Here is a 57,671-nt window from a genome sequence, read left to right as displayed (position 1 = left end):
ACCGTCGCGGCGGCCACTCCCGACCAGGGTGTCGTCGCCGGCGCACCGGCGGGCGGCTCCGGCACCGTCGCCCTGCTCGGCGGCTCGTCGTCCACCGGGCTCGCCCAGAGCTCAGACCGGGGAGCGGAGGTCTCGGCCGGCACCGCCGCCCCCGACGTCGTCATCGCGAGGGCGCGGGGCGCCTTCGCCCCCGGGCTCGTGGCCACCCAGGTGTGGCGCCACGGCGGTGACGACGACCGCGGCCTGGCCGTGACCCCCTGCCAGCTGCCGTCGTCCGACGTCTGGCTCGTCGGTGGCGGTGGAGGCCCCTCGCGCACCGAGCGCGTCATCGTCAGCAACCCCGGAGCCAACGCCGTGTCCGTCTCCCTAGAGGTCCTGGGGCGAGGGGGGCCCGTCGACGCGGCCGGCGCGCGCAGCATCTCCATCCCGCCTCTCTCGCGGGAGGTCGTCTCGCTCGACGCCCTCGCGCCCGACGAGGCCGGTCCGGTCGTCCACGTCACCGCCACCGGTGGCGTCGTGTCGGCCGTGCTCGACGAGCAGTGGATCCTCGGTGCGACCGGCCGTGGCATCGACGACGCGACCCGCGCCGCGTCGCCGAGCACCGACCTCGTCGTGCCCGGTGTCGAGACCGGTGGCGGCATCTCGCTGCGCCTGGCCAACCCCGGAAGCACCGAGGCCCTGGCCCAGGTGCGACTGCTCACCGACAAGGGGGCGGTGCAGCCGGAGGACCTCCGGGCCGTGCGCGTGCCGGCGGGCTCGACGCTCGACGTGGCGATGCCGTCCAACCCGGCTGCCATGGGTGTCGGTGTCCGGTCCGACCACCCGCTCGTGGCTGCGGCCTGGACCGAGCGCCGGGCGACGACCGGCGACCAGATGGGCGACTTCGCCTGGACGCCCGCGACCCCGGCTCTCCGGGGAGTCGCCGGAGTCCTGCTGCCCGGACTCGACGGCACCACGAAACGCCTTCTCCTGACAGCAGGTTCGGCTCCCGCGACGGCTCAGGTGCGGCTCGGCTCCGGCGACAGCGCCCAGGTGTCCACCGTCGACGTGCCGGCCGACTCGACCGTGGCCGTCGACGCCAAGGACGCGAAGAGCGTGTGGGTCGTGCCGACGAAGGGGACACTGCGAGGCGCCGTCTCCGTGGCAGGGGTCGACGGGGGAGTGCCGTTCTTCTCGGTGGCCTCGCTCAGTGACGCACCCGTGCGGGCCCTGTCGGTGCCGGTGCGTCAGGTGCGCAACTAGCGACGGCCCCGCCCGGCCCGGTGTCGGCGGGTCACTCGCCGAAGCCGGGGTCGAGCTCCTCGGGAGCGACCCCGAGCAGCCCGGCGACCTGCTCCGTCACGATGTCGGCCACGAGGGCAGCGACGTCTCGCCGGTCGGTGACGCGCGTCTCGACGGGCCGACGGTAGACGACGATCCGCGCCGGACGCGCGCTCGTCGCCGGGTAGAGCCGGCCGAGCGGCACCTCGCGGTGGTCCCACGGAGCAGGTCCGCGGGGCACGTCCTCGACGGCGAACTCCACTGCGGGAAAGGCACGCCCGCACGTCGCCTCGAGCCGGGCCGCGGCGTCGAGGACGAAGTCGTCGAACTCGTCGCGGCGCGAGGTCATGGCGGGGACCGGCGGCCAGGCCAAGGGCCCCCGGCGGCCACGTCCGTGCCGGTCACGCCGACGACGGCGCCCGGGCGTGCGGGGTGAGGCGGTGTCCACGTCTCCACTCTAGATCGACCGTCACCTCGCGCACGGACGCCACCCGGCGGCATACGCCCGTGATCTCGTGCTCGGACGGCGTGGTGATTCGTCCTCTTCGGGAGGGCGGACTAGAGTCCCGGATCGTGGGTCTGACACGTGGTTGCTCGAAGACGGGATGCGCCCGTCCTGCCGTCGCGACCCTGACGTACGCCTACGCCGACCGCGCGGTCGTCGTGGGCCCGCTCGCGACCTACGCCGAGCCGCACACCTACGACCTGTGCCTCGAGCACGCCGAGCGGATGACCGCCCCCCGTGGCTGGGAGGTCGTGCGTGTGGGTGGAGACTTCCCCGAGCCGGCCCTGGCCGCCGACGACCTCCTCGCCCTGGCCGACGCCGTCCGCGAGGCCGGCCGCCCGCGCACGAGCCGCCCCGGAGAGACCCGCACGACGTCCCGGGGCCAGGCTGCCGCGGAGGCGGAGTCCGGCGCCGTCGAGTCCGGCCGCCGCGGACACCTGCGCATCCTCAAGGACTCCTGACCACTAGGGTGTTCGGCGTGCCCCACCTCGCAGACTTCGTCAAGGCCTACGACGTACGTGGAATCGTGCCCGACCAGCTCTCTCCCGACGTGGCCCACGCCCTCGGCGCCGCGTTCGCCGAGGTCGTCGCCGTCCCGGACGGGGCCAGCGGTGTCGTCATCGGCCACGACATGCGCCCGAGCTCGCCGGAGCTCTCCGCGGCCTTCGCCGCCGGTGTGACCTCGCGCGGCGTCGACGTGACCGTCATCGGGCTCTGCTCGACCGACGGCCTCTACTACGCCAGCGGCGCCCTCGACCTCCCCGGCGCGATGTTCACGGCGAGCCACAACCCGGCCCAGTACAACGGCATCAAGCTGTGCCGGTCGGCGGCCCGCCCCGTGGGCCAGGACTCGGGTCTCGCCGAGATCCGCGACCTCGCCCAGTGGCTGCTCGACGGTGGGACCGGCCTCGCRCACCCGGCCGGGGGTCCCGGCTCGGTGACGACGCGCGATCTGCTCGGTGACTACGCCGCCTTCCTGCGCGGCCTCGTCGACCTGTCCGGTTCGCGCCCGCTCAAGGTCGTCGTCGACGCCGGCAACGGCATGGGCGGCCACACGGTGCCGGCCGTGCTCGGCACGGGCGGCGGGCTGCCCGAGCTGCCACTCGAGATCGTCCCGCTCTACTTCGAGCTCGACGGCACCTTCCCGAACCACGAGGCCAACCCCCTCGACCCCGCCAACCTCGTCGACCTCCAGGCCGCCGTGCGTCAGCACGGTGCCGACATCGGCCTCGCCTTCGACGGTGACGCCGACCGCTGCTTCGTCATCGACGCCGACGGCGAGCCCGTCTCGCCCAGCGCCGTCACCGGGCTCGTCGCGGTCCGCGAGATCCTCCGCGCCCGCGAGGGCGGCGACACCGAGGTGTCCATCGTCCACAACGTCATCTCGAGCGCCGCGGTGCGCGAGATCGTCGTCGAGCACGACGCGACGCCGGTGCGCACCCGCGTCGGCCACTCGTTCATCAAGGCCGAGATGGCCCGCGCCGGAGCCGTCTTCGGCGGCGAGCACTCGGCTCACTACTACTTCCGCGACTTCTGGTACGCCGACACCGGCATGCTCGCCGCCATGCACGTCCTCGCCGCCCTCGGCGAGCAGGACGGCCCGCTGTCCGACCTCTGTGGCGAGTACGAGCGCTACGTCGCATCCGGCGAGATCAACTCGACGGTGACCGACCAGGCCGCCGTCGTCGAGCAGGTACGGGCCTGGGCCCAGGTGCGCGGCGCCGGCACCGACGAGCTCGACGGGCTCACCGTCACGAGCCCCGAGGGCGACGCCCCGATGTGGTGGTTCAACGTGCGCGCCTCCAACACGGAGCCGCTCCTGCGGCTCAACGTCGAGGCCGCCGACCGTGAGACGATGCAGGACGTGCGCGACGAGCTGCTCGCCCTGATCCGGTCGGGTGCCACCGCGGGCGACGAGAACGGGTCCACCACCGCCCAGGACGCAGGAGACGCTTCGTGAGCCAGAGCCAGCAGACGATCGAGCCGTGGCTGCGCGGCATCCTCCGGTGCCCGCAGTGCAAGGGCGAGCTCGTCGACGCCGTGCACACGACGGGTGAGCCGGCCGGCACGAGCGAGACCACCGAGAACACCGCGACCACCACGACTGCCGAGACCGCCGAACTGCGCTGCGACGCATGCCACCTCGCCTACCCCGTCGAGGGCGGCGTCCCCGTCCTGCTCGTCGACCTCGCCCGCCGCACCGACGGCTGAGACCGGTGGGCGCCGTGTTCGACGAAGCCCGCCTCGACGACGAGGGCGCCCTGGCCTCTCTCGACGCCAGCGACACGCTGCGCGCCCTGGCCGGCGCGGGTGCCCAGGTGCGGCGCACGGTCGCGGCCTCGGCCGAAGCCGGCCTCGACCGGCTCCGTGACGTCGGGCCCCGTGGGGTCGTCGTCGCGGCCGCCGGCGGCTCCGTCGCCGTAGCCGACCTCTTCGAGGCCGTGTCCCGCGGCGCGGCGGCCCTGCCGGTACAGAGCTGCTCATCGGGGTCGCTCCCCGGCTGGGTGGGGGCCCTCGACGTCGTCATCGCCGTGTCCCAGTCCGGTCGGGCGGCCGGAACGCTCGCGCTCGCCGCCGAGGCTGCGCGGCGAGGCGCGTTCCTCGTCACCGTGGGGGCGGCCGACTCGCCGCTGGCCGACGTCTGTGCCCGGGCCCACGGCGTGCACGTCCCCATCGCGCTCAGCGGGGTGTCCTCACGGACGTCGGTGTGGGCCCAGGCCATCCCTGCGCTGCTCGCCGCCGACGCCATGGGCATCGCGTCCGTCAGCCACGAGACGCTCGCCGAGCTCGCCGACGTCCTCGACCGCACGGCCACCGACGCGCGACCGTCGTCCGAGTCGTTCGTCAACCCCGCCAAGGTGCTCGCGACCGAGCTCGCCGAGTCGACGCCCATCGTCCTCGGCGAGGGACCCTTCGGCGACGTCACGGCCCGCCGGGCCGCCGCCATGTTCGGCCGCACGGGCCGGGTGCCCGTCGCGCACGGCGCCCTGCCCGACGCCGCGAGCCAGATCGTCGCGTGCTTCGACGGCCCACTCGCGCCGGGCCAGTCCGGGGGCGGCGGGACCGACGACATCTTCGCCGACCCGTTCCTCGACGGCCCGACGCGGCCGCCGCTGCGGCTCATCATGCTGCGCGACACCTCGCCCGGGGAGCCGCACGGTCTGGTCGACACCGTCGTGTCCGTGGCTGAGGACGCCGGTGTGCGCGTCTCGCTCATCGACGCCCCGGCCGCCGACCCCCTGCTGCGCCTCGCGCACCACGTCGCCCTGGCCGACTTCGCCGCGACCTACCTCGCGCTCGGCTTCGGCTTCGACCCCGCGAACTCGCCCCACGTGCGCCTGCTGCGGGGCGCCCGCGACACCTGACCCGCCCGAGACACCGAGGGCGTATGCCCGTGTGCCGATCGTGCGCAAACGGATGCCGTCCGGGGTCGGTCGGTTCACCCACGTAGGCTGCCACGGTGACGGAGCACTACGACCTGGCCATCATCGGCAGCGGCTCGGGCAACTCGCTCGTGACCCCCGACTTCGACGACAAGCGCGTCGCGATCATCGAGGGTGGGACGTTCGGCGGCACCTGCCTCAACGTCGGCTGCATCCCGACGAAGATGTTCGCCTACGCCGCGGACCTCGCGCGCGACGTGCGCGAGGCCGGCCGCTACGGCGTCGACGCCACGCTGGAAGGGGTGCGCTGGGCCGACGTCCGCGACCGCGTCTTCGGGCGCATCGACCCCATCTCGGACGGTGGCCGGCGCTACCGCGTCGAGGGACCCAACACCACGGCCTACCTCGGGCACGCGCGCTTCACCGGTGACCGGACGCTCGTCGTCGACCTCGGCGACGGCCGCGAGGAGACGCTGACGGCCGACCAGGTCGTCGTGGCCGCCGGCGCCCACCCGGTCGTGCCCGACGTCGTCACCGAGTCGGGCGTGCCGTTCCACACCTCCGACACGATCATGCGCATCGCCGCGCTGCCCGAGCGGCTCGCGATCATCGGCGGCGGTTTCATCGCGGCCGAGATGGCCCACGTCTTCGCCTCGTTCGGCGTGCAGGTCACGGTCGTCGCCCGGTCGTCGCTGCTGCTGCGCCACCTCGACACCGACATCGCGCAGCGTTTCACCGACCTGGCCCGCGAGCAGTGGGACGTGCGCACCGAATCGACGGTCACGGCCGTCGAGACCGGCGCCGGGGGAGCGGGCGTGCGCCTGCGCCTCGACGACGACACGGCCGTCGACGCCGACCTGCTGCTCGTCGCCACCGGTCGCGTGCCCAACAGCGGGGGCCTCGGCGTCGAGGCGGGGGGCCTGCGGCTGCTCGACGACGCGCGCATCGAGGTCGACGCCTACGGCCGCACGAGCGCCCCGGGTGTCTGGGCCCTCGGCGACATCAGCGCGCCGCACCAGCTCAAGCACCTGGCGAACGCCGAGGCCCGGACCATCGCGCACAACCTCGTGCACCCCGGCGACCTGCGCGTCCTGCCGCACGAGAACGTGCCGTCCGGGGTCTTCAGCCACCCGCAGATCGCCACGGTCGGCCTGACCGAGCAGGAGTGCGTCGAGCAGGGCCGCGCGCACACGGCGTACGTCCAGGCCTACGGCGACACGGCATACGGCTGGGCCATGGAGGACACGACGGGCATCTGCAAGCTCGTGGCCGACCCCACGACGGGTCTCCTCCTCGGAGCCCACCTCATGGGTCCGCAGGCGACCTCCCTCATCCAGCCGCTCGTGCAGGGGCTGGCGTTCGGCACGACCGTCCACGACCTCGCCCGCGGGCAGTACTGGATCCACCCGGCTCTCGCGGAGGTCGTCGAGAACGCGCTGCTCGGGCTGAAGCTCGACGACCCGGCCTGAGCGCGTTCCCAGCGGGCTCCCAGACCACCCTAGGATGACGCCATGGCAGGCGGACTCGTAGCGCTCCTCGACGACATCGCGGCACTCGTGAAGCTCGCGGCGGCATCCGTCGACGACGTGGGCGCTGCCGCCGCGAAGGCCAGCGTCAAGGCCACCGGCGTCGTCGTCGACGACACGGCCGTGACCCCGCGCTACGTGCAGGGTCTGGCACCCGAGCGCGAGCTGCCGATCATCAAGCGGATCGCGCTCGGCTCGCTGCGCAACAAGCTGCTCATCATCCTCCCGGTCATCATGGTGCTCAGCCAGTTCGTGCCGTGGCTGCTGACGCCGATCCTCATGGTCGGCGGCGCCTACCTCGCCTACGAGGGCGCCGAGAAGGTCTGGGAGATCGTCTCGGGCCACGAGGAGGAGGAGGCCGAGGTCGGCGAGGTCGACGAGAAGGCCGTCGTCTCCGGCGCGATCCRCACCGACTTCATCCTGTCGGCCGAGATCATGGTCATCGCCCTCAACGAGGTCGACACCGAGCCGTTCGTCTCGCGCCTCATCATCCTCGTCATCGTGGCGCTGCTCATCACGGCGCTCGTCTACGGCGTCGTCGGCCTCATCGTCAAGATGGACGACGTCGGCCTGCACCTCGCCGGACGCGAGTCAGGGGCCTCGCAGCGCATCGGCCGGGGCCTCGTCAAGGGGATGCCGAAGCTGCTCTCGGTGCTGTCGACCGTCGGCATCGCGGCGATGCTCTGGGTCGGTGGGCACATCCTGCTCGTCGGCGTCGACGAGCTCGGCTGGCACGCGCTCTACGACCTCGTCCACCACCTCGAGGAGGGCGTGGCCGGGGTGGCCGGCATCGGTGGCTTCCTCGCCTGGGTCGTCAACACGCTCGCGTCGGCCCTCATCGGTCTCGTCGTCGGCGCCGTCGTCGTCGCCGTCCTGCACGTCATCCCGCGCCGCACGAAGCACGACGAGGCCGCGACCACGCACTGACGGCGGCGCGCCCCGGCCCGTCCTCGGACCCTGCTCCCTGAAGCGGAGCAGCTTCCGACAGAGAGACTGCCGGACCGATCCGCCGCGGACTCGGATCCTGCTCCCGAGAACGGAGCAGGATCGCAGCTGTGGGCCAGGCCTCGACAGGGGATTCGAGGCCGACGAGGCTCGCGGCTAGACTGGGCGACTGCCGGCGTGGGTGATGACCCGCCAGATGAGCCCAGAGGGGCGCGCCGGGTCTGCAGACCGACGATCAAAGGAAACGATCACTCATGTCCTTCGACTACAAGGTTGCCGACCTGAGCCTCGCCGAGGCCGGCCGACACCAGCTCCGACTCGCCGAGCACGAGATGCCCGGCCTCATGGCGATCCGCGAGGAGTACGCCGAAGCCCAGCCGCTCAAGGGCGCCCGCATCGCCGGCTCCCTCCACATGACGGTCCAGACGGCCGTGCTCATCGAGACGCTCACCGCGCTCGGTGCCGAGGTCCGCTGGGCCTCCTGCAACATCTACTCGACGCAGGACGAGGCCGCCGCGGCCGTCGTCGTCGGCCCGAAGGGCTCCGCCGACGACCTCCAGGGCGTGCCCGTCTTCGCCTGGAAGGGCGAGACGCTCCCCGAGTACTGGTGGTGCACCGACCAGATCCTCACCTGGCCCGGCGGCGAGGGTCCGAACATGATCCTCGACGACGGCGGCGACGCGACGATGCTCGTGCACAAGGGCCGCGAGTGGGAGCAGGCCGGCCAGGTGCCGCCGACCACCGAGGAGGACTCCGAGGAGTTCGGCGTCTTCAAGGAGCTCGTGCGCCAGACGCTGACCACCGACCCGCAGAAGTGGACGACGGTCGCCGCCGGCATCAAGGGCGTCACCGAGGAGACCACGACCGGTGTCCACCGCCTCTACCAGCTGGCCGAGGCCGGCGAGCTGCTCTTCCCGGCCATCAACGTCAACGACGCGGTGACCAAGAGCAAGTTCGACAACACCTACGGCTGCCGCCACTCGCTCATCGACGGCCTCAACCGCGCCACCGACGTCCTCATCGGTGGCAAGGTCGCCGTCGTCGCCGGCTTCGGCGACGTGGGCAAGGGCTGCGCCGAGTCCCTCCGCGGCCAGGGCGCCCGCGTCATCGTCACCGAGATCGACCCGATCTGCGCCCTGCAGGCCGCGATGGAGGGCTTCCAGGTCGCCCGCCTCGAGGACGTCGTCGAGTCCGCCGACATCTTCATCACGACGACCGGCTGCTACGACGTCATCACGGCCGAGCACATGACGAAGATGAAGAACAAGGCGATCGTGGCCAACATCGGCCACTTCGACAACGAGATCGACATGGCCGGCCTCGCTCGCGTCCCCGGCATCCAGAAGACCGAGATCAAGCCGCAGGTCCACGAGTGGACGTTCACCTCGGGCAGCTCGATCATCGTGCTCTCCGAGGGCCGCCTGATGAACCTCGGCAACGCCACCGGCCACCCGAGCTTCGTCATGAGCAACTCGTTCTCCAACCAGACGATCGCCCAGATCGAGCTCTTCACGAAGACCGGCGACTACGCCAAGCAGGTCTACACCCTGCCGAAGCACCTCGACGAGAAGGTCGCGCGCCTGCACCTCGACGCCCTCGGCGTCCGGCTCACCGAGCTGACCAAGGGCCAGGCCGAGTACCTCGGCGTCGACGTCGCCGGGCCGTACAAGCCGGAGCACTACCGCTACTGAGCCCGCCCGTACCGCCCCGCAGGGGAGCGGCACCTGACGGCGTACGTATGCCGCCCACCTCACGAGGTGGGCGGCATCCGTGTGTTCGGGGTGGGGAGTGCTGCCGGTCAGCGCGGTGCGCGGAGCAAGACGTACTCCGAGCCGCGCTGCACGACCGTCCACTGCGCCTGCTCCGTCAGCGCCTCGATGACCGGCTGCCCCTTGGTGAGCAGGGCGTACGTGCAGCCCGTCCGGCGCACGTAGGCCTGCCAGCCCGGGGCCGCGCGCTCGAAGTCGAGGTGCTCCTTGACGTGTCCGGTCGCGTAGACCTCGACGCGCCCGTCGATGGTGGGCCGTACGTTCGGGTGGCGCCAGATGAGCCAGCCCCCGACGCCGTAGTCGTTGCACACGACGGTGCCCTGCGGCAGGGCCGACAACGGCGTGTCGAGGTCGTTGGCCCCCCACGTCGGGACGGCCGCTCGGGTCGGCAGGATCAGGGCTGCGACGAGCAGCCCGAGCGCCGCGAGGCCGACGGTCAGGCCGACCTCGCGCCGAGTCACGGGTTCGCGGTCCGGCGGGAGGAGGCCCTGGATCGTCGCCGCGGCGACCGGGGCGATGATGGCGGCTCCGACGGCGACCGTCCGGCTGTAGAGCAGGGCCAGCCCGATGGCGAGCCCGACGAGGAGGATGTCGGTCCAGCGGGCGCGGTGCCGGGCGCGAGCCCAGACGAGGACGACGGCGGCTGCGAGGGCGAGGAAGGCGAGGAAGCCCGGCTGCCGGAGCGACGGCGGCATCCACTCCTCGATGTACTGGGTCGTCTCGTTGACGGCGAAGGGCGACAGGAGCAGCTCGGGTCCGGTCGGCGTCACGGCGGCGGCCGCGAGGGAGGCCAGTGGCACGAGCGCGAGGCGCAGCCACTGCCGGCGGGTCACCGCACGGTCGAGCGCGATCCCGAGCAGCGCGACGACCCCGATGACGACACCGAAGAACCACATGCCGTGCGTGCAGGCCCAGACCCACGTGACGGGCACGAGCCACCACCGCGGGCGAGCGTCCGCGGCCGAGCGCAGCCAGGCCGCCGTGAAGGCCACGGCGAAGGCGAACGAGAGCAGGTGCGGCCGCAGCGACAGGCTCTGGCTCATCGCCACGAGTGCGACGGACGTGACGGCGGCCGAGGCGAGGAGCGAGGCCCGCGGCCGGGTCGCGCGCCACAGGGTGAGTCCGATGGCGGCCCCGCCGAGGGGGAGCAGCCAGGCCACACCGGGCAGCCCGAGGAACTGCTGGACGACGCTCATGAGCAGTTCGGGCAGCCACTCGTGCAGCCGCCACGGCTGCGTCGACATCGTGCTCCACGGGTCGGGCCCGTTGAAGGTCCACGTCTCGCGGAGCCGGTCGCCGGCCGCGAGGTGCCAGAAGGTGTCCGGGTCACCGACCGGACGGGCGATCTGGACGACGGCGACGAGGATGACGAGGCCGGGTAGCGCCTGGCGCACGCCGAGCGGCAGCGGGCCGCGTCGGCCGCGCGGGGTCGGCTCCGGCCCTCCGTCGACCGGGCCGTCGACCGGGCCGTTCTCCAGTCCGGTGTCCGGAGCCAGCTCGGCAGCCGGGGCGGTTCCCCGCGTGTCGCTCGTCACCGGGCGATCATCCCCGCTCACCGGACGGGACGGGGGCTTTTGGGCGGATTGGCACGCGGCGCGGCTGGTCGCGCGAACCGCTCCTGCCGTGCTCCTCGACGCTCCCGGGCGGCCCTCCCGTGGGAGGATCGGGAGACTCACCGACCACCCGTCTGGCAGGGACCCTCCATGAAGAAGCTCCTGACCGGTGCACTCCCACTGGCCCTCTCCGTCTCGCTCGCCGCCTGCTCGAAGTCCGTCGACCCGGCAGCGACACCGACTCCGGCCGGCTCGACCTCGAGCGCGACCACGCCGTCGGACGCGATGTCGTCGGGCACGACCGACGACACCGGCGCCACCGACACGGGCACGACGAGCGCGACGGCCGGTCCTGTCGACCAGGCGACGCCCGAGGCTGCGATGACCTCGTGGCTCGGCGCCATGGTCGCCGGGGACGGCAACACGGTGTGCGCGCTCATGGCCACGGGAGGCAAGGCGATCTCGAGCATCCCCGGGGCCGCCGCGGCCTGCGGCAAGACCATCACGCCGATGCTCGACCAGATCAAGGAGCTCGGGGCGGCCTTCCAGGGCCTGAAGATCAGCGGCGCCACGGTCAACGGCAACAACGCCACCTTCGAGAGCGTCACGACCGAGCCGGCGCTCGCCGCCGACGTCGTCTCGAGCTTCAAGGCCGTCAAGATCGGCGGCAAGTGGTACGTCACGCAGAGCTGACGGCCTGACGCCGCACCGCTCCACGAGGGGGCCCTACACCGTCGGGGCCCTTCGCCGTGTCCCGAGCCGTATGCCGCGTGGCCCGCTCCCGTCACGTGCTCGCGGAGGGTGCGCGGACGGCATGCGGCGCCCGGTCACGACTCGCTTGGGTCAGCAGGTCGTCAGGCGTGTGTGATGATTTGGTCAGGACGTACGGGGCGCGTGGTCCGCGGTCCCGGGAAGGAGTGTGTCGTGAAGGGTCGGGTACTGGTCGTCGACGACGACCTCGCACTCGCCGAGATGCTCGGGATCGTGCTGCGCAACGAGGGGCTCGAGGTCACGCACGTGGCCGACGGCTCCGAGGCGGTCGGTGCCTTCCGTGAGTCGCGGCCCGACCTCGTGCTGCTCGACGTCATGCTCCCGGGGCTCGACGGCATGGAGGTCTGCCGTCGCATCCGTGCCGAGAGCGGGGTGCCCATCGTCATGCTCACCGCCCGCACCGACACCGTCGACGTCGTCGTGGGGCTCGAGTCCGGCGCCGACGACTACGTCGTCAAGCCCTTCAAGCCGCAGGAGCTCATCGCCCGCGTCCGAGCCCGGCTGCGCCGCGGCGATGAGCCCGCGCCCGAGAAGCTGTCGATCGGCGACCTCGAGATCGACGTGGCGGGCCACTCCGTCAAGCGCGACGGCGAGTCACTGTCCCTGACGCCGCTCGAGTTCGACCTGCTCGTCGCGCTGGCGCGCAAGCCCTGGCAGGTCTTCACCCGCGAGGTGCTCCTCGAGCAGGTGTGGGGCTACCGCCACGCGGGTGACACCCGCCTCGTCAACGTCCACGTCCAGCGACTGCGCTCCAAGATCGAGCACGACCCCGAACGGCCCGAGATCGTCGTGACCGTCCGTGGCGTCGGTTACAAGGCCGGCCCGTCCTGACATGACGGAGCGCGCGGCCCGAAGCGGACCCGCGGGGCTGGCCTCGCGGGCCGGTGCGGCGTTGCGCCGGGCCTGGCGCCGGCTGCTCCACCTGTGGCGGGCCTCCCTCGGCTTCCGCGTCGTCGTCGTGACGATGCTCCTCGGCATCCTCGTGCTCACCGCGGTGGGCACCTACCTCTACGGCTCGATCGCCCAGGGGCTCGTCGACAGCCGCCAGCGCATCGCGTCGGAGGACAGCCTGCGCGACGCGACCGACGCCCAGGGACAGTTCGACTCGACCGACCAGACGGACACGCAGGAGAAGCTGACCCAGTTCGCGACGACGCTCATCAACACCTACCGGCGCGACGCGGGCAACGAGACGCGCTACGTCGTGCTGACGCGGTTCGACGACAACACGTCGCCGTTCATCGTCAGGACGGTCGAGAGCGGCAGCGTCGGCGTCCGGTTCATCCCCGACGAGCTGCGCCAGCAGGTCGCGGCCCAGCCCGACCGCCAGCACCTCCAGGTCGCGACGATCGAGGAGGGCAACGACACCATCTCCGCCGTCATCGTCGGCCAGAAGGTCGTGCTCCCCGTGGCGGGCAACTACGGCCTCTACTTCATCTACCCGATGGACCGTGAGCGCGAGATCATCAGCTTCATCGGGCAGACCTTCCTCTTCGGCGGTGCCGCCCTCATCCTGCTCATCGGTGCCATCGCCTTCGTCGTGACGCGCCTCGTCGCCGACCCGGTGCGTCGCGCCGCCTCCGTCGCCGAGCGCTTCGCCGAGGGCAACCTCAACGAGCGCATGCAGGCGAAGGGCGAGGACGACCTCGCACGCCTCGGCACATCCTTCAACGGGATGGCCGCCTCGATCCAGCAGCAGATCGCCCAGCTCGAGAACCTCTCGCGCGTGCAGCAGCGGTTCGTCTCGGACGTCTCGCACGAGCTGCGCACGCCGCTCACGACGATCCGCATGGCCGGTGACCTCATCCACGACTCCCGGCACGACTTCGAGCCGACGGTCGCCCGCTCGGCCGAGCTGCTCCGCGGCGAGCTCGACCGCTTCGAGTCGCTGCTCAGCGACCTCCTCGAGATCTCGCGGTTCGACGCCGGTGCGGCCGTGCTCGAGGTCGAGGCGAGCGACCTGCGTGCCTGCGTCGAGYGGGCCGTCGACGCGCACCGCACCCTCGCCGCCCGCAAGGGCACCCAGCTCGTCGTCAACGCACCCTCGAGCGCCGTCGTCGCCGACATGGACTCGCGCCGCATCGAGCGCATCCTGCGCAACCTCGTGTCCAACGCCGTCGAGCACGGCGAGGGCAAGCCCGTCGAGGTGACGATCGGGTCCAACGACTCCGCCGTCGCCGTGACGGTGCGCGATCACGGCGTCGGGCTCCGGCCGGGCGAGGCGGCGCTCGTCTTCACCCGTTTCTGGCGTGCGGACCCCGCCCGGGCCCGCACGACCGGGGGCACCGGCCTCGGACTCGCCATCGCGCTCGAGGACGCCCGGCTGCACGCCGGCCGCCTCGAGGCCTGGGGAGCACGGGGAGAGGGGTCGTGCTTCCGCCTCACCCTGCCGCGCCAGGCCGATGCGACGATCACGAGCTCGCCCCTGCCGCTCAGCCCGCTCGCGGCGGAGGCCGCCCGCGCCCGCGCGGCCGGAGGGGACGACTCGACCGGCCCTGCCGGCGGCGACGGGTCCTCGGACGCCGGCCGCCCGGCCGACGACGACACGCTGCGGCTGCGACGCATCGTCGTGGAGCGCGCCCCGTGAGAGCCCGTGGTCTCGCGGCGCTGCTGCTCGCCGCCTCCACCGCCCTCGCGGCGTGCGGTGGCCTGCCCGCCACCGGCCCGGTCGTCGAAGGGCGCGCGCTGGGCGAGGTGCTCAACGAGCCGGTCCGCGTCGTGGCCGTCGGCCCGTTCGACGGGGCGAGCCAGGAGGCTGTCGTCCGGGGGTTCCTCCGGGCGGGCGAGGACACCGACGAGACCCATGCCACCGGGCAGTTGTTCCTCACGCCGCAGTCGGTCGACCTCTGGCGATGGTCGAGCGAGGACGTCGTCGTCTACGACGGTGACCTCACGCTGCGCCGGCTCACCGACGACACCGTCGAGGTGAGCGCCGACGCCCTGGCCAGGCTGACCCCGGACGGCCGCTACGTCGAGCAGCCGCCCGGCACCCGGGAGAAGGTGACCCTCGGCCTGACGAAGGTGGGCGGCGAGTGGCGCGTGGAGCTGCCCAAGACCGGCTTCGGGCTGTGGCTCGACAACGACCAGTTCAACCGCGTCTACGTCAACCGGGTCGTCCACTACGTGACGCGCACCGGGCGCGACCTCGTGCCGGACTCGCGGTGGTTCCCGATCGGGTCCCGTCTGGCCACGACCCTGGCGCGGGCTCAGTTGAGCGCCGTGCCCGGCCACCTCGCGGGCGCCGTCGCCACGGGCGTGCCCACGGGCACCCGGCTGGCCGTCAACGCCGTCCCGGTGACGAACGGCAGGGCCCAGGTCAACCTCAGCAGCGAGGCGCTGTCGGCCGACCCGGCCGGTCGCGCCGCGATGTGGGCCCAGCTGACCAAGACGTTGAGCCAGATCTCGTCGGTGAGCTCGGTGTCCCTCGCCGTCGACAGCACCCAGCTCGAGCTGCCCGGCGGCGTGACCACGGTGTCGTCCGCGGCCGAGCTCGGCTACGACGTCGTCCCCAAGACCTTCCTCGACACGGCGCAGCTGCGCACGGGAGATGCCATGAGGCGCTTCGACCCGCGCTACGTCCCCGACACGAAGGACGCGAAGCGGCCCGACCTCAAGCCCAAGGACGGCGACATCGCGCGCATCCCCGACACGTGGCGCAGCCTCGCGCTCGCCGTCGACAGCAAGCAGGTGGCGGCGGTGTCGGCCAACGGGCGTGACCTGTCGATCTGGCGAGCGACCGAGCAGCCGAGGACGGTCACCTCCTTCGCGACGTCACTCATCCGCCCGGTCTACGACGCCGACGGCTACCTGTGGATCGCCGGCAGCGACGAGCACGGCGACGACCGGGTCTACGTGCTCGACTCCGTCTCGAGCGACCCTGACTCCGCCCCGAAGCCGATCAGCACGCCGTGGCTGGGGGACCGCCGGGTCAAGGCCATCGCCGTGGCCGCGGACGCCACCCGCGTGCTCATCGTCACGACCGACCGGTCGGGAGGCGACGAGCAGCTCGGTCTCAGCGGCATCGTCCGCGCGACGAACGGCGAGCCGCAGGCGCTCGCGCAACCGCTGCGCCAGGCCCAGTCGCTGACCCGCATCCAGGACGTCACCTGGCTCGACCCGGTCGGGTACGCCGTCCTGGGCCAGGAGCGCCAGGGTGACCCGATGCGGGCGTGGCTGGCGACGATCGGTGCGGGCGTCGACGGCACACGGACGGGCGCAGCGCGGCTCGGCGCGGTCCCCGGAGCCGTGACCATCACGACCGTCGGCGGCCCGCGCGGCATCATCATCGTCACGAGCGACAACCGGGTGCTCGCCAGGGCAGGCTCGAACTGGCCCCTCATCGAGCGCGGCAGCGACGTCCTCGTCCCCGGCGGCTGAGCGCCGCCGGTCCGACCGTCCACACCCCTGCACGCCCGACGGCCGTCGTCCCCAGTGACGGCCTCAGGTCTCGACCCTCACGCCGCCGTGAGGTGGGATGGGGGCGTGCGAGGGCGTCGCGGGTCAGGGCTGGCGGGCCCGCCGCAGCGCGAGAGGCGCGCGGGGCGCGGGGTCGGGGACCTCGGGCGGGCGATCGGGGCCGCCCTCGCGGTCGGCGCGGCCACGGTGCGCGACAGCGACCTCGTCGACCTCGTCCTCCCGCGGGAGTGCGGTGGATGCCTCCGTCCGGGTGCCGTCTGGTGTGCTCGGTGCACACGTGCGCTCGAGGGCCTGGCCTTCGGGCCACCGGCCCCGCGTGACCCCGGCGGTCACTCGACGCATACGCCCGCGGTGCAGGGCCACGCCCGCGTGCACGGCGGCGGACCCTGGGTCGTGCCGCATCCCGTCCCGGAGGGCATGCCGCCAGTGCATGCCTGGGGCGTCTACGCCGACCCGCTCCGCGCGGCCGTGTCCGCGTGGAAGGACGCCGGCCGGCGCGACCTCGAGGCCGTCCTCGTGCCCCTCCTCGCCGTGTCRCTCGACGCGGCGCTGGCCGGCGTCGGCTGGGACGCCGGGGTCGTGCTCGTCGTGCCGGCCCCCTCGTCGCGACGCGCCGTCCGCGAGCGCGGCGACACGCCGATGACGGGCCTGTGCGAGGCAGCGGTCGCACAGCTCGTCGGGCGACCCGGCCCGGCGCTCCGGGTCGCCCCTGCCCTGCGTCATGTGCGGCGCGTGGAGGACCAGTCGGGACTGGGGACGGTCGAGCGCCGCGGCAACCTTGCCGGGGCCCTGTCAGTGATCCCCTTGTGGCACAGCGTGATCCGGGGCCGACGATGCCTGCTCGTCGACGACGTCGTAACCACGGGGGCCACCTTCGCCGAGGCCACCCGGGCGCTGCGCGCTGCCGGTGCCGGGTCCGTCGTGGGCGCCTCGATGGCCGCCACCCAGCGGACCCGCGGCTGACCCGTGACGTCCGGGGAGGCCCTGGCGGGCACCGTGTCTGTGATGTTGCCGGGGGATGTCCGGCACGCCTTCCAGTGGGCGCGCGGCCCCAGTAGTGTCGAGTCATGGACCCCCGTCCCACCGGGAACGGCCTGCCGGCCGCCCTCGGGGACGAGATCGACAGGAAGGGGTGGTGCCGCGTCGACCGCGGGCCCGTCCTAGGTGACCAGAGGCCCGGAAACACTCTCACTGCCCGCACGAAGAAGACGTGCGCGATCAAGGAGGAACCGTGGAGATCGTCGTCACTGGACGCCACGTCCAGATCCCCGACCGATTCCGTGAGCAGCTCGACGAGCGACTGGCCAAGGTGCCCGCGCTCGCGCCCAAGGTGCACCGCATCGACGTCGTCGTCACCCACGAGCGGGTCGCCCGCGGGTCCGAGAAGGTCGAGATCACGTGCCACGCCAAGGGTCCCGTGATCCGGGCGGAGGCTTGTCTCGACGACAAGTACGCCGCTCTCGACGCGGCCGTGGACAAGCTCATGGACCGCCTCAGGCGGGTGCACGACAAGCGCAAGGTCAGTCGCGGACGACGCATCCCCGAATCGGTCGCGCAGGCGACCGCCCGCATCGACGCCTCGGCGAACGGCGCGGCTCCCGACGACTCCGCAGCCGGCGACGCCGGTGACGGTCGGGTCGACGACCTCGAGCGCTTCGGTGCGCTCGGCAACTCACCCATCGAGGTCCGCGAGAAGATCCACACGGCCGCGCCCATGTCGCTCGAGGACGCGGTCAACCAGATGGAGCTCGTCGGACACGACTTCTTCCTCTTCCACGACGCAGACACCGATCGCCCGAGCGTGGTCTACCGGCGCCGCGGCTGGAGCTACGGGGTGCTGCACCTCGAGACCGACGCGGACGCCGCCGTCGCCGCCACGGGCTGATCCCCTGCTCCCCGGACGTCGACGGCGTCGGGGCGTCCCCGTCCAGGGGGCGCCCCGACGGGCGTCCGGACCGCGCCGCGCCGACGCGGGCCGTCTACCGGGCGGCGTGTCCGTGGTCTGGGCCAAGATGGAGGCGTGAACCCACCCCCCGACGTCATCCGTGTCCTCATCGTCGACGACCACGCCCTCTACCGTCGGGGCCTGCAGACCGTCCTGTCGACGGAGGACGGCATCGAGGTCGTCGGTGAGGCGGCCGACGGGATCGAGGCGGTCGACCAGGCCGAGGAGATCCTCCCCGACGTCATCGTCATGGACGTCGGCATGCCCAAGCGCGGAGGCATCGACGCGTGCCGGGTCATCAAGCAGCGGGTGCCCTCGGCGCGCATCCTCATGCTGACGAGCTCCGACGACGAGGCCAATCTCTTCGAGGCCGTCCGAGCGGGGGCCAACGGCTACCTCCTCAAGGACGTGCCTCCCGAGGAGGTGGCGGCCGGCATCCGCAGCGTCTTCCAGGGCCAGTCGCTCCTCTCGCCCCTCATGGCGTCCAAGCTGCTGGAGGAGTTCAAGGCGATCAGCCAGAAGGACGTGCCGCCCGCGCCCACGCCGGGGCTGGAGCTGCCGCGGCTGACCCACCGCGAGCTCGAGATCCTCCGCAGCGTCGCCAAGGGCAAGCTGAACCGTGAGATCGGCGCCGAGCTGTTCATCTCCGAGAACACCGTGCGCAACCACATCCGCAACATCCTCGACAAGCTGCAGATGCACTCGCGCATGGAGGCGGCGATGTATGCCGTCCGCCAGCGGCTCATCGACCCCGACTGACGCCGACTGACGCCGACTGACGCCGACTGACGCCGACCGACCGAGAGCACCACGACCACCACGACCGACCGGGCCGAGACGCCCAGGAGCACCGTCCATGACCGTTGCCGCGCGTCGGATGACGCGGGCGCAGGCGCGCCGCACCGCCATCGCCGCCCAGGGCTTCCTCGACCCCCGCCCCGAGCCCTTCACCGCGACGATGCGCCACGTCCAGCGCGTCGTCGACCGCGTCGGGGTCGTCCAGATCGACAGTGTCAACGTGCTCGCCCGCAGCCAGTACCTCCCGTTCTTCTCCCGGCTGGGGCCCTACGACCCGGCGCTGCTCGACCGGGCCCGCGACCGGGCCCCGAGACGCCTCGTCGAGTACTGGGCCCACGAGGCGAGCCTCGTCCCGCCGTCGACGTGGCCGCTGCTCGACTTCCGCATGCGCGCGGCCGCCGAGAAGGCGTGGGGCGGCATGCGACGCATCCTCGAGGAGCGCCCCGACTACGTCGACCTCGTCCGGGCCGAGGTCGAGGCCCGCGGCCCGATGACCGCGCGCGACGTCGAGGTCGCCCTCGCGCACGACCAGCCCCGGCGCACCGACCACTGGGGCTGGAACTGGTCCGACGTCAAGCAGGCCCTCGAGTACCTCTTCTGGGCCGGACAGATCAGCTCGGCAGGGCGCACGTCTCAGTTCGAGCGCCGGTATGCCGCACTCGCGGCCACCGCGCCGCCGCCGCTGCGCGGGGCCTGGGCCGACCGTCCCGGACCGGAGGCCGATCCCGACCGCTACCTCGAGCTCGTCCGCATCGCCGCCCGCGCGCACGGCGTCGGCACCGAGCTGTGCCTGGCCGACTACTTCCGGATCAGGCGCGAGGACGCCCGCCCGGCCATCGCCCGCCTCGTCGCCGACGGCGAGCTCATCCCGGTCACCGTGCCGGGCTGGAAGCCGGCCTGGCTGCACGCCGAGGCCCGGCTGCCGCGACGTGTCCATGCCGAGGCCCTGCTCAGCCCCTTCGACTCGCTCGTCTGGCAGCGCGAGCGCATCCACGCCCTCTGGGACTTCCACTACCGCATCGAGATCTACACGCCGGTCGAGAAGCGCGTCCACGGCTACTACGTCCTGCCCTTCCTCCACGGAGACGCCCTCGTGGCCCGGTGCGACCTCAAGGCCGACCGCGTCGCCGGCGTGCTGCGCTGCCACCGCGTCACGTGGGAACCCGGGGCGCCCGCCGAGGCGCGGCCGGCCCTGCTCGCCAACCTCGAGTCGATGGCCGCCTGGCTCGGCCTCGGTCGCGTCGACCTGCCCGTCGACCGGGCCGTCGACCAGGGTGTCGACCAGGCCGTCGACCCGACGGGCGCCGCCGCGGGCGGCTGAGCGCGTCCCGGGACACCCGGCATACGCCCTCGGGCACCGGCGCGGACCGGGTCGCCCACGGTGTCGGAACCGGGCCGCGCGCCGATGCGTTGGTCGTTGTGTCCGGAAGGCGGCTAGCCTAGGCGGGTCCCGTGACCCATCACGGGCGATGGAGCCCGCCCACCGGGCGAGTCCACACGTTCAGTCGGGAGTGAGATCACCAGATGGCCGTCATCGAGAAGCTGCTTCGCGCCGGCGAAGGCCGGACCCTGAAGAAGCTCCAGGGCATCGCCAAGCAGGTCAACGCCCTCGAGGCCGACTTCGAGAAGCTCACCGACGAGGAGCTGCGCGACGAGACCAAGGGTTTCCGCGAGCGCCTCGACAAGGGCGAGACCCTCGACATGCTGCTGCCGGAGGCGTTCGCCGCCGTCCGCGAGGCGAGCAAGCGCACCCTCGGCAAGCGGCACTTCGACGTCCAGGTCATGGGCGGCGCCGCGCTGCACATGGGCAACGTCGCCGAGATGAAGACCGGTGAGGGCAAGACCCTCGTCGCGACGCTCCCGAGCTACCTCAACGCCCTGTCGGGCAAGGGCGTCCACGTCATCACGGTCAACGACTTCCTCGCCGAGTACCAGTCCGAGCTCATGGGCCGCGTCCACCGAGCCCTCGGCATGGAGACCGGCTGCATCCTCGCCTCGATGACGCCCGAGCAGCGGCGCGCCGAGTACGCCAAGGACATCACGTACGGCACGAACAACGAGTTCGGCTTCGACTACCTCCGCGACAACATGGCGTGGGACCCCGCCGAGCTCGTCCAGCGCGGCCACAACTTCTGCATCGTCGACGAGGTCGACTCGATCCTCATCGACGAGGCGCGCACGCCGCTCATCATCTCCGGCCCGGCCGACCTCGCGACGAAGTGGTACGTCGAGTTCGCCCGCATCGCGGCCCGCCTCAATCGCGGCGAGGACGGACGCGGCGACTACGAGGTCGACGAGAAGAAGCGCACCGTCGGCGTCCTCGAGTCCGGCATCGCGCGCGTCGAGGACCTCCTCGGCATCGACAACCTCTACGACACGGTCAACACGCCGCTCATCGGCTACCTCAACAACTCCATCAAGGCCAAGGAGCTGTTCAAGAAGGACAAGGACTACGTCGTCATGAACGGCGAGATCCTCATCGTCGACGAGCACACGGGCCGCATGCTCCCGGGCCGCCGCTACAACGAAGGCATGCACCAGGCCATCGAGGCGAAGGAGGGCGTCGAGATCAAGAACGAGAACCAGACGCTCGCCACGATCACCCTGCAGAACTACTTCCGCATGTACGCCAAGCTCTCGGGCATGACGGGCACGGCCCAGACCGAGGCCGCCGAGCTCAACTCGATCTACAAGCTCGGCGTCATCCCGATCCCGACGAACCGCCCGATGGTCCGCAAGGACCAGGCCGACCTCGTCTACCGGACCGAGGTCGCCAAGTACGACGCCGTCGTCGACGACATCGCCGACAAGTACGCCGTCGGCCAGCCCGTCCTCGTCGGCACCGTGTCGGTCGAGAAGAGCGAGTACCTCTCGCAGCAGCTGAAGAAGCGCGGCATCAAGCACGAGGTCCTCAACGCCAAGCAGCACGAGCGCGAGGCCGCGATCGTCGCCGACGCGGGCCGCAAGGGCGCCGTCACCGTCGCGACGAACATGGCCGGTCGAGGCACCGACATCATGCTCGGCGGCAACTCCGAGTTCCGGGCCGTCGCCGAGCTGAAGCGTCGCGGGCTCGACCCGCACGAGACGCCGGAGGAGTACGAAGCCGCGTGGGACGAGGCGCTCGCCACGGCCGAGCGCGACGTCGCGGCCGAGCACGAGGAGGTCACCGAGCTCGGCRGCCTCTACGTCCTCGGCACCGAGCGCCACGAGTCGCGCCGCATCGACAACCAGCTCCGCGGTCGTTCCGGCCGCCAGGGTGACCCGGGTGAGTCGCGCTTCTACCTCTCGCTCAACGACGACCTCATGCGCCTGTTCAACGCCGGGCTCGTCGACCGCTTCATGCAGACCGCCGGCATGGAGGACAACGTGCCGATCGAGTCCAAGATGGTCACGAACTCGATCCAGAAGGCCCAGGGCTCGGTCGAGGCGCAGAACTACGAGATCCGCAAGAACGTCCTCAAGTACGACGACGTCATGAACCGCCAGCGCCAGGTCATCTACGACGAGCGCCGCGCGGTGCTCGAGGGGGAGGACCTCCACGAGCAGCTGCGTCTGTTCGTCAACGACGTCGTCGGCTCCTACGTCGACGCGGCCACGGCCGAGGGCTTCGCGGCCGACTGGGACCTCGAGAAGCTCTGGGACGCGATGCGCCAGGTCTACCCCGTCTCGGTCACCATCGAGGCGGTCGAGGACATGGCGGGCGGTCGCCAGGCCATCACCGCGGACCTGCTCCGCGAGCAGCTGATGTCCGACGCCCACCACGCGTACGACCAGCGTGAGGAGATGCTCGGCGCGGAGACGATGCGCGAGGTCGAGCGCCGGGTCGTCCTGTCGGTCCTGGACCGCAAGTGGCGCGAGCACCTCTACGAGATGGACTACCTCCAGGAGGGCATCGGCCTGCGGGCCATGGCCCAGCGCGACCCGCTCATCGAGTACCAGCGCGAGGGCTACCAGCTCTTCGAGGCGATGATGGAGGCCATCAAGGAGGAGTCGGTGAGTCACCTCTTCTCCGTCGAGGTGCAGCTGCCCGAGGCCGCCGCCGCTCCCGTCGGCGCCGCGCCGATGTCGGTCGGGGACCTGGTCGGCGGGCTCGCCGCCGCCGGTCACGTGGCCGACGACGCGACCGGTGCCGCCCTCAACGGCGAGACGGACGAGGAGGCTGAGGTCGCTGGACGCCGCCCGTTCGGCGCCGGCGTGCGCGTCTCCGGCGTCGACCTCGACCCCGAGTCGCAGCGACCGGCTGCCCTGCACTACACCGCCCCCGGCGAGGACGGCCGCGCCGTCGAGACCGGCGGCCAGCAGACGGTCGAGCGCAAGGCCGACCGTCGCGGCAAGAAGGTCAAGCGCAAGCGCCGCTGACGCAGCGACGCACGACGGCCCGGGCCCCTGAGGGAGCCCGGGCCGTCTGCACACCCAAGGGCGTATGCCGGGTGCGCGACTTCCGATGACGCGCGCGGTCAGCCGATGGTGAGCGCCGTGACGAGCCACCGCCCGTCGAGGCCCTCGAGCCGCAGGGCCAGGGCCCGGACTCGCCCGTGGGACACGACGACGGCGCAGGCCTCGACGATGCCGTCGGCCGGCTCGCACACGCGCACGCGACGCACGACCGCCGAGCGGCGTGGGCCGGGGGTGCGACGTCGGCCGGCGACCATGGCCTGCCTGGCGATGACCGAGTAGATCGTCGGCGCCGTGTGCCGGATGAGCTGGGGCGCGGGACGCTGGCCCGAGACGACCTCGACGATGGCCTGTGCGAGGCGTCCCACGAGCGGTGCCGGCTCGGGGAGCAGGCTCGTGCGGGTCGGCTGCCGGCCGAAGTCCTCGTCGTCGCGCGCGCCGAAGAAGTCGAGGGCGAGGGCGTCCTGGGCGTAGGGCGGCTCCCCGTGCCAGGCCTCGTCGGCGCTGATGATCCGAGGCGCCGTCTGGGGGATGCGCCGGACGGTGAAGCCGTCGCGGGTGGAGGTGCCGGTCTGGCCGGGTGGGGTGGTCGCTCGCGTCATCACCGGGCTCCCTGCTCTGCCGGGACGCCGTCGCCGGCGCCGACGGGGGCGCTGGACGGTCGGGGCACGGCTGCGCGGGACTCAGGGGTGCCCGGCCCTGACGGGGCGCTCGAGGGCGGACGCAGCTGCACTCCCGGCAGGATGACGTCCGGGTCCTCACCCACGACGTCGCGGTTGGCGGCATACCACCTCGGCCACTCGCGGGAGATCTGTGCGTCGGAGGCGTCCGGACCGAGGTGTCGGGCGGCGATCGTCCAGAGCGAGTCGCCACGGCGCACGGTGACGAGGTCGTGGGCCGACGCGGCGGGACGCGGGGGCGGGGCCATGAGCTGGGACCGGTCCGCGTCGAGCACCGGCACGGGCTGCGTCGGGAGGTAGCCGGGCTCGTCTGGCGGCCTCGGGGACGCAGGTGCGGCGATGCCCTGCTGCGTGCCCGGGGTGGGGGAGTAGCCCGGTTCGACGGGGAGCCCGGGAAGGTCGGCGGGCCGCGAGTGGGACGACGGGGTCGGGCTGGCAGACCCAGCCGCCCCCGCGGACCCGGCGGACCCGGCGGACCCGGCGGACCCGGCGGACGGTGTGTAACCGGGCGTCAGCTCGGTGGGTGTGTAGCCGGGCGTCAGGTCCGGTGCGGAGGCCCGTTCGGCGGACGACGTCTGAACACCGGCGCCGCGTGCCGTCGGAGCGGAGCCGGCACTCGAGACGGGCGCCGGGGGCAGGGCCACCGAGCCGACCGAGGCGCCGAGGACGAGGGTCAGCACCTTGCGCACCGCGGTCGGGGTGACCCGGTCGGCGACCTCGCGGGCCACCCGTCCTGCTGCACCCGGAAGGAGGGAGGCGACGGCGAACAGGCACCCGAGCGCGAGCCACGCGGCGAGCAGGACGCCCATCCAGGCGAGAGCGAGGAGGATGACGTCGTCCGGCCGGGCGGTGTCAGCAGTGTCGCTGCCCCGTCGTGCGACCGTCACGAGAGTCAGCAGGGTGATGACGGCGACGGCCAGCCCGACGGCGCCGGCCCCGACCTCGCGCAGGCGCGGGCCGTTCAGGCGCGTCCGACGCCGCTGGGCGCGGTGAGTCCCGGTTTCGCGGCCGCTCTCGTCGTCTCGTCGGGCAGCGGTGCGTGCTCCCGCTCCGTGTCCTGGTGCCAACTGCATTCCCCTGTCCATGCCTTCATTCAATGCAGTTTGCGTGTGTTTGGTCAAGTATGGTGTTGGTCAAGAATCGTCGGGTGGCCCGCACCATCGCAGCAGGGGAGGGTGTGCGCATGCGCTGGGACCGGCTCTTCGACGACCTCGAGGCTCAGCTCGCGCTGGACGACGTGCGGGAGCTCGAGGCCGAGGTCGCCGACCGCACCCGGCGCGAGCGCGCGCTGCTCGACGTGCACACGCGGCTGCTCGCGAACGTCGGTGCGACGCACGTGGGGCTGCGGGTGCGCGACCGCGTGCTCGCGGGTCGGCTCGTCGACGTCGGGCCGGACTGGGCACTCGTCGAGACCGCGCCGGGACGGCCGGTCCTCGTGGCCCTGCCTGCGGTCCGCGCGGTGTCGGGACTGGCGCCGGGGGCTCGGACGCCCTCCGTCGTGGCCCGGAGGTTCGGCCTCGGGGCGGCCCTACGGGCGGTGAGCCGCGACCGCGCCGTCGTGGAGGTCGTGGACGTGGACGGGCACGCGTCGACGGGGACCATCGACGTCGTGGGGTCCGACCACCTCGAGATCGCCGAGCACGCGGCCGACGAGGCCCGACGAGCGGCCAACGTCACCGGGCGGTCGCTCGTGCCCTTCTGGTCACTCGGCTCGGTCCGCCGGCTCTGAGGGCCGGGACCGGGGTGGCCTCACTCCTCGGCGGAGYCGCCGAACGGGTGCGCCTGCACGAACGACTTCGTCTCGGCGTACATCCGCTGGATGTAGCCCTCGAGCTCCGTGGCCTCGACGCGCCACTGGCCCCGGCCACCGATCTTGATGGCCGGCAGCTCCCCGGAGCGCACGAGGGCGTACGCCTGGGCGGAGGAGATGTTGAGGATCTCCGACACCTCGGCGAGCTGCAGGAACCGCTGGGCCACGTTGACTCCTCCTCTGGGCACCGTCTGTCGACGGCCTCGACCACACCCGTACCCGCCGCGGCGCGTCCGGACACGGCCGGTGCCACCGACCGGCACGGGCTCGTGGGTCGAGGGCAGGGAACGGCTCCATCCTAGGGATCCGTGCCGTCGTCATCGTCCGTCGTCCCCAGCTGTGCACCTGGACGGGCGGTGTGCGCCCGGTTGATGCAAGATGTTGCCGCGTCCGTCCGATGTCGTGCGACGGGCGTCCAGCCATCGCCGAGCGGACCACAGGGGGCCCACATGACCGAGCTGGCCAGTCCCAGCGCCAAGCGCCTGCAACGACCGTCCTGGCGTGACAGCCGCCTCGTCGTCGGTGTGCTGCTCGTCGTCGTCGCCGCGACGCTGGGGGCCAAGGCCGTCGCCAGCGCCGACGACCGCGTCCCGGTGTGGGTCGCGGCGGGCAACCTCGTGGCCGGTGACGAGGTCGAGGAGGCCTCCTTCGTGCGCGCCGACGTGCGACTCGCCGACGGGATGAACGCCTACCTCGCCGCCGACGCCACGGCGCCGACCGGCTCGTTCATGGTCCGTGACGTGCGCGCGGGTGAGCTGGTGCCCGTGTCCGCCGTCGGCGACGCCGATGCCGTCGCTGTGCAGCGGGTCACGGTCCGCGCCGACGCGATGTCGACGACCGGCCTGGCACGGGGGAGCCGCGTCGACGTCTTCATGACGCCCAAGGCCCCGACGACGAGCGACGCGGCCACCACCCCGACGAAGAAGGTCCTCGAGTCCGCCGCGGTGGCTGCGGTGATGACGAGCAGCGGTGGCTTCGGCGCGGGCTCGATGACGTCGGTGCAGATCTACGTGCCGGCCGACAAGGTCCAGCCGCTCGTCGAGGCTGTGGACGGCGAGGCGAAGCTGACCCTCGTCCCCTCCGTCGGGGCGGTCACCGGCGGCGGCGCATGACCGAGGTCCTGACCGCCCTCAGCCACCACTGGGAGTCTTCGGTCGCGACGACCCTCGAGGGTCTGCGTGACGTGACGGTGACGCGGCGGTGTGCCGACGTGTCCGAGCTGCTGTCGGTGGCCGACGCGGGTCTGGGCGACACTGCCGTTGTCTCCTCCGACCTGCGCGGCCTCGACCTCGCGGTCGTGAATCGCCTGCGCGCCAACCGGATCCGCGTGATCGGGGTGCACCCCGCCGACGACGAGCCCGCCGAGCGCCGCCTGCGACAGCTGACGATCACGGTGACGCTTCCCGTCGACGCGGGGACCGACCGGTGGGAGGTGTCGCTGCAGGAGGGATGGGGCGCATCCCACGACCTCGAGGCGGCCCTGAGCGGCGATGCGGGCGTCTGCGCCGACCAGCAGGCCGCGCCCGACCACACCGAGAGCTCGACCGACGGTGACGCGGGGTGGCGTCCGGCTGGCTCCGGTGGCATCGCCGCAGGCCGTGAGCACGTCGGCTCGCGCGATGCCGACGACCCGTCCGGCGACGACGCGGCCGCGGGGCGAGTGACCGGTTCGCGTCGCGGCCCCGAGCGTGCGTCGGTCATCGCGGTCTGGGGACCCACCGGCGCGCCCGGTCGCACGACGGTCGCGACGACCCTCGCTGCGGAGGTCGCCGGCCGTGGCGTCGAGGTGCTGCTCGTCGACGCCGACACCTACGGGGGCTGCGTGGCGCAGACCCTCGGGCTCCTCGACGAGGCGCCGGGCGTGGCGGCGGCGTGCCGTGCGGCCGACCAGGGCCTGCTCGACCTGGCCGCGCTCGCGCGCATCGCCCCGGTGGTCGTCCCGGGACTCCGCGTGCTGACGGGCCTGCCCAAGGCCGAGCGGTGGCCCGAGGTGCGCGCCGCAGCGCTCGAGCGCGTCCTCGAGCTGAGCCGGTCGCTCGTGCAGGTCGTCGTCGTCGACTGCGGCTTCTGCCTCGAGGACGACGAGGAGCTCAGCTACGACACCGTGGCCCCGCGACGCAACGAGGCCACGCTGACCTCCCTGGCCGCCTCCGACCTCGTCGTGGCGGTGGGCGGCGCCGACCCGGTCGCGCTCCAGCGTTTCGTCCGGGGTCTGCAGGAGCTCGGCACGGTGCCGTCCGGCGAGCCGGTGCCCGTCGTCAACCGGGTGCGCAGCGGCGCGGTCGGGTCCCGTCCCCAGTCCCGCATCGCCGACTCGCTCCTGCGGTTCGCCGGGCTCGCGTCGGTGCGGTTCGTGCCCGACGACGCCACCGCCGTCGACGCGGCTCTGCTCGCTGGGCGCTCGGTCGTCGAGCACGCGCCGGACTCGCCCGTCCGTCGTGCGGTGGCCGACCTCGCGACCGGTCTGCTGCCGTGGACGGTGGCATCGCCCGAGCCTCGCGAGCGGAGAGGGCGAGGCCGCCGCCGGGGCCATGGGCGCCGGTCGTCGAGTGCCGTCGGCGCCTGAGGGCACGGCGTCCGGTCAGGGCGCGAAGAGGATCGTCAGGCCACCGAGCGTGTAGAAGACCATGACCACCATCAGCGGTACCTGACCGATGACCGCGGCGCGACGGTCGAGGACGGTGATCGCCCGCTCGTGGGCGGCGAGGACGCCGAGCAGGTGCCCGACGACGATGCTCACGGCCTGGATCGTCGCGACGAGCGTCGGCTGGATGAGCAGGTCGTTCGGGGTGAGGTCGGCAGTCCCGAGCAGGTCGGCACCCGTCCCGAGCGGGTCGGTGAGCAGCCGCCACGCGAACTGCCCCTGATAGACCCAGAGCGACCAGTAGTGCGCGATGACGTAACCACCGGCGATGGGGATCAGCGACGGCGCGATGTCGCTGACGAAGGAGAACGAGCGGGAGAAGGGCTCGCCGGCGAGCCTCACCGACACGACCGAGGCCAGCCAGATCGTCAGGGCCACGAAGCCGAAGAAGGCGAGGAGGGTGGCCGTCCGGAGCAGTGCCGACGGCAGGGGAGAGGACTGCACGAACGTCGCCCACGAGAGGTTGGCCGAGAAGCCGTCGTATGCCGTCCCGCCGAGCATGACGGCAACCGTGGGCACGAGGCCCCGCTGGCCACGCAGGCCGTTGACGCCGTGCAGCGGGGTCCGCAGCACCCACCGCCCGTCATGGCGCCGGCCGAGCGGCGAGAGCAGGCCGAGCAGCCGTGACCACGCCTCGAAGGGGTCGGCGTGGTCGAACCACGTGCGGCCGAAGACGGCCGCACCCAGCAGCGACACGGCGAAGAAGCCGGCGACGAGGACGCGGAGGAAGCCCAGCGACGTGTTGTCCTCGGCGACGAGCTCGACCCACGTGAAGGTCCCGAGCCCGAGGGCCGCGGGCCACAGGCCCCAGCGGTAGGGCAGGGCCGCGAGGTCGGGCGAGACCCGGGCAAGTCGGAGCAGGCCGGCGTGGAGCGCGCGGAGCGGGTTGATGACCCGCCAGACCGGGCCGAGGAGCATCGAGGAGAAGGCGAGGCCCACCCACAGCCACACGTAGACGACCTGGGGCACCGGGTTGCGGGCCGAGTCGGGGCCGAACACGAGCGCCGCCAGCGTCCACACCGTGACGATGCCGGCCAGGACGCGGGCCACGATGCGCAGCCAGCGCGAGTCGAGCACGGCGGCGACGGGCCCGGGCAACAGCACCCCGTCGGTGTCGCGCAGCCGCGGCTCGCGCCACAGCGTGCTGATGGCGACGAACGAGATGACGAGCGCGGCGACCGCCGCGATGACGAGGGCGGTGAACGGCAGAGGAAGGTCGCCGCGGCTACCGACGCCGTGGGCGGGGACGACAGCCGGGACGGAGCCCGGACCGAGGGCTGGTGGGAGGGCGGAAGCGAGTGCGGCCGGGAGGGACGCCACGGTCAGCGGACAGCGACCGTGAGCAGGGTCAGGGCCGGCTCGTGGGTCTCGACCTCGTAGAGACCGGCCTCGGTGCCGGTCAGCCGCAGGGTCGTCGGGGTGCCGGCCTTGAGCGTCGCCTCGACGTCGAAGCCGTGGGCGTGCAGCTCGTCGTCGTGGTCGCTCGTCACGACGAGCTCGAGCGTCGAGCCGATCGGCAGGTCGACCTGCGCCGGGGCAGGCGTCACGGTCGTCCCGGTGACGGTCACCTCGAGGCGTTTGACGCTGCCCGTCGAGACGACGCCGGTGCTGCCGCCCGGTCCGGGATCGGGGGTGCCGGACGAGCAGGCGGCGGCACCGACGAGCGCGAGGACGCAGACGGCATACGGCAGGGCGCGAAACGTACGCATGGCCACGATCCTAAGCAAGGGCGTCTGGCAGAGTGTGAGCATGTCTGACCGCCTGACCTCGCTCGACGCGTCGTTCCTCTACCTCGAGGAGTCCACCACGTCGATGCACGTCGGGTCGGTCATGGTCTTCCAGCCTCCTCGCGACGGCTTCGACTACGACCAGCTCGTCCGCATCATCGAGAGCCGGATCGGGGCGATTCCGCGCTTCCGGCAGAAGGTCCGCGACGTCCCGGGCCGGATCGGCAACCCCGTCTGGGTCGACGACGAGGCCTTCGACATGGGCTACCACGTGCGTCGCGCCGGCCTGCCGCGTCCGGGCAGCGACCGGCAGCTGCAGGACTTCGTCGCCCGTGTCCAGCCGCGCAAGCTCGACCGCACCCGCCCGCTGTGGGAGGTCTACCTCGTCGAGGGCCTGCACGACGGACGGTTCGCCATCGTCACGAAGACCCACCACGCGCTCATCGACGGCGTCAACGCCCTCGACATCGCGCACGTCATCGTCGACGCCGTCAAGGGTGAGGACCTCGACGACGTCGTGCCGCCGTGGGAGCCGAGCCGGTCACCGTCGTCGGTCGAGCTCGTCACCAGTGCCGTCATCGATGCGGTGCGCCGCCCGACGCAGGTCGTCGACCTCGTCCGCGGCGGTCTCAACGACGCCCTCAACGTCGGCCTGCGTGCCGTCGAGTCGGCCGGCCAGGTGCTCTCGACGGTCGCGCGCACCGCCGCTCGTCCCGCGCCGGACTCGCCCCTCAACGCCGAGATCGGCTCGGCCCGCCGGTGGGTCATGATCGCGACCGATCTCGAGGACTACCGCCTCGTGCGCAAGCGGCTGGCCCGCGGCGCGTACGCCGAGGACGTGACGATCAACGACGTCGTGCTCGCGACGATCGCGGGCGGTTTCCGGGCATGGCTGCTCGGGCGCGGCGAGGCCGTCAGCCCCCACACGTCGGTGCGCGCCATGGTGCCGGTCAGCATCTACGGCGACGACCCGGCGGGGATGTATGCCAACCAGGTCATGGCCTGCGTCGTCAACCTCCCGGTCGGAGAGCCCGGGGCCTCGATGCGCCTGCACCAGATCGCGTTCGCGATGCGCCAGCAGATGGAGGGCGGACAGGCGGTCGGGGCGACGTCGCTCGCCAACCTCGCGGGGTTCGCGCCGCCGACCCTGCACGCCCTCGGTGCGCGTCTCGGCTCCGCGATGTCGCGCCGCCTCTACAACGTCATGATCACCAACGTGCCGGGCCCGCAGACGCCGCTCTACGCCGGAGACGCCGAGATGCTCTCGACCTATCCGGTGACGCCGCTCGCCAAGGGGCAGGCCCTCTCGATCGGCATCACGTCGTACAACGGCGGGGTCTACTTCGGCCTCAACGCCGACCGCGACGCCATGCCCGACGTCGACGTGCTCGGCCAGTCCATCGTCGAGTCGCTCGCCGAGCTGACGAGCGGGAGGGAGTCCTGATGCCGGTCGTGCGCGTCTACGTGCCGCTGGGGCGGGCAGGCCTCGACGAGCTCGCCACCGCAGGCGCGGTCGCTGCCGGTCCGGGCACGCCCCGGACGGCGTATGCCGTCACGTCGGGTCTCGAGCAGGCCGCGCCGGGTCTCGACGTCGAGGACCTCGAGTACGCCGCCTTCAGCGATGCCGTCGAGGCTGCGGCCGGGCTGCGGTCGGTGCGCTCGGACCGTCGCGTCGTCGCATCCGCCGACGCGGACGCCACGTGGGTCTCACCGCGCGACGGTGCGCCCGTGTCGAAGGTCGTGCTCACGGCGCCGCTGCCCCTCTCGCGGGTCGCGTCGTTCCACATCGACGACGAGGTGACCGGCGACGTCGACGAGGAGGCCGACGAGCTGCTCTGGTACGACGTCACCGAGCTCGACGACGTGCGTTCCTTCTTCGGCTGAGCCCCGACATGGCCGACGACGAGGTGGTCGCGCTCTACGACGAGGCCGGTCACGTGTCGGGATCGTCGCCGCGGTCGGTCATGCGCGCGCGCAACCTGCGTCACGCGGCCTCGTCGATCGTCGTGCGCGACCCGCTCGGTCGCATCTACCTCCACCGTCGCACGACGACGAAGGACGTCTACCCGGGTCTGCTCGACGTCGCGGCCGGTGGGGTCGTCCTGGCGGGGGAGGATCCGGCTGCGGGCGCGGTACGCGAGGTCGACGAGGAGCTCGGTGTCGCCGGGGTCCCGCTCGAGCCTCTCGGCGTGGCGGACTACGCCGACGACCACACGCGCTACCGGGCCTTCCGCTTCGTCGTGACGTGGGACGGCCCGATCCGGTGGCAACCCGAGGAGGTGTCATGGGGCGAGTGGGTGACGGTCGAGGAGCTCGTGCGCCGGTTCGACGACGAGGCCGACAGCATCGTGCCGGACAGCGTGGCCGTGTGGTCGTCCCTCGTGCGCGGATGGCATGCCGACCGGGTCCCGCTCCGCCAGGGCTGGGACAGCGTGGCGACGCTCGTGGAACAGCGCTGGGTCGACCGCACCGCGCGCCGGCCCGAGGTCGAGACGGCGCTGCTCGCCGAGGCGGTCCTGCTCCCGGCGATCGCGGACGGGCTTCCGGTGGAGGTGCCCCGCCCGGTCGTGCTCGACCGTGCGCCGCTGCGGCTGCGGCACGCCCTCGTGGCGGGGGAGGCCGTCGATCCGGCACGCCTGACCTCGGCGGACGGCGAGGTCTTCGCGGCCTTCCTCGAGGTGCTGCACGCCACCCCGCTTCCCCTCGCGGCCGATGCGGGGTGCCCGTCGGCAGCGGACGACCACGTCGAACGAACCGTCCGGGTGGAGCGGCTCGGGCTCGTCGTGCTGCCCCTCCTGGCGCCCGAGCACCGCTCGACCGCGGAGGCACTGCTCGAGCGGGTGGCGACCGTCGGTGAGCAGGCCCTGTGCCACGGGGACCTCGTGAGCGAGCACGTCCTCGCGCGAGACGGGCGGCTGTCCGGGGTCATCGACTGGGGCGACGCCCGGGTCACCGACCCCGCTCTCGACCTCGCGTGGGCGCTCAACGCGACATCGGTGGCCTTCGCCGAGGCTGTGGCGTCCGGCGTGGACGACGACACGAGGGCCAGGGCCCGGGCCTGGTGGGCGCTCGCGCCGTGGTTCGAGGCCCACCGCGACGTCGCGTACCCCGAGACCGTGGACGGCGACCCGTCCGGTGCGCTCGCCCACGACCTCGAGGTCGTGATCTCCCGTCTGCTCTGGTGGCGCGGCGCCTGACGGGCGTGGTGCCATGACGTGATCTCTTGTCACGACCGAACGATCGTGCTTTTATACATGTCATGGGCAAGGGTGAGAGCACGAGGACCGCCATCCTCGACGAGGCCACCGAGCTCGCGTCGCTCGTCGGGCTCGGGGGGTTGACCATCGGCACGCTGGCCGCGGCGACGAAGCTGAGCAAGAGCGGGCTCTACGCCCACTTCGCCTCCAAGGAGGCGCTGCAGGTCGAGGTGCTCCAGCACGCCCGCGAGCGGTTCACCGACGTCGTCATGCGTCCGACCGTGGCCACCCCCCGTGGCGAGGCGCGCGTGCGCGAGTTCTTCGACCGCTGGATCACCTGGCAGTCCACCGCCTTCGACGGCGGCTGCATCTTCGTCGACGCAGCAAGCGAGTTCGACGACCAGGAGGGGCCGGTCCGAGACGAGCTGGTGCGCGCCGAGCGCGACAAGCTCGAGTCCCTGACCCTCATCGTCGGCACCGCGGTGAGCGAGGGGCACTTCCGCGACGACGTCGACGCCGAGCAGTTCGCCTACGAGCTCGAGGGCATCGTGCTCGCGCACCACCACGCGCGTCGGTTGATGCGCGACGGTCGGGCCGAGGAGCGGGCGCGCCGAGCCTTCGACCGCCTCATCGACGACTCCCGGCCCGTCGCCCGCTCGGCCTGACCATCACGCATCCGGTCCTGCGCGGACCGCCCGTCCCGATCACCATCCAGAAGGAGCAGTCATGGCCCTCAAGTCGCCACAGAAAAGCACGAACGATCGGTCTATTCAGTTCACCACCACGCACGTGGCGTTCCGGATCTGCGAAGCGCTCGCACCTCGCGTGGGAGCGCGGGTCGCCGAACGGCTCTGGTTCCGACTGCCCCCGGCCCGACACTCGATCGCCACGCCCTCGGGTGCGACGCCGATCCGGGAGCTGCTCGGCTCGGCCTTCGAGGTTGGGCTCCGCGGCCGCTCCGTGCGGGGCTGGGTCTGGGGTGAGGGCCCGGTCGTCTACCTCGTGCACGGCTGGGGCGGGTCCCTCGAGCAGCTGACCCCGCTCGTCGCGCCCCTGCTCGACCGGGGCCTGCAGGTCGTCGCCTTCGACGGGCTCGGTCACGGCCGGTCGGACGCGGGTGTCCACGGCTCCGGCTCCTCCGATGCGGTCGAGCTCGGTCGCTCCCTCGACGCCGTCGCCGCGCGGTTCGGGTCGGCGCGGGCCGTCGTCGCGCACTCGATGGGCGCCCTGTCCGCACTGCTGGCGATCCGCGACGGCTGGGTGTCAGCGGAGCGGCTCGTCCTCATCGCCCCGCCGAGCGGCATACCCGACCTGCTCGTCCGCCTTCAGGGCGAGCTGGGGCTGGGCGTGCGGACGACGCGTCGGCTCGTCGAACGGGTCCGCCTCCGCACCGGCTACGCGCCCGACGAGCTCGACCTCGTGACGATCGCGACCTCGCTCGAGCGGCCCGAGCGGCCCGAGCTGCTCGTCGTCCACGACCTGCTCGACCGAGAGGTGCCGCACGCGCCCTCGGCGCGCCTCGTGCAGTCCTGGCCGGGGGCCGAGCTGTTCTCGACCGCCGGGCTCGGGCACCGTCGGGTGCTTGCGGACACCGCGGTCGGGGGAGCCGTCGCCCGCTTCGTCGACCGCCTCCCGGTGGAGGCCAGTCTGCACGGCGACGACCGTCCCCAGCCATGGCCGGACGCGGTCGCCGACGGCCGATCGGCAACCGGCGGGCAGGCCCGCGCCGGAGCGGCCTGACCGTCCCACGTGCTGGTCCGGGGGAGTCGCGGGTGCGCCATCCCTTGTTACCTTGCGCGGATGGACTTCACCGCTGACGAGTACGCCCGCCGCGATGCCGACCGCCTCCGCGAGATCCTCGCCGGACCACCCGTGACGTGGGTCTTCCTCGGCGACAGCATCACGCAGGGTGTCGTGCACACGCACGGCCGCCGCGGCTACGTCGAGCACTTCGCCGAGCGCGTCCGCGGTGAGCTCGGTCGTCGTGGGGACGCCGTCATCAACTCCGGCGTGTCGGGAGCCACGACCGAAGACCTCCTTCCCGAGTTCCACTGGCGGGCAGGACGATTCGCGCCCGACGTCGTCTTCGTGATGTTCGGGACCAACGACATCCTGGCGGGGGAGGACGGCGTGCGCGGCTTCCGCTACCGCCTCGACCAGATCGTCCAGCGCTCCCGCGACGTCGGAGCCACGGTCGTGCTCCAGACGCCCCCGCCCGTGCTCGAGGACGGCGGCCGCGGGCCCCGCCTCATCGCGCTCTACGCCGAGGCGGTGCGCGAGGTCGCGCGCGACCTCGGGGTGCTCGTCGTCGACCATGCCGCCGCGTGGGAGGCGGCCGCGTCCGACGCGGGCCGGGAGGTGGCGCCCGACGGCTGGCTCGACGACGCGTTCCACCCCGGCGCGCGAGGGCACCTCCAGCTCACCCTCACCCTCCTGTCGGCCATCGACGTCGCCGACCCCACGAGCGAGGTCTGCTCGCTCGTCGTCGACGACGCCGTGGGCGCCACCGCCTGAGGGCGCCTGCCCACCCCGCCTCCGACCCGACTCCGACCCGACTGCGACCCGACCCCGACCGCACCGCGCCTCCACCCCGAGGGTGGGCGGCGTCGGTCAGGGGCGGCTCAGGGTCGGGTCAGGGCGCTCCCCGGCAGCGCCACGGCCCCGAGTGGCGCGACGATGGGGTCATGACACAACCGATCCCGAACCCGTCCGGCCAGTCCCTGACCCCGACGAGCGACGAGCGCACGTGGGCCGTCCTCGGCCACCTCGCCGCCATCGTCGCCGCCGTCATCTCCGTCGGCTGGCTCAGCTTCGTCGGCCCGCTGCTCATCTGGGCCGTCTACAAGGACCGCAGCGCCTTCGTCCGCAAGGCCGCCGCCGACTCCTTCAACTTCAACCTCGCCGTCTGGGCGGCGATCATCGCCGGCTGGGTCATGCTCTTCACCGTGATCCTCATCCCGGTCGCCATCATCGTGTGGATCGTCGCCGTCGTGGCCGCGCTGTGGTTCCACATCAGGGCGGCGATGGCCGCGAGCCGCGGAGAGAGCTTCCGCTACCCGTGGAGCATCCCCGTCCTGCACTGAGTGCCCCGGCAGGGCTGACGGGCACCGTGGCCGGCATGGAACGATGGGGTGGCTCCGCCCACGAGGCGGGCCACCCCACTCGCCTGCACCGGGCGAGACCCCGTGCCAACCGCAGGAGAACTTGATGGACGCCGTGACCCACGTGCCCGCACCGGCCAACGAGCCGGTGCTCGACTACGCGCCGGGCTCGCCCGAGCGAGCCGCGCTCGAGGTCGCCCTCGCCGAGCTGGGGTCGACCCAGACCGAGCTGCCCCACACGATCAACGGCGAGCGGGTCACCGGCACCGGTCGCAAGATCGCCGTCCGCCAGCCGCACGCCCACCGCAAGGTCCTCGGCACGCTGCGCAACGCCACCGTCAAGGAGGGCCAGGCCGCTGTCGACGCCGCCAAGGCCGCCGCACCGATGTGGCGCGAGCTGTCCTTCGACGACCGCGCCGCCATCCTGCTCAAGGCCGCCGAGCTGCTCTCCGGCCCCTGGCGGGCCCGCCTCAACGCGGCGACGATGCTCGGACAGAGCAAGACGGCCTACCAGGCCGAGATCGACGCCGCGTGCGAGCTCATCGACTTCTGGCGGATCAACGTCCACTTCGCCCGCCAGATCCTCGAGCAGCAGCCGCCGCTCAACGCCAAGGGCATCTGGAACCGCTCCGACTACCGCTCGCTCGAGGGCTTCGTCTACGCGGTCACGCCGTTCAACTTCACCGCGATCGCGGGCAACCTGCCGACCGCCCCGGCCCTCATGGGCAACACCGTCGTGTGGAAGCCGAGCCCGACCCAGCAGCTCGCGGCGCAGCTGACGATGGAGCTGCTCGAGGAGGCCGGCATGCCTCCGGGCGTCATCAACATGGTGACGGGCGACGGCATCAACGTCAGCAAGGCAGCCCTGCGCGACGAGGACCTCGCCGGCATCCACTTCACCGGCTCGACCCCGACGTTCAAGCACCTGTGGCACGAGGTCGGCACCAACCTCGACCGCTACCGCACCTACCCGCGCCTCGTCGGCGAGACCGGCGGCAAGGACTTCATCCTCGCCCACCCGAGTGCCGACCCGGCCGTCCTGCGCACCGCGATGATCCGGGGTGCCTTCGAGTTCCAGGGCCAGAAGTGCTCGGCCGCCTCGCGCGCCTACGTCCCCGCCTCGGTGTGGAAGCAGATCAAGGGCGACCTCGTCGACATCACCAACGGCCTGACCCAGGGCGACGTCACCGACCTGTCCAACTTCATGGGCGCCGTCATCGACGACCGCGCGTTCGCCAAGCACAAGGACGCCATCGACCGGGCTCACGCGACCACGGGCATCGACGTCGTCGCCGGCGGCACCTACGACGACTCCGTCGGCTACTTCGTGCGCCCGACGGTGCTCGAGATCAAGGACGCCGCCGACGAGTCCTTCCGCACCGAGTACTTCGGCCCGATCCTGTCGGTGCACGTCTTCCCCGACGCGCAGTACGACACCGTGCTCGACCAGATGGAGCGCTTCGCGCCGTTCGGGCTCACCGGCTCGATCATCGCCCAGGACCGTCGCGTCATCGCCGACGCCACGAAGCGCCTGCGCTTCGCCGCCGGCAACTTCTACGTCAACGACAAGCCGACCGGCGCCGTCGTCGGCCAGCAGCCGTTCGGCGGGGGTCGCGCGTCGGGCACCAACGACAAGGCGGGCGCCGCGCAGAACCTGCTGCGCTGGACCAGCGTGCGCTCGATCAAGGAGACGTTCGTCCCGCCGACGAACCACACCTATCCGCACATGGGCTGACCCGCCCCGAGCACGTATGCCGCTGGGCCCGTCTCCGTCAGGAGGCGGGCCCAGCGTCGTGCAGGGGTATCAGGCGCGCTCGGACAGCCAGGCGTTGCCGGTGCGCTGCTCGCTGCGGATCGCGTCGATGACGGCAGGGGCGGCGGCCTTCTCGACCTTGCCCCCGAAGAGCGGGATCGAGGCCTTGAGGTCGCCGTCGATGCTGATCTGCGTGCCGCCACCGGCCGGGGCGAGCCGGACGCTCGACCGCATCGCGACGGGAGCCCCGGCCACCTCGACCGTGAGGGTGCCGGTGCGGGTGCCGTCACCGGCCGCCCCACCCCACTCGTAGGTCTCCGTCACCGAGAGGGTCGGTCCGACGATCGACTTGGCGAAGTCGGGGAGGTCGTCGGCGGGCAGGTCGCGCTTCGTCACGACGCGGGCGCCGTCACCCGCCGGGCTGACCGCGGCCTCGTGCCGCTGGGCGTGGGCCTCGACGCACTTGCGCTCCTGGAAGGCCACGTCGGTGACCATGGCGTAGACGGTCTCGGGCGGGGCGGCATACGTGATCGTCTCGGAGATCTTCATGGCCGACACGCTATTGCACCGTCCACCACACCCCGAGGACGGATGCCGTGCGGCCGGGTCACGCGCCCGGCGCCGAGGTGACGCTCAGGCGCCCGACCGGGCGCGGTCGGACAGGGCCGCGAGTGTCGTGCGGGACGCCTCGAGCTCGCGGCGGAGCCGGGCCAGCTCGCGCGAACGGACCGCCGTCACGCGGTTGAGCAGCTCCTGGAGCCGATCGCGCTCGGCGCGGCGCTCGCCCGGCTCGACACGGCTCGGGCCGGAGCGCTCGACGACGAGCCGGCCGTCGATGGTCAGGTCGCAGCGCGTCAGGGCCGGCTCGAGCGCGCGGACGCGGGCTGCCGACTCGACGGCGGTCGTGGTCCAGGACTGCAGGAGGCCGCCGACCCGGTCGAGCTCGGTGGCGGCGCGGGTCACGAGGTCGCGCTCGTGGCCCGTGGGGTCGGGCCCCCCGGTGCGCCCGACCCGCCGCGCGGCCGCGTCGAGGTCGACGACGAGGTCGGCGAGCTGGTGGGCCTGCGTGCGGAGGGCGCCGCCGAGCGCCGACGTCGAGCCGGGGTCGCCGGGGGAGAGGCTCATCGGGCGTCACCCGCCTGCGTGGCCGGACGGCCGTCTCGCGGCACCTGCTCGTCGACGCCGGCGGGTGGCCGCCCGGGGGCGGCGCCGAGGTCGAGCAGCCGCTCCTCGAGTGCCTCCGAGAGGGCCCGGAGGGTGTCGGCCGCCTGCTCGACCCAGGCGTCGAGCGCGCGCTGCGTGGGCAGGTCGCCGACGTCGGGAAGGTGCGTCAGCAGGTCGTCGGAGAGCGTCCGCGTCGTCGACCGGCCGGCGGCGAGGGCCCGGAGCGTCGCAGGGTCCGCAGCGCCCGCCACCCGGCTCCCCTCGGTCATGGCACCACTCTAGGGACTGGGCGTCCGGGCGCCCCGGAGTTCTCCACCGCCTGTCCCGTCCATCACTCGCGTCACAGTCGCGGAGTGTCCGGCGGGGGTGGTTCGGGCGTGGACGCCGACGGGGATAGGCTCACATGGTGAGATGGGCGGCACAACGACGTGCCGCCGTACGGGCCACACGGTGAGGAATCCGACGACCGCATGTCAGCGTCACTCGAACAGACTCGAATCGACGTCATGAAGGCCGCTGCCGCGGCAGTGGCGCCTCCCTCTCGACGGGGCCGAGGCCGATCCGGCGGCACCGCGTCCCGCGACCTCGAGGAGTTCCTCCTCGCGTACTACCGCCTCGTCGCGACCGAGGACCTGCTCGCGCGCCCGGCGCGCGAGCTCGCGACCATCGCCACCGAGCACCGCGCCTTCGCCCAGGATCGCCCGGTCGGCACGTTCAACGTGCGCGCCTTCAACCCCACCGCCGACGACGAAGGCTGGTCCACGGGCCACTCGGTCGTGCAGATCGTCGTCGACGACATGCCGTTCCTCGTCGACTCCGTCGTGGCCGCTCTCGGCGGCTTCGACCGCGGCGTCCACCTCATCGTGCACCCGCAGATGACCGTCTCGCGCACCATCACCGGTGAGCTCAAGTCGGTCATCACCGACGGCTCGACGACCGTGCAGTCCAGCTCCCTCGGTCTCGTGCGCGAGTCGTGGATGCACCTCGAGATCGACCGCCTGCCGGCCGACGCCCTGCCCGACGTCGAGGCCCGGCTGCGGCACGTCCTCGAGAACGTCCGCGACTCCGTCGAGGACTGGCCCAAGATGCGCGCCCACGCGCTGACCATCGCGAGCGAGCTCCGCTCGGCGACGCCACCCGGCACCGACCCGCACCAGGCGCGCGAGACGAGCCGTTTCCTCGAGTGGCTCGCACACAACAACTTCACCTTCCTCGGCTACCGCGAGTACTCCCTCTCGCACGAGAACGGCAAGGACGTCTCGCGCCAGGTGCCCGGCACCGGTCTCGGGCTGCTCCGCTACGACCGGCCCTCTGCCGGAAAGGGACTCGTGCTCACGCCGGCTGCCAGCCGAGCCGCTCGCGACTCCACCATCCTCATCATCACCAAGGCCAACTCGCGCGCGACGGTCCACCGCGACGTCTACCTCGACTACATCTCGGTCAAGCGCTTCGACGCCCGCGGCGAGTGCGTCGGCGAGCAGCGCTTCCTCGGCCTCTACGCCTCGGCCGCCTACAACGACACGATCCACGACATCCCGCTCCTCGACGTGCGGGCGCAGGAGGTGCTGCGCCTCACCGGGCTCAGCGCCGACAGCCACTCCGGCAAGGACATCCTCCAGATCCTCGAGACCTACCCGCGCGACGAGCTCTTCCAGACGAGCCCCGCACAGCTGGCCGAGATCGCGACGAGCGTCCTGCACCTGCAGGAGCGCCGCAAGACCAAGCTCTTCCTGCGTCGCGACGAGTTCGGCCGTTTCGTCTCGTGCCTCGTCTACCTCCCGCGCGACCGCTACAACACCACGGTCCGCCTGCGCATCGAGGCGATCCTGCTCGAGGCCTTCGGCGGCGAGAACATCGACAACACGACGCGGGTCAGCGAGTCGACGCTCGCGCGCCTCCACTTCGTCGTGCGCATGCCGGCGGGCACCGACATCCCCGACATCGACGAGGCGGAGCTCGAGAAGCGCGTCATCGACGCGACCCGCACCTGGGACGAGGACCTCTCCGAGGCGCTCGGCCAGGCCCGCGGCCTCGAGGGCGCGGCCCGCACGATGGCGGCGTACGCCAAGGCCCTGCCCGAGGCGTACAAGGAGGACTTCGACGTCGAGACGGCGGTCGAGGACCTCGACCGCATCGACGCGCTCGGCGACGGTGACCGCACGACCGGCCTGCACCTCTACGACGACCCCGCGTCCGACGACCCGCGCGAGCGGCGCTTCAAGCTCTACCGCCGCGCCGACCTGTCGCTGACGCAGGTGCTGCCGCTCTTCACGCACCTCGGCGTCGAGGTGACCGACGAGCGCCCCTACGAGGTGCCCGGACCCGACGGCCGCACGCTGCACATCTTCGACTTCGGCCTGTGCGCCGACGCCCGCACGTGGGGGTCCGGCGACGCAGCCCTCTCGGCCGACGTCCGCGAGCGCTTCGAGGAGGCCTTCCGGGCCGTCTGGGACGGCCGTGCCGAGTCCGACGGCTTCAACGCCCTCGTGCTCGCCGCGGGTCTCACCTGGCGGCAGGTCGTCATCCTGCGCACCGTGGCGAAGTACCTCCGCCAAACGGGCTCGACCTTCTCGCAGGACTACGTCGAGTCGGCGCTCGCCGCCAACACCGGCATCGCCCGCAGCCTCGTCGAGCTCTTCGAGGCGCGCTTCGACCCCGACGCCTTCCCCGAGACCGAGGCCGGCCACGACAAGCGGGCGTCGCGGCAGAAGCAGGTCGTCACGCGCATCAAGGAGGCGCTCGACGACGTCGCGAGCCTCGACCACGACCGCATCGTGCGTGCCCTGCTCGGAGTCATCCAGGCGAGCCTGCGCACGAACTTCTACCAGCCCGACGAGAACGGCCGCGACAAGTCGTACGTCTCGCTCAAGCTCAACCCGAAGAAGGTCCCCGACCTCCCGGCCCCGCGACCGATGTTCGAGATCTGGGTCTACAGCCCCCGGGTCGAGGGCGTGCACCTGCGCTTCGGCAAGGTCGCCCGCGGCGGTCTGCGCTGGTCCGACCGTCGCGAGGACTTCCGCACCGAGGTCCTCGGGCTCGTCAAGGCGCAGATGGTCAAGAACGCCGTCATCGTGCCGACCGGCAGCAAGGGCGGCTTCTACGCCAAGCAGCTGCCCGACCCCGCCGTCGACCGCGCCGCGTGGATGGACGAGGGCATCGCGTCCTACAAGCTCTTCATCTCCGGGCTGCTCGACCTCACCGACAACCTCGTCTCGGGTGCCGCCGTGCCGCCGCGCCGGGTCGTGCGCCACGACGAGGACGACACCTACCTCGTCGTCGCCGCCGACAAGGGCACCGCGAAGTTCTCCGACATCGCGAACGGCATCTCCGCCGACTACGGCTTCTGGCTCGACGACGCCTTCGCGTCCGGCGGCTCCGCGGGCTACGACCACAAGGGCATGGGCATCACGGCGCGCGGCGCGTGGGAGTCGGTCAAGCGCCACTTCCGCGAGCTCGGCGTCGACACCCAGACCCAGGAGTTCACCGTCGTCGGCGTCGGCGACATGAGCGGCGACGTCTTCGGCAACGGGATGCTCCTCTCGGAGCACATCCGCTTGCTCGCGGCCTTCGACCACCGGCACATCTTCGTCGACCCCGACCCGGACGCCGCGACCTCGTATGCCGAGCGTCGGCGGATGTTCGACCTGCCCGGGTCGTCGTGGGCCGACTACGACGAGAAGCTCATCAGCAAGGGCGGCGGCATCTTCCCGCGATCGGCCAAGTCGGTGCCGGTGAGCCCGCAGATGGTCGCGGCCCTGGGGCTGCGCTCGGGCACGAAGTCGATGACGCCCGCCGACCTCATGAAGGCGATCCTCCTCGCGCCGGTCGACCTGCTGTGGAACGGCGGCATCGGCACCTACGTCAAGGCGGTGGCCGAGACGAACTCCGAGATCGGCGACCGGGCCAACGACGCCATCCGCGTCAACGGCAGCGACCTGCGCTGCAAGGTCGTCGGCGAGGGCGGCAACCTCGGGGCGAGCCAGCTCGGCCGCATCGAGGCCGCGCTGGCGGGTGTCCGGATCAACACGGACGCCATCGACAACAGTGCCGGCGTCGACACCTCCGACCACGAGGTCAACATCAAGATCCTGCTCACCGAGCTGACCCGCTCCGGCGAGCTGACGACGAAGCGTCGCAACACGCTCCTCGCCTCGATGACCGACGAGGTCGCCGAGCAGGTGCTGCGTGACAACTACGAGCAGAACGTCCTGCTCGGCAACGCCCGCGCGCAGCAGCACGCGATGCTCGGCGTGCACGAGCGCCTCATCCAGTTCCTCGAGGCGAACGGCGACCTCGACCGGTCGCTCGAGTTCCTCCCGAGCGACGCCGAGATCGCGCGCCGCCAGAAGGACGGACTGGGCCTCGCGTCGCCGGAGTTCTCGGTGCTCGTCGCCTACGCCAAGCTCTATCTCAAGAACCAGCTCATCACGACGGCCCTGCCCGACGACCCGTGGTTCGAGTCGACGCTCGCCGAGTACTTCCCGAAGCCGTTGCGCGGCAAGTACGCCGACGAGATCGCCGCCCACCCGCTGCGTCGCGAGATCGTCACCAACGCGGTGGCGAACTCGATGGTCAACCGCGGCGGCATCACCTTCGCCTACCGGGCGGGGGAGGAGACCGGCGCCACCCCGGAGCAGGTCGCCCGCGCGTACGTCGTCTGCCGCGAGGTCTTCGACCTCGCCGGCTTCGTGCGGGGCGTGGAGGCCACCGACAACGTCGTGAGCACGGCGGCGCAGACGGCGCTCTACCTCGAGTTCCGTCGCCTCATCGACCGCTCGGTGCGCTGGTTCCTCACCTCACGCCCGGCGACGCTCGACATCGCGGCCGAGGTGGCGCGCTTCCGCCCCGGCATCGAGGCCTTCTCCGGCCGCATCGCCGAGCTGCTCCAGGGCAGCGAGCGCACCCGCCTGCAGCGACGGGCCCGCGAGCTCGAGGGCAAGGGCGTGCCGGAGGATCTCGCGCTCGCCGCGGCGTCCCTGCTCGACCTCTACTCGCTGCTCGACTGCATCGAGATCGCCGAGGACACCGGCGAGAAGCTCGACGACGTCGTCGGGGTCTACTTCCTGACCTCCGAGACGTTCTCGATCGACGCGATGCTGACGCGGGTCACGATGCTGCCGCGCGACGACCGCTGGGACGCCATGGCCCGCGGCGCGCTGCGCGACGACCTCTACGCGGTCCTCGAGAGCCTGACCCGGTCGGTGCTCGAGGTGAGCAACCCGCGTCACGACGCCGCGGGCCGCCTCGCCGAGTGGTCCGAGCTCAACGCCGACGCGCTCGGTCGGGCCCGGGCGGCCCTCGGCGGGATCGAGCGGATGAGCCACGCCGGCATCGCCGCGCTCTCGGTCGCCCTGCGCACCTTGCGCACCGTCACCAAGCCGGCGTCGTCCGGCCAGCCCGCGCCCATCCAGGCCCAGGCGCCGTCGGGTCCCGCCCCGACGAAGAAGGCGTCTGCCAGCAAGGCACCCGCGAAGAAGGCGTCCGCCGCGAAGAAGGCGCCCCCGAAGAAGGCGGCCAGCGCGGCCCCGAAGACCGAGGCCAAGCAGCCCGCCACCTCGACGGCAGCCGTGAAGAAGGCCCCGGCCACGAAGACCGCGACCAAGCAGGCGGCCCGTGCCGCTGCGACCCGAGTGGCCGCCGAGTCCCGTAGCGCAGGTGGGACGGCGCGCTCACTCGAGTGGGACGGGGCGCTCACTCGAGTGGGTGGGTGAGGCCACCGAACGCGTGGGCCCCGTGGCTCACTAGGCTCGGGACGTGGCAACCCTGAGCGAGCTCCTGCGCGGCCGGACGAACCTGCCCGACCACGACGTCGAGTGGCTGCAGCTGCTCGTCGGCGACTGGCAGCTCGTCGCCGACCTCTCGTTCGCCGACCTCGTGCTCTGGGTCCGGTCGATCAGCGACCGCTGGGAGGCCGTCGCCCACGTGCGCCCGACGACGGGACAGCTCGTCTTCGTCGACGACCAGGTGGGCCGCATCGCCGATCCCGGCCGCACCCGTGACCTGCTCGACGAGGCCGCGGCCGAGCAGCGCATCCTGCGCGTGCGCCAGGTCGTCGTCCCGCACGAGCACGGAGCCGACCAGTCGGTGCGCGAGGAGTACATCCCCGTCGTCCGTGGTGGCCACGTCGTCGCCGTCCTGACCCGCCACACGAACCTCTGGACGACGCGCACCCCGAGCCGCCTCGAGCTGACCTACCTCGCCACGGCCGACGCCCTGTGCCGGATGGTCACTGGGGGAGAGTTCCCGCACAGCGGCGCCCCGACGGGCCTGCGACGCGGCGCACCCCGGGTCGGTGACGGCGTCATCCGACTCGACGTCGACGGCATCGTCACCTACGCGAGCCCGAATGCCGTCTCCGCCCTGCACCGGCTCGGGCACCTCGGCGAGGTGGTCGGGGCGAGCCTCGCCCAGATCGTCACCGACAACATCCGCGAGTCCTACCCCGTCGACGAGGGGCTGCCGCTCGTCGTCACGGGGCGTCAGCCCTGGCGCACCGAGGTCGTCGCAGGCGGCACGACCGTCTCGATGCGGGCGATCCCGCTCACCGAGGCCGGGCAGCGGTTCGGTGCCATCGTGCTCATGCGCGACGTCGGCGAGCTGCGCCGTCGCGAGCGCGAGCTCATGACCAAGGACGCGACGATCCGCGAGATCCACCACCGCGTCAAGAACAACCTCCAGTCCGTGGCCGCGCTGCTCCGCCTCCAGTCGCGCCGGCTCCCCGACGGCGAGGCCAAGATCGCGCTGGCCGAGGCCGAGCGCCGGGTCGGGACCATCGCCATGGTGCACGACCAGCTGAGCCAGGGCTTCGACGAGACGGTCGAGTTCGACACCATCGCCCAGCGCGGGCTCAACGCCGTCGTCGAGGTCTCGGCGAACGGTGCGCCGGTCCACACCGTCACGGAGGGCTCCTTCGGGCGCCTGCGCGCCGAGGACGCGACGTCGCTGGCGATGATCATGAGCGAGCTCGTCCAGAACGCCATCGAGCACGGCCTCGGCGACGCCGGGGGAGAGGTGCGCATCTTCATCGACCGTCAGGCCGACGAGCGTGGCCAGCAGATGGTCGTCGTCTCGGTCGAGGACGACGGCAAGGGCATCGACCCGGCCCGCCGGCCCGGCTCGGGTCTCGGGACCCAGATCGTCCAGTCGCTCGTCAGTGACCTCCAGGGCCGCATCTCGTGGGAGGCCGTCGTGCCCCACGGCACCCGGGCCCGGTTCACCGCGACCCTGCGCCCCATCACCTGAGGGGCACGGCACCCCGGTCGTCACCGGACGGCATACGCGGGCAGCCAAAAGCCCGGCGACCGGGGAGGGTCACCGGGCTCGACGACGATGGTCGTGCGGGGCTCAGCCGGCGCGGCGAGCCCGCGCGTTGCGGCGCTTCAGGGCGCGGCGCTCGTCCTCGGAGAGGCCGCCCCAGACGCCGGCATCCTGGCCGGTCTCGAGGGCCCACTTGAGGCAGGTGTCCATGACCGGACAGGTCCGGCACACAGCCTTCGCCTCCTCGATCTGCAGGATGGCCGGGCCGGTGTTCCCGATGGGGAAGAACAGCTCCGGATCGGCCTCCAGGCAGGCAGCGCGGTCGCGCCAATCCATGTGGATCGTGCTCCTTCATGTATCTCGGTTCGCACCGACGCCGGGTGTCGGTCGCGGTGCATGTGCTCGGGGCGCCAGCGTCGTTGTCGGAGCCAAGTCATGGTGTCGTCGTGCGGGGGATGACCCCCTGACCAACGGAAACGCGCACGAAGTTGTTCCGTACGCGTTGAGGCCATGATCCAGTGTGACCAGCAACCATGTCCGTGTTCAACGCCTTGGGCGCGGATCACACCAAGGATTGAGTCTATCGGCAGACGGCTCCCAGTTCCAGACCTCCGGCCCGTCCGTGGGGCCCGGGACCCGCCCGGACGGTCCGGACCAGCCGGATCGCTAGGCTGGCGAGGTGACCGAATCGACCTCTCCGAGCCGCGAGGTGCGCGGATCCCACCGCGCCGCAGGGCTGCTCACGCTCCTCGAGGCTCTCGCCGTTCTCGGCTTCGCCGGCTTCTACGTCTACGAGATGGTGACGGGCGCCACAGACGACGTCACGCGGGCGGCGACCTCCGGGGCCCTCATCCTCGTCTTCGGGCTGGGGCTGCTCGCGCTGGCCCGGGGCTGGGCCCGCGCCGCCGATTGGCCGCGCACGCCCACGGTGCTCTGGAACGCCCTCCTGCTGCCGGTCGCGTGGTCGCTCCACGAGTCGGACCGCACCCCCGTGGCCCTGGCCGTCGGGCTCGTCGCGGTGGCGAGCATCGTGGCCGCCGTGTCGGCTCCGGGGCGCCGGGCAGACGGCAGCCCGGACGGCGAGCGCGACACGGACGTCGTCAGCTGAGCGAGAGCCAGTCGTTCCAACCGTTGTGCAGCACGAGCCAGGCGATGAGGCCGTAGCCGGCCTGCCCGGGGTGGGCGCGGTCGGGGCTGGCCGCGAGGTCGGCCATCCACTGGTCGTGCGTCGCGAGCGGGCGGTAGCAGTCGACGTAGGTGATGCCGCGGCGTGAGCACACGTCGGCCTGGGCCTCGGCGAGCGCCTCGATCTTGCGGTTCATCTCGTCGTCGAGCGTCGGCGTCAGGCCGACGACGAAGACACCGATCCCGGCGTTGGTCGCCTCGTCGAGGACGTTGGCGAGGTTGAGCCGCGAGCGGGCCATCGTCATGCCCGACAGGACGTCGTTGGTGCCCACGTTGAGCACGAGACGTCGCTCGGCGCGGCCCTTCCAGCGCGGGTGGCACTCGGCGCCCCAGCGGGTGACGACGTCGCCCGAGGTGTTCCCGCGGACGCCGAGGTTGTAGGCCGTCAGGTCGAGGTCCGGGTGCTGCGTGCGGGCCACGACGCGTCCGACCCAGCCCAGGCCCTTGGGGTCGCCGTAGCCGGCCGTCATCGAGGCGCCGACGAAGACCATGCCGACGTCGCGGATGCCCTCGGCGACGGTGAACTCGGCGCTCGGAGCGTAGTAGGGGTCCTCCGTCGGGGCCACGTCCGCCGGGGCCTGCGGGGACTCCGCAGGTGCGGCAGGCGCGGTGGGGACAGCGGGCTCGGGGGTCGACGCGGGAGCCGACGCGGCGGCATACCGCCCCGGGGCGTCGGTCGTGAACTGGGTGTGGGACGAGGGGTAGGCGGGGCCCACGCCGTAGGGCTCCCTCGGTGCCTCGCCGTGCGTCTGGGCCCTGTCGCTGCGGTCGCTCACTGCTCAGTCCTCGTCGTCGTCCAGCCGGGCGAGCCATGTCGCGAGTCGCTCGACCGGCACCTCGAACTCGGGGTTGAGGTCGACGAACGTGCGCAGCTGCTCGGCGAGCCACTCGATGGTGACCTCGTCCTCGCCGCGGCGCGCCGCCAGCTCCTCGATGCCCCTGTCGGTGAAGTACACGTGGGGAGGTTATCGCGTGCGGGGGTGGGGCAGGCGGAGGCGGGCCGAGGACCGGGCACTTCGCCTGCGTGCCGACGGGAGACGACCGCCTGCGTATGCCGTCACGCCGGGGACGCAGCGAGGGACCCCGCCGTCGTGGCGGGGCCCCCCGGGTGCTCGGTGTGCCGTGCGGGCGGGTGCGGGCTCAGCGCCCGAACGCGCGCTCCATGAGCTCGGCCTGCTCGGCCGCGTGCTTCTTCGACGAGCCGGTGGCCGGGGAGGCCGCGGCCTTGCGGGCCACGACGCGCCACGGACGGGTCTCGCCGAGGTCGCAGAGGTCCTCGTGCAGCCACTGGGCCATGAGCGGCCACGCACCCTGGTTGCGCGGCTCGTCCTGCACCCACACGAGCTCGGCGCCGGGGTACTTCGAGGCGGCGTCGATCATCTCCTTCTCGGGGATGGGGTAGAGCTGCTCGACGCGGATGACGGCCGTCGAGGTGTCGCCGCGCTTCTCGCGCTCGGCATCGAGCTCGTGGACGATCTTGCCGCTGGCGAAGAGCACCCGCGTGACGTCCTGGGTGACCCCCTCGTGGTCGGCCAGGACCGGCTGGAAACCGCCCTGCGTGAAGGCCTCGACAGAGCTGGCCGCCGCCTTGCTGCGCAGCATCGACTTCGGGGTGAAGACGACGAGCGGCGTGCGCGGACGGGCGTAGGCCTGCCGGCGCAGCAGGTGGAAGTAGCTCGCCGCCGTCGACGGGTAGGCGACTGTCATGTTGTTCTCGGCGCAGAGCTGCAGGTAGCGCTCGATGCGCGCCGAGCTGTGGTCGGGACCCTGCCCCTCGTAGCCGTGCGGCAGGAGCAGCACGACCGAGCTGCGCTGGCCCCACTTCTGCTCGGAGCTGGAGATGAACTCGTCGACGATCGTCTGCGCGCCGTTGCCGAAGTCGCCGAACTGCGCCTCCCACAGCACGAGAGCGTCGGGACGCTCGACGGAGTAGCCGTACTCGAAGCCCATCGCTGCGTACTCGGACAGCAGCGAGTCGTAGACCCAGAAGCGGGCCTGCCCCTCGCCGAGGTAGAGCAGCGGCGTCCACTCCTCCGCGTTGTTCTTGTCGATGAGCACCGCGTGGCGCTGCACGAACGTGCCGCGGCGGCTGTCCTGACCGGCGAGCCGGATCGGGGTGCCCTCCTTGAGGAGCGTGCCGAAGGCGAGCAGCTCGGCCATCGGCCAGTCGATGCCACCCTCGTGGACCATCTGGGCCCGCTTGTCCATGAGCTGCTTGAGCTTCGGGTGGATCGTGAAGCCCTCGGGCGGGCTCGCGAAGGTCTCTCCGATGTGGACGAGCTCGCTCGCCTCGACCCCGGTCTCTGTCGCGGAGCGCACCGGCGCCTCGTCGTCCTGGACCTGCGCCGTGGGGCGCTCGAGGCCGGCGTTGTCGGGAGCGTCGGAGTCGCGGTCGTTCGGCTGGGGCGGCGTGGCGGACTGGGCCTTCTTCGCCTCACGGGTCTCGACGAAGACGCGCTCGAGCTGCTGCTGGTAGTCGCGCAGCGCGGCCTCGGCGTCCTCGACGCTGATGTCGCCGCGACCGATGAGCGACTCGGTGTAGAGCTTGCGGACCGAGCGCTTGGCCTCGATGAGGTTGTACATGAGCGGCTGGGTCATCGACGGGTCGTCGCCCTCGTTGTGACCGCGTCGGCGGTAGCACACCATGTCGATGACGACGTCCTTGTTGAACTCCTGGCGGAACTCGTAGGCCAGCTCCGCCACGCGCACGCACGCCTCGGGGTCGTCGCCGTTCACGTGGAAGATCGGCGCCTGGATCATGCGGGCGACGTCGGTCGAGTAGACCGACGAGCGCGAGCTGCTCGGCGAGGTCGTGAACCCGACCTGGTTGTTGATGACGACGTGGATCGTGCCGCCCGTGCGGTAGCCGCGCAGCTGCGAGAGGTTGAGCGTCTCGGCCACGACGCCCTGCCCGGCGAACGCCGCGTCGCCGTGCATGAGCACGGGCAGGACGGTGAAGGACTCGCCCGCGAGGTTGAGCCGGTCCTGCTTGGCCCGGACGATGCCCTCGAGGACCGGGTTGACGGCCTCGAGGTGGCTGGGGTTGGCGGCGAGGTAGACCTTGGTCTTGCTGCCGTCCTCGGAGACGAACTCGCCCTCGGTGCCGAGGTGGTACTTCACGTCGCCCGAGCCCTGGACCGACTTGGGGTCCTGGGTGCCCTCGAACTCGCGGAAGATCTGGCCGTAGGACTTGCCGGCGATGTTGGCCAGCACGTTGAGGCGGCCACGGTGCGGCATGCCGATGCAGACCTCGTCGAGGTTCTCGCTCGCGGCGCGGCACAGGATGCGGTCGAGGAGCGCGATGACGGACTCGCCGCCCTCGAGCGAGAAGCGCTTCTGCCCGACGAACTTCGTCTGGAGGAAGGTCTCGAAGGCCTCGGCGGCGTTGAGCCGGCGCATGATCCGCATCTGCTCGTCGCGGTTGGCCTTCTCGTAGGGTCGCTCGACCTTGTTCTGGATCCACTTGCGCTGCTCGGGGTCCTGGATGTGCATGTACTCGATGCCGACGGTGCGGCAGTACGAGTCACGCAGGATGCCGAGGATCTTGCGCAGCTTGAGGAACGGGTAGCCGCCGAAGCCGCCCGTCGCGAAGGTGCGGTCGAGGTCCCACAGGCTCAGGCCGTGCGTCGTGACGTCGAGGTCGTGGTGGCGACGCTGCTTGTACTCGAGCGGGTCGGTGTCGGCCATGAGGTGGCCGCGCACGCGGTAGGCGTGGATGAGCTCCTGGACGCGGGCGACCTTGTTGATGTCGTCGTCGTGCGAGGAGTCGACGTCCTGGATCCAGCGGATCGGCTCGTAGGGGATGCGCAGCGACTCGAAGATCTCGTCGTAGAAGCGGTTGTCGCCGAGGAGCAGCTGGTGCATGATCCGCAGGTAGTCGCCGGACTGGGCGCCCTGGATGATCCGGTGGTCGTACGTAGAGGTGAGCGTGAGGATCTTGCTCACGGCGTTGCGGTTGAGCGTCTCGGTGCTCGCGCCCTGCCACTCGGCGGGGTAGTCGAGGGCGCCGACGCCGATGATGGCGCCCTGGCCCTTCATGAGGCGCGGGACCGAGTGCACGGTGCCGATGCCGCCCGGGTTGGTCAACGAGATCGTCGTGCCCTGGAAGTCCTCGACGGTCAGCTTGTTGGCCCGTGCCTTGCGGACGACGTCCTCGTAGGCGGTCCAGAAGTGGACGAAGTCCATCTCCTCGGCCGACTTGATCGAGGGCACGACGAGCGTGCGGCTGCCGTCGTCCTTCTGGAGGTCGATGGCCAGGCCGAAGTTGACGTGGGCCGGCACGACGAGGGCGGGCTTGCCGTCCTTCTCGGTGAAGCCGTTGTTCATCTCGGGCATGAGCGCCAGGGCCTTGACCATGGCGTAGCCGATGAGGTGCGTGAAGCTCACCTTGCCGCCGCGCGAGCGGGCCAGGTGGTTGTTGATGACGACCCGGTTGTCGATGAGCAGCTTGGCCGGGACGGCGCGCACGCTCGTCGCGGTCGGGACGGTGAGCGAGACCTCCATGTTGGCCACGACGCGGGAGGACGCGCCGCGCAGCGGGGTGACCCGGTCGTCGTTCACCGGGCCGGTGCCCTTGACCGCGGGGATGTCGCGCGGCTTGGGGGCCTCGGCGGTGGACTCGTCCTTGGGTGCCGCCTTGGGCTCGGTCTTGGGCTCGGCCTTCGGTTCGGCCTTGGCCGCCGGTGCGGCGGGGGTCTTGGCAGGTGGCGCGGGCGCCACCTTCGGCCGGGTCGTCGCCGCCGGCGCCGGGGCGGGGCTCTGCGCCGGGGCCGTCGGGGTCTTGGCGGGGGCACCGTTGGACGACCCGTTGGTGGACCCGGTGGCCGAGCCGTTGGCCGGCGTGCTCGTCTGCGGCTTGGTCGCGGTCACCGTGCGGCCCGGGGCCGCGCTCGCGTCGGCCTCACCCGGCCGGTAGTCCTCGAAGAACCCCCACCAGGCCTTGTCGACCGACGTCTTGTCGGTCAGGAACTGCTGGTAGAGCTCGTCGACGAGCCATTCGTTCGGCCCGAATGCTGCAATCGGGTCACCGGACGTGGACTGATCGGACACGGCGAATGCGCCTCTTTCGTTTGGCTCGGGTGCGTCGTTGCCTATACAGGGGTCAAGCCTAGACCCGAATGCTCTGATACCGGACGGGGGCTCGGATGTCGAGCCCGACCACCGACGAGGCGTTCCTCACGTCCACAGGGCTGGCCCTCGGGGGCGCTCTCGGGTATCGCCCGTGGCCGCTGGAGGCCCGAGGTCAGCTGATGTCGGCGCGCAGCGTCCGCCACGTGCCGAGGCCGGCCATCACGGCGGCATACGCCATGAGCACGAGCGCGCCCGCCCACCAGGAGAGTTGGGCGACCGGCTGGCCGTCGAAGCCGCCGCTCGTCGACTCGAGCATCGCGCTCGTGGCGCGGCTCGGCAGGTAGGGGGAGATGCTCTTGCCCCAGTCGGTCAGGGCGAGCACGAGCCCGAGCACCGGCTCGACGATCCACGCCACGGCGACGGAGATGAGCAGCGCGGCGACCTGGTTGGGGATGAGGATGCCGGCGCCGAGGCCGATGAGGGCCCAGAGGCCGAGGACGAGCAGGGAGAGCGCGAGGGTGCGCCAGATCGCCGGGTCGGCGAAGGGGGCGACACCCTTGGACGTCAGCACGAGGGTGCCCGCGCCGACGGCGCCCGCGAGCGAGAGCAGGCCGTAGAGCACGCCGATCGCGAGCAGCGAGATCACCTTGGCCGCCATGACGCGACCGCGCCGGGGGATCGCCAGGAAGGTCGCGGTGATGGTCTGGTGGCGGTACTCCGAGCCGATCGTGAGCACGCCGATCGACAGCGTCAGGAGGTAGCCGACCTGCAGGCCGCCCGTGAAGACGGCCTTGGCGATGGCGACGTCGGTGGTGGGAGCCGCCGCGGCCTGAGGGCCGCGCAGGGCGTCGCTCGTGAACACGAACGCGAAGAGGACGGCGAAGGCGGCGCCGCTGACGAACACGGCGATGGCCATGCCCCACCAGAGGCGCGTCGTGAAGAGCTTGCGGAGCTCGGCCCGCACCGCCGCGGTCATCGCAGGTCTCCTTCGCGGTCGGCCTGACCTGCCACCGGCGCGGGCTCGGCGAGCAGGGCGGGGTCGATCGGGGGTCCGCTCGGCGGCGGGAGGTCGGCCGGCACGCTCCCCGCTGCGGGCGTGTCGAGCCCCAGGTTGCGGTTGCGGTGCGCGTCGTTCTCGGTGAGGTTGAAGAAGAGCTCCTCGAGGTGCGTCTGCTCGCTGCGCAGCTCGTGGATCGCGACGTCGCTGGCGTGCGCCACGTCACCGACCACGGCGAGGTCCTCGGTGGTGACGCGCAGGCCCCGCCCGCTCGGCGTGACCGTGAGGCCGCGACCGCGGAGCGCCTCGGACAGGCGGTCGGGGTCGGACGTGCGGACGTAGGCCGTGGGCTCGCCACGCAGCTCGGCGACGGTGCCCTGGGCGACGCGCTGGCCGTTGGCGATGATGACGACGTCGTCGACCGTCTGCTCGACCTCGGAGAGCATGTGGCTCGAGATGAGCAGCGTGCGACCCTCGTCGGCCAGGTGGCGCAGGAAGCCGCGCAGCCAGCGGATGCCCTCGGGGTCGAGGCCGTTGGCCGGCTCGTCGAGGATGATGACGCGCGGGTCGCCGAGCAGGGCTCCGGCGAGGCCGAGCCGCTGGCGCATGCCCATGGAGTAGCCGCCGGCCCGCTTGCGGGCGGCGGCGGGGATGCCCACGAGCTCGAGGAGCTCATCGACGCGCGAGTCGGGGACACCGGCGACCGCAGCCTGCACGCGCAGGTGGTTGCGCCCCGTGCGGCCGGGGTGGAAGTTCGTCGCCTCGAGGGCGGAGCCGACGACGGTGAGCGGGTTGGGGATCTCGGCGTAGCGGTGGCCGTCGATCGTCGCCGTGCCGTCGGTGGCCCGGACGAGGCCGAGCAGCATGCGCAGGGTCGTCGTCTTGCCGCTGCCGTTGGGCCCGAGGAAGCCGGTCACTCGTCCCGGCTCGACGTCGAAGTCGAGGTGGTCGACGGCGGTGAACGAGCCGAACCGCTTCGTCAGACCGCGCACCTCGATGTGCCCGGTGAACTCCGGTCGTCCGTGCACCACCGTGCTCCCTCCGTCGGCCCAGGTGGGCGCCACGGCCCCCGCCGTGATGCGCCCAACTCAACCACACCGCGTACCCGGTCCACGCGGAGGTCGCAGCGAGCGGTCCGCGGCGCCGCGGACCGGTGCGCCTCCCTATAGTTGGGCGCACCATGACCTCCCTCCGCGACCAGGGTCCGGCCACCCCCGCCACCAGCCAGGTCACCCCTCCCGTCACCGCGGGCGCCCCCGGACGGGTGGCCCGGCCGTGACCGAGTGGCTCCTCGTCCTCGGCGCCGTGCTGCTCACAGCCGGCACCGCGCTCTTCGTCGCGGCCGAGTTCTCCCTCGTGGCCCTCGATCGGCCCACGGTCCAGCGCGCCATCGACGAGGGTGACTCGCGGGCCCGTGTCGTGCTCCAGTCGCTCAAGCAGCTCTCGACGCAGCTGTCGGCGGCCCAGGTGGGCATCACCATCACGACCCTCGTCGTCGGTTACCTCGCGCAGCCCTCGATCGGGGTCCTCGTCGCCGGGCCCCTCGAGGCCCTCGGTCTCGGCGCCGGTGCGGTGGAGGCCGTCTCGAGCGCCCTCGCCCTCCTGCTGGCCACGATCTTCTCAATGGTCTTCGGCGAGCTGCTGCCGCAGTTCCTCGGCATCTCCGCGCCGCTCGCGACGGCCAAGGTCGTGGCCCTGCCCGTGCGCGTCTTCGCCGTCGTCGCCAAGCCGCTCATCATCGTGCTCAACGGCTCGGCCAACGCCTTCCTCCGCGCACTCGGGATCGAGCCGCAGGAGGAGCTGTCGGGCGCGCGCACGCCGCAGGAGCTCGCGAGCCTCGTCCAGCGATCCGCCGAGGCCGGCACCCTCGACGTCACGACCGCACGGATGCTGACGCGCTCGCTCGGTTTCGGCGAGCGCACGGCCGACGACGTCATGACGCCGCGCGTGCGGTGCACCGGCGTCCACCGTGAGGAGTCCGCCGACGACGTGCTGCGGCTCTCGCGGCGCACCGGGCACTCGCGCTTCCCGGTCCTCGGCGAGGACTGGGACGACATCGACGGGGTCGTCCACGTCAAGAAGGCGATGGCCGTGCCGCACGAGCGGCGCAAGGACGTGCCCGTCTCGGCGCTGATGTCCGACCGCCTCGTCGTCCCCGAGACGATCCGCCTCGACCCGCTGCTGCGCGAGCTGCGCGAGGGCGGCTTCCAGATGGCCGTCGTCGTCGACGAGTACGGCGGCACGTCGGGCATCGTCACGCTCGAGGACGTCGTCGAGGAGATCGTCGGCGAGGTCTCCGACGAGCACGACCGCAGCCGGCAGGGTGGCCGCGAGCTCATCGACGGGTCGTGGACCGTCCCCGGACTGTGGCGTCCCGACGAGGTGCGCGACGCCTTCGACGCCGACGTCCCTGACGGGTCGACCTACGAGACGATGGGCGGCTTCGTCATGACCAGCCTGGGCCGGGTGCCCGTCGTCGGTGACGTCGTCCGGCTGCCCGGCTGGCGCATCAACGTCGTCGGCATGGAGGGGCGCCGCGTCGACCGGCTGCGCTTCGTGCCCGACCCGGAGTCCCTGCCGCCGGGCGACGGCGAGGACGCACGTGATGCAACTGCCGCGTCCGGCCCCTCGGACCGGGCTGGTCGTATGCCGTCCGCGCGGGACACGGGGGAGCGGTCGTGAGCGGCGCCTGGGTCTACCTCGTCTCGGTCCTCCTCCTGCTCGGCAACGCCTTCTTCGTCGGCGCCGAGTTCGCCGCCATGGCGGTGCGGCGTTCGACGCTCGAGCCGCTGGCCGGCGCGGGCAGCAAGCGCGCGCAGTCGTGCCTGCTCGCGCTCGAGCGGCTCGGGTCGATGCTCGCCACCGCCCAGCTCGGCATCACCGTGTGCTCCGTCGGGCTCGGCGCGCTGGCCGAGGCGGCGCTGCACCACCTGCTCGAGCCGATCTTCCACGGCTGGGGACTCTCCGACGCCTGGGCGAGCGGCGTGGCCCTGGCGCTCGCACTGCTCATCGTGTCCTACCTCCACGTCGTCGTCGGCGAGATGATCCCGAAGAACCTCGCGATCGCCGGGCCCGATCGGGCGGCGCTCGTCCTCGTGCCGGCGCTCTTCGTCATCGCGAGCGCGTTGCGCCCGATCATCCACGCCATGGAGGCGATCGCGAAGGCTCTGGTGCGCCTCTTCGGGGTCGAGCCCAAGGACGAGATCACGTCGGCCTTCACCGTCGAGGAGGTGGCGCACATCGTCGGGGAGTCCCGTCGCGAGGGCCTCATCGAGGAGGAGCGTCACGGCCTCGTCGCCAAGACGCTGGAGTTCTCCGACAAGCGCGCCCGCGAGGTTGCGGTCGACGTGCGGTCGCTGACGACCGTCGAGCTGGGCGCGACGCCCGCCGACATCGAGCGCCTCGTCGCCAAGCAGGGTTTCTCGCGCTATCCGGTCCGGGACGCCGCGGGCGAGATCGCCGGCTACCTCCACCTCAAGGACGTCCTCTACGCCGACGACGAGCGTCATGAGCAGCCGATCCCGCCCAAGCGGGTCCGCCGGCTCGCCACCGTGCGCGCGGACGACGACATCGAGGACGTGCTCGCCACGATGCAGCTGACGGGCGCCCACCTCGCACGCGTCATCGACGACGACGCCGCGGTGACGGGTGTCGTCTTCCTCGAGGACGTCCTCGAGGAGCTCGTCGGCGAGGTCACCGACACGACCCAGCGCTGACCAGCCGCCGGGGTCGAGCCGATCGTGCTCAGCCGGGCTGCCGCTCCAGCCACTCGAGGTATGCCGTCCCGCGCGGTGAGAGCTCGTAGCCGACGTCGTGGCTG

50 protein-coding genes (2 of these 50 cut by a window edge) are annotated in these 57,671 nt (G+C 72.2%); 33 read left to right on the top strand and 17 right to left on the bottom strand.

Annotated features, from left to right (window positions below; all coding sequences use genetic code 11):
• Window positions 1–1,242, top strand: partial view of a DUF5719 family protein gene (locus tag AB4Y83_RS02880; protein WP_442275042.1) — the 3' portion only. The gene continues 225 nt to the left of window position 1, outside the view; only the last 1,242 of its 1,467 coding nucleotides appear in the window; the start codon falls outside the window, past its left edge; the stop codon is at window positions 1,240–1,242.
• Window positions 1,243–1,273: 31 nt separating this feature from the next.
• Here AB4Y83_RS02880 and AB4Y83_RS02875 read toward each other — a convergent pair whose 3' ends face one another.
• Entirely contained in the window at window positions 1,274–1,609 is a 336-nt protein-coding gene (locus tag AB4Y83_RS02875) for a metallopeptidase family protein (protein WP_020143015.1), read from the bottom strand.
• Between the two features lie 224 nt (window positions 1,610–1,833).
• On the opposite strand from AB4Y83_RS02875, the gene AB4Y83_RS02870 reads away from it, so the two are divergent.
• The 7 genes from AB4Y83_RS02870 (at window position 1,834) to ahcY (ending at window position 9,310) form a co-directional block, all read left to right on the top strand.
• Window positions 1,834–2,226, top strand: coding sequence for a DUF3499 domain-containing protein (locus AB4Y83_RS02870; protein ID WP_056824217.1), 393 nt, complete (start codon window positions 1,834–1,836; stop codon window positions 2,224–2,226).
• A gap of 8 nt (window positions 2,227–2,234) precedes the next feature.
• Window positions 2,235–3,725: a phosphomannomutase/phosphoglucomutase gene (locus AB4Y83_RS02865; RefSeq protein ID WP_442295972.1), complete on the top strand. Its 1,491-nt coding sequence runs from the start codon at window positions 2,235–2,237 to the stop codon at window positions 3,723–3,725.
• Window positions 3,722–3,976 carry a Trm112 family protein gene (locus AB4Y83_RS02860; protein WP_442275040.1) on the top strand — a complete coding sequence of 85 codons (255 nt, stop codon included), beginning with the start codon at window positions 3,722–3,724 and terminating at the stop codon, window positions 3,974–3,976. The genes AB4Y83_RS02865 and AB4Y83_RS02860 overlap by 4 nt, the downstream gene beginning before the upstream one ends.
• A 5-nt stretch (window positions 3,977–3,981) precedes the next feature.
• Complete coding sequence (locus AB4Y83_RS02855; protein ID WP_442275039.1) at window positions 3,982–5,130, top strand: SIS domain-containing protein; 1,149 nt, start codon at window positions 3,982–3,984, stop codon at window positions 5,128–5,130.
• 95 nt (window positions 5,131–5,225) lie between these two features.
• Window positions 5,226–6,617 carry a mycothione reductase gene (locus AB4Y83_RS02850; RefSeq protein ID WP_442295971.1) on the top strand — a complete coding sequence of 464 codons (1,392 nt, stop codon included), beginning with the start codon at window positions 5,226–5,228 and terminating at the stop codon, window positions 6,615–6,617.
• 42 nt (window positions 6,618–6,659) lie between these two features.
• Window positions 6,660–7,601: a DUF808 domain-containing protein gene (locus AB4Y83_RS02845; RefSeq protein ID WP_442295970.1), complete on the top strand. Its 942-nt coding sequence runs from the start codon at window positions 6,660–6,662 to the stop codon at window positions 7,599–7,601.
• A gap of 272 nt (window positions 7,602–7,873) precedes the next feature.
• Window positions 7,874–9,310, top strand: coding sequence for an adenosylhomocysteinase (gene ahcY, locus AB4Y83_RS02840; protein ID WP_442275036.1), 1,437 nt, complete (start codon window positions 7,874–7,876; stop codon window positions 9,308–9,310).
• Between the two features lie 107 nt (window positions 9,311–9,417).
• Here ahcY and AB4Y83_RS02835 read toward each other — a convergent pair whose 3' ends face one another.
• Window positions 9,418–10,923, bottom strand: a complete 1,506-nt coding sequence (locus AB4Y83_RS02835; protein WP_442295969.1) for a hypothetical protein — start codon at window positions 10,921–10,923, stop codon at window positions 9,418–9,420.
• Window positions 10,924–11,091: 168 nt separating this feature from the next.
• On the opposite strand from AB4Y83_RS02835, the gene AB4Y83_RS02830 reads away from it, so the two are divergent.
• The 9 genes from AB4Y83_RS02830 (at window position 11,092) to secA (ending at window position 23,230) form a co-directional block, all read left to right on the top strand.
• Entirely contained in the window at window positions 11,092–11,634 is a 543-nt protein-coding gene (locus tag AB4Y83_RS02830; protein WP_442295968.1) for a hypothetical protein, read from the top strand.
• A gap of 231 nt (window positions 11,635–11,865) precedes the next feature.
• A complete protein-coding gene (gene mtrA, locus AB4Y83_RS02825) occupies window positions 11,866–12,543 on the top strand; it encodes an MtrAB system response regulator MtrA (RefSeq protein WP_020143004.1) in 678 nt (225 codons plus the stop codon).
• 1 nt (window position 12,544) lies between these two features.
• Window positions 12,545–14,299 carry an MtrAB system histidine kinase MtrB gene (gene mtrB, locus AB4Y83_RS02820; protein WP_442295967.1) on the top strand — a complete coding sequence of 585 codons (1,755 nt, stop codon included), beginning with the start codon at window positions 12,545–12,547 and terminating at the stop codon, window positions 14,297–14,299.
• On the top strand, window positions 14,296–16,089 hold the full coding sequence (locus tag AB4Y83_RS02815; protein ID WP_442275032.1) for a GerMN domain-containing protein: 1,794 nt from the start codon (window positions 14,296–14,298) through the stop codon (window positions 16,087–16,089). The genes mtrB and AB4Y83_RS02815 overlap by 4 nt, the downstream gene beginning before the upstream one ends.
• 105 nt (window positions 16,090–16,194) lie before the next feature.
• Window positions 16,195–17,091 carry a ComF family protein gene (locus AB4Y83_RS02810; RefSeq protein ID WP_442295966.1) on the top strand — a complete coding sequence of 299 codons (897 nt, stop codon included), beginning with the start codon at window positions 16,195–16,197 and terminating at the stop codon, window positions 17,089–17,091.
• Between the two features lie 268 nt (window positions 17,092–17,359).
• Window positions 17,360–18,013, top strand: a complete 654-nt coding sequence (gene hpf / locus AB4Y83_RS02805) for a ribosome hibernation-promoting factor, HPF/YfiA family (protein ID WP_020143000.1) — start codon at window positions 17,360–17,362, stop codon at window positions 18,011–18,013.
• 135 nt (window positions 18,014–18,148) lie between these two features.
• Complete coding sequence (locus tag AB4Y83_RS02800) at window positions 18,149–18,832, top strand: response regulator (RefSeq protein WP_020142999.1); 684 nt, start codon at window positions 18,149–18,151, stop codon at window positions 18,830–18,832.
• A gap of 97 nt (window positions 18,833–18,929) precedes the next feature.
• On the top strand, window positions 18,930–20,192 hold the full coding sequence (locus tag AB4Y83_RS02795; protein WP_442275030.1) for a winged helix-turn-helix domain-containing protein: 1,263 nt from the start codon (window positions 18,930–18,932) through the stop codon (window positions 20,190–20,192).
• A 203-nt stretch (window positions 20,193–20,395) separates the two neighbouring features.
• Window positions 20,396–23,230, top strand: coding sequence for a preprotein translocase subunit SecA (gene secA / locus AB4Y83_RS02790; protein ID WP_442295965.1), 2,835 nt, complete (start codon window positions 20,396–20,398; stop codon window positions 23,228–23,230).
• A 98-nt stretch (window positions 23,231–23,328) separates the two neighbouring features.
• Here the strand turns inward: secA and AB4Y83_RS02785 are convergent, their stop codons facing one another.
• Together AB4Y83_RS02785 and AB4Y83_RS02780 are read right to left on the bottom strand one after the other, a co-directional pair.
• A complete protein-coding gene (locus AB4Y83_RS02785; RefSeq protein ID WP_442275028.1) occupies window positions 23,329–23,868 on the bottom strand; it encodes an Rv3235 family protein in 540 nt (179 codons plus the stop codon).
• Complete coding sequence (locus AB4Y83_RS02780; RefSeq protein WP_442295964.1) at window positions 23,868–25,019, bottom strand: LysM peptidoglycan-binding domain-containing protein; 1,152 nt, start codon at window positions 25,017–25,019, stop codon at window positions 23,868–23,870. The genes AB4Y83_RS02785 and AB4Y83_RS02780 overlap by 1 nt, the downstream gene beginning before the upstream one ends.
• Window positions 25,020–25,093: 74 nt before the next feature.
• On the opposite strand from AB4Y83_RS02780, the gene AB4Y83_RS02775 reads away from it, so the two are divergent.
• A complete protein-coding gene (locus AB4Y83_RS02775; protein WP_442275026.1) occupies window positions 25,094–25,675 on the top strand; it encodes a hypothetical protein in 582 nt (193 codons plus the stop codon).
• 20 nt (window positions 25,676–25,695) lie between these two features.
• On the opposite strand, the gene AB4Y83_RS02770 is transcribed toward AB4Y83_RS02775, so the two are convergent.
• Window positions 25,696–25,923 carry a helix-turn-helix domain-containing protein gene (locus tag AB4Y83_RS02770; RefSeq protein WP_442295963.1) on the bottom strand — a complete coding sequence of 76 codons (228 nt, stop codon included), beginning with the start codon at window positions 25,921–25,923 and terminating at the stop codon, window positions 25,696–25,698.
• Window positions 25,924–26,205: 282 nt separating this feature from the next.
• Here AB4Y83_RS02770 and AB4Y83_RS02765 point away from each other — a divergent pair, with 282 nt between their 5' ends.
• Entirely contained in the window at window positions 26,206–26,868 is a 663-nt protein-coding gene (locus tag AB4Y83_RS02765) for a hypothetical protein (RefSeq protein WP_442295962.1), read from the top strand.
• Window positions 26,865–28,322: an AAA family ATPase gene (locus AB4Y83_RS02760; protein ID WP_442275024.1), complete on the top strand. Its 1,458-nt coding sequence runs from the start codon at window positions 26,865–26,867 to the stop codon at window positions 28,320–28,322. Before AB4Y83_RS02765 ends, AB4Y83_RS02760 begins: the two co-directional genes overlap by 4 nt.
• Before the next feature lie 15 nt (window positions 28,323–28,337).
• On the opposite strand, the gene AB4Y83_RS02755 is transcribed toward AB4Y83_RS02760, so the two are convergent.
• Both AB4Y83_RS02755 and AB4Y83_RS02750 read right to left on the bottom strand, forming a co-directional pair.
• A complete protein-coding gene (locus AB4Y83_RS02755; protein ID WP_442295961.1) occupies window positions 28,338–29,720 on the bottom strand; it encodes a hypothetical protein in 1,383 nt (460 codons plus the stop codon).
• Window positions 29,721–29,722: 2 nt separating this feature from the next.
• Entirely contained in the window at window positions 29,723–30,109 is a 387-nt protein-coding gene (locus AB4Y83_RS02750) for a hypothetical protein (RefSeq protein ID WP_056772524.1), read from the bottom strand.
• Window positions 30,110–30,149: 40 nt separating this feature from the next.
• Here AB4Y83_RS02750 and AB4Y83_RS02745 point away from each other — a divergent pair, with 40 nt between their 5' ends.
• The 8 genes from AB4Y83_RS02745 to pruA all read left to right on the top strand — a co-directional run bounded on the left by AB4Y83_RS02745 (window position 30,150) and on the right by pruA (window position 38,160).
• Entirely contained in the window at window positions 30,150–31,571 is a 1,422-nt protein-coding gene (locus AB4Y83_RS02745) for a WS/DGAT/MGAT family O-acyltransferase (protein ID WP_442275021.1), read from the top strand.
• Window positions 31,571–32,011 (top strand): DUF6912 family protein, encoded by a 441-nt coding sequence (locus AB4Y83_RS02740; RefSeq protein ID WP_442295960.1) that lies wholly within the window; start codon window positions 31,571–31,573, stop codon window positions 32,009–32,011. Before AB4Y83_RS02745 ends, AB4Y83_RS02740 begins: the two co-directional genes overlap by 1 nt.
• Window positions 32,012–32,019: 8 nt before the next feature.
• Entirely contained in the window at window positions 32,020–33,324 is a 1,305-nt protein-coding gene (locus AB4Y83_RS02735) for a phosphotransferase (protein WP_442295959.1), read from the top strand.
• A 62-nt stretch (window positions 33,325–33,386) separates the two neighbouring features.
• On the top strand, window positions 33,387–33,989 hold the full coding sequence (locus tag AB4Y83_RS02730; protein ID WP_442295958.1) for a TetR/AcrR family transcriptional regulator: 603 nt from the start codon (window positions 33,387–33,389) through the stop codon (window positions 33,987–33,989).
• A gap of 160 nt (window positions 33,990–34,149) precedes the next feature.
• The gene (locus AB4Y83_RS02725) at window positions 34,150–35,064 is read left to right on the top strand and encodes an alpha/beta hydrolase (protein WP_442295957.1); all 915 of its coding nucleotides are present in this window, start codon (window positions 34,150–34,152) and stop codon (window positions 35,062–35,064) included.
• A 60-nt stretch (window positions 35,065–35,124) separates the two neighbouring features.
• Window positions 35,125–35,838, top strand: a complete 714-nt coding sequence (locus AB4Y83_RS02720) for an SGNH/GDSL hydrolase family protein (RefSeq protein WP_442295956.1) — start codon at window positions 35,125–35,127, stop codon at window positions 35,836–35,838.
• Window positions 35,839–36,008: 170 nt separating this feature from the next.
• On the top strand, window positions 36,009–36,407 hold the full coding sequence (locus AB4Y83_RS02715; RefSeq protein ID WP_056770575.1) for a DUF4870 domain-containing protein: 399 nt from the start codon (window positions 36,009–36,011) through the stop codon (window positions 36,405–36,407).
• Between the two features lie 124 nt (window positions 36,408–36,531).
• Window positions 36,532–38,160: an L-glutamate gamma-semialdehyde dehydrogenase gene (pruA, locus tag AB4Y83_RS02710; RefSeq protein WP_442275015.1), complete on the top strand. Its 1,629-nt coding sequence runs from the start codon at window positions 36,532–36,534 to the stop codon at window positions 38,158–38,160.
• Window positions 38,161–38,229: 69 nt separating this feature from the next.
• On the opposite strand, the gene AB4Y83_RS02705 is transcribed toward pruA, so the two are convergent.
• The 3 genes from AB4Y83_RS02705 to AB4Y83_RS02695 all read right to left on the bottom strand — a co-directional run bounded on the left by AB4Y83_RS02705 (window position 38,230) and on the right by AB4Y83_RS02695 (window position 39,611).
• Window positions 38,230–38,727: a DUF2505 domain-containing protein gene (locus tag AB4Y83_RS02705; RefSeq protein WP_056770568.1), complete on the bottom strand. Its 498-nt coding sequence runs from the start codon at window positions 38,725–38,727 to the stop codon at window positions 38,230–38,232.
• 84 nt (window positions 38,728–38,811) lie between these two features.
• The gene (locus tag AB4Y83_RS02700) at window positions 38,812–39,303 is read right to left on the bottom strand and encodes a hypothetical protein (RefSeq protein WP_442295955.1); all 492 of its coding nucleotides are present in this window, start codon (window positions 39,301–39,303) and stop codon (window positions 38,812–38,814) included.
• Window positions 39,300–39,611, bottom strand: coding sequence for a hypothetical protein (locus tag AB4Y83_RS02695; protein WP_442295954.1), 312 nt, complete (start codon window positions 39,609–39,611; stop codon window positions 39,300–39,302). Before AB4Y83_RS02695 ends, AB4Y83_RS02700 begins: the two co-directional genes overlap by 4 nt.
• Before the next feature lie 237 nt (window positions 39,612–39,848).
• Between AB4Y83_RS02695 and AB4Y83_RS02690 the strand changes: the two genes are divergently transcribed.
• Window positions 39,849–45,053, top strand: a complete 5,205-nt coding sequence (locus tag AB4Y83_RS02690; protein ID WP_442295953.1) for an NAD-glutamate dehydrogenase — start codon at window positions 39,849–39,851, stop codon at window positions 45,051–45,053.
• A gap of 43 nt (window positions 45,054–45,096) precedes the next feature.
• Window positions 45,097–46,584, top strand: a complete 1,488-nt coding sequence (locus AB4Y83_RS02685) for a sensor histidine kinase (protein WP_442275011.1) — start codon at window positions 45,097–45,099, stop codon at window positions 46,582–46,584.
• Between the two features lie 102 nt (window positions 46,585–46,686).
• On the opposite strand, the gene AB4Y83_RS02680 is transcribed toward AB4Y83_RS02685, so the two are convergent.
• Entirely contained in the window at window positions 46,687–46,935 is a 249-nt protein-coding gene (locus AB4Y83_RS02680) for a WhiB family transcriptional regulator (RefSeq protein WP_020142976.1), read from the bottom strand.
• Between the two features lie 343 nt (window positions 46,936–47,278).
• On the opposite strand from AB4Y83_RS02680, the gene AB4Y83_RS02675 reads away from it, so the two are divergent.
• A complete protein-coding gene (locus tag AB4Y83_RS02675; protein WP_442295952.1) occupies window positions 47,279–47,707 on the top strand; it encodes a hypothetical protein in 429 nt (142 codons plus the stop codon).
• Here the strand turns inward: AB4Y83_RS02675 and AB4Y83_RS02670 are convergent.
• The 5 genes from AB4Y83_RS02670 to AB4Y83_RS02650 form a co-directional block, all read right to left on the bottom strand.
• Window positions 47,700–48,560: a GDSL-type esterase/lipase family protein gene (locus AB4Y83_RS02670; protein WP_442275009.1), complete on the bottom strand. Its 861-nt coding sequence runs from the start codon at window positions 48,558–48,560 to the stop codon at window positions 47,700–47,702. The two genes, AB4Y83_RS02675 and AB4Y83_RS02670, sit on opposite strands and share 8 nt — an antisense overlap.
• 3 nt (window positions 48,561–48,563) lie before the next feature.
• Window positions 48,564–48,740, bottom strand: a complete 177-nt coding sequence (locus AB4Y83_RS02665) for a DUF6104 family protein (protein ID WP_020142973.1) — start codon at window positions 48,738–48,740, stop codon at window positions 48,564–48,566.
• Between the two features lie 184 nt (window positions 48,741–48,924).
• Window positions 48,925–52,833, bottom strand: a complete 3,909-nt coding sequence (locus AB4Y83_RS02660; RefSeq protein ID WP_442295951.1) for a multifunctional oxoglutarate decarboxylase/oxoglutarate dehydrogenase thiamine pyrophosphate-binding subunit/dihydrolipoyllysine-residue succinyltransferase subunit — start codon at window positions 52,831–52,833, stop codon at window positions 48,925–48,927.
• Between the two features lie 193 nt (window positions 52,834–53,026).
• On the bottom strand, window positions 53,027–53,830 hold the full coding sequence (locus tag AB4Y83_RS02655) for an ABC transporter permease subunit (RefSeq protein WP_056770552.1): 804 nt from the start codon (window positions 53,828–53,830) through the stop codon (window positions 53,027–53,029).
• Entirely contained in the window at window positions 53,827–54,879 is a 1,053-nt protein-coding gene (locus AB4Y83_RS02650; RefSeq protein ID WP_442275007.1) for an ABC transporter ATP-binding protein, read from the bottom strand. Before AB4Y83_RS02650 ends, AB4Y83_RS02655 begins: the two co-directional genes overlap by 4 nt.
• Before the next feature lie 247 nt (window positions 54,880–55,126).
• Between AB4Y83_RS02650 and AB4Y83_RS02645 the strand changes: the two genes are divergently transcribed.
• A complete protein-coding gene (locus AB4Y83_RS02645; protein WP_442275006.1) occupies window positions 55,127–56,533 on the top strand; it encodes a hemolysin family protein in 1,407 nt (468 codons plus the stop codon).
• Entirely contained in the window at window positions 56,530–57,567 is a 1,038-nt protein-coding gene (locus AB4Y83_RS02640) for a hemolysin family protein (RefSeq protein ID WP_442275005.1), read from the top strand. The genes AB4Y83_RS02645 and AB4Y83_RS02640 overlap by 4 nt, the downstream gene beginning before the upstream one ends.
• Before the next feature lie 28 nt (window positions 57,568–57,595).
• On the opposite strand, the gene AB4Y83_RS02635 is transcribed toward AB4Y83_RS02640, so the two are convergent.
• A protein-coding gene (locus tag AB4Y83_RS02635; protein WP_442275004.1) for an ASCH domain-containing protein crosses the window boundary here: on the bottom strand, window positions 57,596–57,671 show its final stretch. The gene runs 542 nt beyond the window's last position; 76 of the gene's 618 nt are visible here — the last part of the coding sequence; its start codon lies beyond the right edge, outside the window — the gene reads right to left on this strand; it ends in the stop codon at window positions 57,596–57,598.

It is taken from the genome of Terrabacter sp. RAF57, assembly GCF_052113925.1.
GTDB lineage: Bacteria > Actinomycetota > Actinomycetes > Actinomycetales > Dermatophilaceae > Terrabacter.
This window is presented reverse-complemented; position numbering and strand designations above follow the sequence as displayed.

Excerpts from the sequence above, each read along its gene's own strand:
- AB4Y83_RS02875 (WP_020143015.1), bottom strand. The coding sequence starts at position 1,609 with ATGACCTCGCGCCGCGACGAGTTCGACGACTTCGTCCTCGACGCCGCG.
- ahcY (WP_442275036.1), top strand. The coding sequence starts at position 7,874 with ATGTCCTTCGACTACAAGGTTGCCGACCTGAGCCTCGCCGAGGCCGGC.
- AB4Y83_RS02830 (WP_442295968.1), top strand. The coding sequence starts at position 11,092 with ATGAAGAAGCTCCTGACCGGTGCACTCCCACTGGCCCTCTCCGTCTCG.
- AB4Y83_RS02795 (WP_442275030.1), top strand. The coding sequence starts at position 18,930 with ATGACCGTTGCCGCGCGTCGGATGACGCGGGCGCAGGCGCGCCGCACC.
- AB4Y83_RS02785 (WP_442275028.1), bottom strand. The coding sequence starts at position 23,868 with ATGACGCGAGCGACCACCCCACCCGGCCAGACCGGCACCTCCACCCGC.
- AB4Y83_RS02780 (WP_442295964.1), bottom strand. The coding sequence starts at position 25,019 with ATGCAGTTGGCACCAGGACACGGAGCGGGAGCACGCACCGCTGCCCGA.
- AB4Y83_RS02765 (WP_442295962.1), top strand. The coding sequence starts at position 26,206 with ATGACCGAGCTGGCCAGTCCCAGCGCCAAGCGCCTGCAACGACCGTCC.
- AB4Y83_RS02760 (WP_442275024.1), top strand. The coding sequence starts at position 26,865 with ATGACCGAGGTCCTGACCGCCCTCAGCCACCACTGGGAGTCTTCGGTC.
- AB4Y83_RS02750 (WP_056772524.1), bottom strand. The coding sequence starts at position 30,109 with ATGCGTACGTTTCGCGCCCTGCCGTATGCCGTCTGCGTCCTCGCGCTC.
- AB4Y83_RS02745 (WP_442275021.1), top strand. The coding sequence starts at position 30,150 with ATGTCTGACCGCCTGACCTCGCTCGACGCGTCGTTCCTCTACCTCGAG.
- AB4Y83_RS02740 (WP_442295960.1), top strand. The coding sequence starts at position 31,571 with ATGCCGGTCGTGCGCGTCTACGTGCCGCTGGGGCGGGCAGGCCTCGAC.
- AB4Y83_RS02735 (WP_442295959.1), top strand. The coding sequence starts at position 32,020 with ATGGCCGACGACGAGGTGGTCGCGCTCTACGACGAGGCCGGTCACGTG.
- AB4Y83_RS02730 (WP_442295958.1), top strand. The coding sequence starts at position 33,387 with ATGGGCAAGGGTGAGAGCACGAGGACCGCCATCCTCGACGAGGCCACC.
- AB4Y83_RS02720 (WP_442295956.1), top strand. The coding sequence starts at position 35,125 with ATGGACTTCACCGCTGACGAGTACGCCCGCCGCGATGCCGACCGCCTC.
- AB4Y83_RS02715 (WP_056770575.1), top strand. The coding sequence starts at position 36,009 with ATGACACAACCGATCCCGAACCCGTCCGGCCAGTCCCTGACCCCGACG.
- pruA (WP_442275015.1), top strand. The coding sequence starts at position 36,532 with ATGGACGCCGTGACCCACGTGCCCGCACCGGCCAACGAGCCGGTGCTC.
- AB4Y83_RS02705 (WP_056770568.1), bottom strand. The coding sequence starts at position 38,727 with ATGAAGATCTCCGAGACGATCACGTATGCCGCCCCGCCCGAGACCGTC.
- AB4Y83_RS02700 (WP_442295955.1), bottom strand. The coding sequence starts at position 39,303 with ATGAGCCTCTCCCCCGGCGACCCCGGCTCGACGTCGGCGCTCGGCGGC.
- AB4Y83_RS02695 (WP_442295954.1), bottom strand. The coding sequence starts at position 39,611 with ATGACCGAGGGGAGCCGGGTGGCGGGCGCTGCGGACCCTGCGACGCTC.
- AB4Y83_RS02690 (WP_442295953.1), top strand. The coding sequence starts at position 39,849 with ATGAAGGCCGCTGCCGCGGCAGTGGCGCCTCCCTCTCGACGGGGCCGA.
- AB4Y83_RS02680 (WP_020142976.1), bottom strand. The coding sequence starts at position 46,935 with ATGGATTGGCGCGACCGCGCTGCCTGCCTGGAGGCCGATCCGGAGCTG.
- AB4Y83_RS02655 (WP_056770552.1), bottom strand. The coding sequence starts at position 53,830 with ATGACCGCGGCGGTGCGGGCCGAGCTCCGCAAGCTCTTCACGACGCGC.